The organism is Pedobacter cryophilus, from assembly GCF_005116455.1.
GTDB lineage: Bacteria > Bacteroidota > Bacteroidia > Sphingobacteriales > Sphingobacteriaceae > Pseudopedobacter > Pseudopedobacter cryophilum.
On the sequence record NZ_SWBP01000010.1, the window covers coordinates 1 to 53,170 of the forward strand.

Below are 53,170 nucleotides of genomic sequence, written 5' to 3' on the forward strand. Positions count from 1 at the left end.
CAGAATGCATCTGCATTGCTTGGCGTAATACTTAATACTGGTAATGGCCAAATGCGGATATCATTGCTTGATGTGCTTACGTTTCCATTTACATCTGTAACTGTCCAGCTTATGGTGGTTAAACCTGTGTTTAAAGTTCCACTTGCATCTGTTCCTGTTCCTATTCTGCTGGTTGCTCCGCTCAATACATAATTCACACTAGCAACGCTGCAATTATCTGTTGCTGTTAAAGTAGGTAAGCTATAAGTGTTACTGGCTACAAAACAAATTTCTTGGAAAGCTAATTGGGTAATGATTGGGGCAATTGCATCTACAACAGTTACTACCGCTGTTGCTGTTGATACGTTTCCGTTTACATCTGTTACTGTAAGGGTTACTGTATTTGCTCCAACATTGCTACAATCAAAAGCTGTTTTGCTTAATACGATTGTTGCAATCGCACAATTATCTGTACTTCCGTTGTTGATAGCTACAGCTGTAATGCTTGCATTTCCGGCTGCATCTAATTGGATGGTTGCGTTTTGTGTGATTACGATTGGTTTGATGTTATCTTCAACTGTTACCACTGCTGTCGCTGTTGATACGTTTCCGTTTACATCTGTTACCGTTAAAGTCACGGTGTTTACGCCAACTTGCTCACAAGTGAAAGAAGTTTGATCTAAAACAACTGTTGCAATCGCACAATTATCTGAACTTCCGTTGTTGATAGCTGCTGCGGTAATGCTTGCATTTCCAGCTGCATCTAATTGGATAGTTCTGTTTTGTGTGATTACAATTGGAGCGATCTTGTCTTCAACTGTTACTACAGCCGTTGCACTTGATACGTTTCCGTTTACATCTGTTACTGTTAAAGTCACAGTGTTTACGCCAACTTGCTCACAAGTGAAAGAAGTTTGATCTAAAACAACTGTTGCAATCGCACAATTATCTGAACTTCCGTTGTTGATAGCTGCTGCGGTAATGCTTGCATTTCCAGCTGCATCTAATTGGATAGTTCTGTTTTGTGTGATTACAATTGGAGCGATCTTGTCTTCAACTGTTACTACAGCCGTTGCACTTGATACGTTTCCGTTTACATCTGTTACTGTTAAAGTCACAGTGTTTGCACCAACTTGCTCACAAGTGAAAGAAGTTTGATCTAAAACAACTGTTGCAATCGCACAATTATCTGAACTTCCGTTGTTGATAGCTGCTGCGGTAATGCTTGCATTTCCAGCTGCATCTAATTGGATAGTTCTGTTTTGTGTGATTACAATTGGAGCGATCTTGTCTTCAACTGTTACTACAGCCGTTGCACTTGATACGTTTCCGTTTACATCTGTTACTGTTAAAGTCACAGTGTTTGCACCAATGTTCTCACAAGTGAAAGATGTTTTATCTAAAACAACACTTGCAATCGCACAATTATCTGAACTTCCATTATTGATAGCTGCTGCGGTGATGCTTGCATTTCCGGCTGCGTCTAATTGGATGGTTCTGTTTTGTGTTACCACAATTGGTACAACTTTGTCTTCTACAGTTACTACCGCCGTTGCAGTTGATACGTTTCCGTTTACATCTATTACGGTTAAAGTCACTGTATTTGTACCAATATTGCTACAATCGAAAGCTGTTTTGCTTAATCCAATAGTTGCAATTCCACAATTATCAGAACTTCCATTGTTAATGCTAGATGGAGAAATACTTCCAAATCCTTCGGCATTTAACTGGATGGTTACGTTTTGTGTTACCACAATTGGTGCAAATTTATCTTCTACAGTTACTATTGCTGTCCCAGATGCTGTATTACCAGAACTGGATGTAGCAGTTACCGTTACTGTAACTGGATTACCAATATTAGAACAATCTAACTGCGTAATATTTAAGGAAAGACTTCCACCACCCAAAATTGATCCATTATCTACTTCCGAAGGATCTAAAGTGTAACTTCCGTTAGCATCAAGTTTAACCGTAATGTTTTTTGTTTTAACATCTAATTCAATTACTTGAACAGTTCTACTTATTTGAGCTGACTCGTTACCCGAACCATCAATAGCTTTATACAAAATAGTATAAGTGCCTGCTAAATTAACATTAACGCTTCCTGAGGTTTCAACAGTTGCTGAACAATTGTCAATTGCATTTGCCCCTGGATCTGTGAATGTAGCACCTACAACTACTTGAACTACTTGATTTCCATTAAGGGTAATAGTTGGTGCCAGATTATCTTCTACAACTACAGTACCAACATCAGTTGCCGAATTTCCTGCTGCATCTGTAGCTGTTAAAACAACTTCAATACCTTTATTTCCTGAATAAGCATTTCCGTCAGAAATTTTGTAGCCATAATTTTGATTACTAAATGCTGATGCCCATATCACTTCACCATCGAATGATGCATTATAAACAGCTTGAGGAGTTGATATTGAACCTACGTAAGTTCCATCGATTTTAAATTCATGAATAGCATTCCAAGTATTAGGAACATTACCCCAACCATTAGTCTGACCACCAAAATAAATATGATCATTAGCTACTACTAAGCTACCATAAAGATAAATTTGTCCAGGAAGGCTAATACTTCTTTGAAATTGACCAGTTGTCTTGTTTAAAACATCTATACGATTTCCTCCATAACCAATCACATATGCAAAATTCGCATCTGTACTAATTGCCGAAGCATATTGACCATTGGCAACATTATAGGTCCAAACTTTCTGACCATTCTCATTAATTCTGGTGAAATTGTACGGGTTATTAGAAGTCCAATTAGCCGTGTAATAGTCAGTTTCGCTATCTGCATCCATCCATAACTGCATCATCTGATTCTGCCCAGAATTAAATGACCCAAGAACATTTCCAGCTACATCTAATTTGTATACCGTTGACCCTGACCATTGTGGCATCCAATATTCTCCTGTATTTGGATTAAATCCTGCACCAACACTGTAATTTTCTCTAATTACAGTACCAACACTTGTAATGGCAGTTAATGTACCACCAGTACCACTATTTAAATCAATACAATCAAAAACAGATTTATCTAAACTAAAAGTAAGAGCTCCATTGCTATTGTCTATAGAACCATTATTTAAACTAGCCGGAACTACAGTAACTTGTCCATTTGCATCTAACTGTACAGTTACTCTACCTGCATTAACTATAGGTGCAGTTGCGTCTAAAACAGTTACTTGTCTTGTAATGGTCACAGACTCATTACCGCTTCCATCAACCGCTTTATAAGAAATGGTATAAACACCAGGAGTACTCAAGTTGAGATTAGAGGTTACTACTATATTTGTAGAACAGTTGTCATTAGCTGTTACACTAGGATCATTGAATTGAGTATCTGAACCAACTGTTAGCTGTGCAGCACCATTCAATGCAATTGTCGGAATGGTTGTATCAGGGCTAATAGTTACAGAACCTGACGCAGAGCAACCAAATAAATCAATTACTGCTACTGAATAAGTACCAGGGCCATTAGGTATAAATTCTCTTAAGGTAGCATTAGCAACAATAACACCATTTTTTGACCATTGGTAAAGCGAAGATTGTGACGCTATTAAAGCTTCTCCAGGACAGTAAGCATCTACTCTTCCAGTAATTTCAACAACTGGGTTATCATTAACAGTTACTACAGTTGGTAGCGAAGTACCAGAACAGCCACCTGAATTTGTAACTGCAACTGTATAAGAACCTGTTTGTGTTGCAGTATAATTCTGATTAGTTGCTCCACTAATAGCAACTCCATTGTTATACCATTGATAAGTATCACCTAAGTTGGCAATTAAGGGGATTGTTCCTCCTTGACAAACCGTGGTTTGTCCTGAAACAATAATTGCTGCTGGCTGAACATTAACTATCGCATTAGCTGTAGTAACATTTCCTGCATTATCTGTAACCGTAAGTGTTACTGGGTTTGCACCTATATTAGCACAAGTAAATACAGTCTGAGAAAGTGTAATAGTCTTTATTCCACAAGCATCTGAGGAACCATTATCTACTTGAGCTGCAGTAACTGTAACTGTTCCGTTCGGCGCTAAAGCTGCAACCACATTTTGAGCAATTGCCGTTGGTGCTGTATTATCTGCTTGAAAGCTTGTATTTCTATGAAATAAAATGCGACTTGAATTTGTACCAGAAGTAGCAATGTCAGGTACAAAATCTCCGTCTAAATCACCAATTACAATACCCGAAACTTCTGCTTGCCAGCTAGAAGTATAATCAATTCTTGTAGCAAATGTTGGAGCTCCAACAGCTGAAGTTGTATTTTTATAAACAGAGAAAACATTAACTCCAAGCGATTTTGTTACCACATCAGGATAACCATCACCATCAACATCACCTACACCAATTCTGTAGTTGTTGATAGGAGAGGGAAAATTTACAGTTGGCGCAAAAGTAATATTACCTACCGTAGATATGTTCCTCCATATCGCCACGTTGGTATCACCAGAGTAGTTACAAGAAGTAAAATCAATTTTTCCATCTTTATCAAAATCAGCAATTTGAGATCTATAAGGATAAGTTCCAAACCCGTCAGCAGCATTAGAATCAGAAGCCCAAAATTCAGGTGCCTCTGCAGATGGTGTAAAACTACCAACTGTTGTAGTATTTCTAATAGTTACTGCTCTATTACCATCTCCTTGAGAAGCTAAAAAATCCGTTTTACCATCGCCATCAACATCTGCTACTTGAATACCAGTACAACGAAATGTAACACTACCATTGCCGAAGAGTTGTGCAGGACCAAATGAAATATTACCGGGACCTGTGCTTGTATTAAAAGCAACCCTCACAAAACCACCTGACTCACCAATGATATCTATTTTACCATCATTATTAAAATCACCAGCAGCAATTTGGTAACCACTTACACCTGGGATTGATTGAGGTGTCGCTAACGAAATATTACCTAGTGTACTTGTATTTCTACTAACTTGAGATGTAGCTAGTATATCTTTTTTACCATCTCCATCAAAATCAGCGGCATAAATACCAGCTCCACCTCCATTTGTGTTTAGAGCTGTAAAAGACAATGCACCTGGTGTAGAATTATTTCTAGCAACTGTTAAAGAACCGCCATTTGAAGATATTACTTCAGGTTTACCGTCAAGATCTAAATCCTGAGAAATCATATTGTAAGCCCCGCTGATTCCTTGTAAATCAAATGATCTATTATTATAGGTTTGATTATCTAAAGGTGTAGGGCAGAAAATACCATTAAATGAAACTGTAGAATAAGCTGTGCGGTTACATTGGTTAGTAACTGAAATAGGAGCAGTTGAAGCTCCAACTGGTACAATTACTTCTAATTGTCCAAAGGTAGCACTAACCACAGTTGCTTTTGTAGAACCAAAATAAACTACGTTATTGGAAATAGTGTTTGGGTCAAAGTTTGCACCAAAGATTGACACCTTACTTCCAATAAATCCAGTATTTGGAGAAAAAGAATTTATTACAGGTACAGTGTTACAAGTTTGTGCAAAAGATTGTACGCTTACTCCCAAGCATATAATCATTATAAAGGTTGAAAATATTTTTCTCATGATCCAGTTGTATATATGATTTCAATTGTTAAAGTTGAAGCATCCAATCCTTTTGGGACATCAAACCTCAAATTTGCATGATCATCTGAATAGCATGATGCAATAAACATATCACCAAGATTTGTTTTGAACAATGGTATTTCTACCTCAGCTTTGTTTCCAGCGGCATCTTTTAAAGCAAGCTTAAATCCAACTTTAGGGAATGATCCCCCTTCGTTAAAAGCATTTAATAATACTTTAGCATTTGATAAAGGATCACACTTTACTACAGCATAAGAGACATCAAAATGAAATGATGCCTCTTTGAGTGGAGTCCAGTTTTTGATGAACTCTGGTTCTGATTGCGCCAAAACCAATCTACTGCTTCCTAACAATAGTGTTAAAAGCAGTAACGACAGGATGTTTTTAATTGATTTCATAATTATATTAGTTAGTTGATATTAGTTTAAAAATAAAGGTGATGGTGAATTAAGAGTTGGTGTTGAAGGAGCAATAAATAAACTTATTAGAACATCAACCAAGGAGGGGAAAAATAAAATAGGATAAAAATTTTTGAAGATTTTTTGAAACTTAAATTTATTCCTTTCGTAAGAAACATTTTTAAGTTCTACTGGGAGTAGAATTTTTTTCATGTACTTTTAGTTTAATTTATATCAAAACTAAATACATTTTTTCAAAATCTTATCAGGTAAAAGTATGATTTTACTATTATTTTAGTTAAATACCATTAAATAGGTAGTCAAGTTTTAATTTATCTGGATAACTTTAATTAATTGATTATTAATTAATTAATTACTAATCAATTTTTTTTAATGATTTGTAAATATTTTAGAGGTTAATTTTTTATCTATTTATTCCAATAATATTTGACAGCCAAGCTCAATCATAAAGATTAGCTAAAACATGATTTTTCCCTTCATAAAAAATCATTAAAAATAAAAAGTTAGGGATGAGATTTAAAGATAATCTGCCAGATTGCAGATTCATTAAGACTGATGATTAAACACAACCATCCAATTATTTTTTATAGCTAAGCATAGCAATCTTTCCTTTTGAGCCTGTAAAAAGCACTAGGTTTCCTTTTTTAGCTTTTTGGCAAGTATGAAAACCAGCTAAGCTTAAAGTTTGCCAAGTTTTTCCTTCGTCATCAGAAAAATCTGTTCCGGATGGGCCGGTGGCAATCAAATTATTTTCACTAATTACCTCAATGGCAGAACGGTAACCATTAGGAGACTTTATAGATTTGCCCCACTCCCCTATTCTCCTGTCTTGATGAGTATAATTATCTACCAAAGATTTTTCTTTCAAATAATCACCTCCTACTGCAAAAATTTTACTATTAGATATAGCGATAGAAAACGTACCGGTTGATGCTTCGCCTTTTATGATAGGAATTGCTACTGCTGTCCAGGTTTGTCCTTTATTTATTGAAGACCATAATCTGGAGGTTTTGCCTCCGGTTGCAATGTAAACTTTGTTTTTATGCGTTCTTATGGTGGTACCACTTGCTGCAAAAGCAGCTTCACCATCTAGTAATTGTATTTGGGCTTTTGCCGATATATTCTCCCAGCTTTCACCTCCATTTTTGGTGGTTAAAATTTGCATTAAACCATTAATAGGATCTCCAAAGATGATTCCCTCCTTCTTATTCCAAAAAGCCATTCCGTCTAAAAAAATAGAGGGATCATTGTTTTCATACACTTTTTTCCATGACTGGCCGCCATCAATAGTTTTTAAAATATAAGCTGGCGAACCTGCATTTACTATGATGGCTTCTTTGGCAGAAAAAGCCTCAATATCTCTAAAGTCGATTTTCTCAAACCCTTTTAGTTGTTGCCATTCAAAAGTTTCACCATTGGTGGTTTTGGCTATCCAGCCGTTGCTTCCGCTCACCCAGGCCACTTTATTATTAACAACAGACAAGCCTCTGATACTGGTGTTTTTACCGCTATCTAAGGTTATGATTTTATAATTTTGAGCTATTGTGATTTTTAAAAATGATAAGATTATCAAAATTAAAACAGAGCATATCTTCATTTTGTAGCTTATTTAACCCGGGTCCAAATATCGGTTCTACCTATAAAAGAAACGCCAATATAACCTCTAACATTCAACTTATCGTTACCACTTAATGTTAAATTGCAACTGTAAGTTTTACCAGTTTTTGGATCATAAATGCTACCATCATCCCAATTTTTATCATTATAGCTAAAGCCTTTTAGAATTTCTAAACCCAAAATAGGACGAGTTTTTAAATTTTCTTGCGGATTTTTTGAGTCGGTTTTGGGCTTTCCCTGTTCATTATTTGGAGCTTGTAGCCAAGCTAGTTTTCCTGCGTAAGTATTTCCTCTTTTATAAATCTGGATGTGTGCATTGCCATCTTTATTAAGCCACTTCCCTACAATTGCATCAGCAGATTGAGAGAAACCAACAACGCTAACTAATAGCAGTGTCATCAAAAGTAGTCCCTTTTTCATTTTGTTATTTTTAATCTTATTTGAGGAAAGTTAAAGTTTAATTTTAAAATAATAGCTGATTTACAAAGTAAATTTTAGAAAATGAAACCTGCTTTTATAAAAATAAATACTGTTTTAAAGGAGTTTATAGGTGCGTTAACGATTGTAGCGGCATCCTTTTTATTGTGCGCCCTTCGACTCCGCTCAGGATGACAGTAAAAAGATACCTTGCCTGCGGCAGGCAGGAAACGCCCATATCAATATTTTATTCATCAAAATTAGGTTTAAGCTTTAAAAAACAAACTTGATTTTATTACCTTCATGGCATGAATGAAAATCTTGATCCAAACTCAGATAACTTAAGCTTTACCGATAAAGAGATCGAAAAAGTATTAAGGCCTCAAGAGTTTGAGGATTTTACCGGACAAGAAAAGATATTAGAAAACCTCAAAATTTTTGTTCAGGCGGCAAAATTACGTGGCGAAGCTTTAGATCATGTGTTACTTCATGGTCCGCCGGGATTAGGAAAAACCACGCTTTCTAATATTATTGCCAATGAAATGGGCGTAAATATTAAAATTACAAGCGGTCCTGTATTAGATAAACCTGGCGATTTAGCGGGATTACTTACCAACTTAGATTCTGGCGATATTTTATTTATTGATGAAATTCACCGTTTAAGTCCTTTAGTAGAAGAATATTTATACTCGGCAATGGAAGATTTTAAAATTGATATTATGCTGGAAAGTGGCCCAAATGCCCGTTCGGTACAAATCACTTTAAACCCATTTACTTTAGTGGGTGCAACTACTCGCTCTGGCTTATTAACTTCCCCACTAAGAGCAAGGTTTGGAATTAATTCTCGACTGCAATATTACGATGCTAAATTATTAACTACCATTGTATTACGATCTGCACAGATATTAAAAACCAATATTACGGATGAAGGTGCTTTTGAAATTGCCCGAAGAAGCAGAGGAACTCCCCGAATTGCTAATGCGCTTTTAAGAAGGACCAGAGATTTTGCCCAAATTAAAGGAAATGGAAGTATTGAAACCGAAATTGCTCGTTATGCGTTAAACGCTTTAAATGTTGATGAACATGGTTTAGATGAAATGGATAATAAAATTTTATCGACCATTATTGATAAATTTAAAGGCGGACCAGTAGGATTAAAAACAATTGCAACTGCCGTAGGAGAAGAAGAAGGCACTATTGAAGAGGTTTATGAGCCTTTTTTAATTCAGGAAGGTTATTTAATGCGTACCTCTAGAGGGCGTGAAGCCACGGAAGCGGCATACAAACATTTAGGTAGATTGAAATTAGGAGCACCAGGAACACTTTTTTAATTCAGATAAATATTATATTCGAGGCATGCAAGCACACAACTTTGACGTAGATATTACCATACCATCGTCTAAACAGAAAATTAAGATCAATAAAGATCTCATAGAAGTAAACAACACTTCTATTGCCTGTAAAGATGTAAAAGCCGTTAAATACGGTGTTTCTTTAATTGGTAGCCAGAAAAACCCGGAACGTAAAGAATATAATATTGATGTTCAAAGCGTTGACGGAAAAGAGATTAGCATTAAATTTAATTCTAATAAGGTAGAGGATCTTTTAGAAGAAGATCATACTTATTATTATATCATGTCGGGTTTATGGCAATATGTGAAAAAACATTTGGTGAGTCACTTTATTGAGATTTTGAATGAAAAACAAAGTTTTGAAATTGGGAATGCCGTTGTAAACCACGAAGGATTTGTGATGACTTACAAAACCAGTTGGTTTTTTGGTAAAATAAAATCGGAATTGGTGCTTTGGAGAGATATTAAATACTACTTAAGTAAAGGTATTTTACATATAGATAGCTTGAGCGACAAACGTAAAAAAGTAAGTGTAAGCTTACACTACGATTGGAATGCGGTGGTTTTAAACACATTGCTGCATTATTTATGGCAAGATCACAGAAAAGAGAAATTAGCCAAAGGCGAAAAAATATAAATCATAAAAAAGAGTCCCAAGAAATTGGGACTCTTTTGATTTAGAGTTGAAATTTTAATAGCGCTTAAAACAAACCGCTATTTTTAATTAAAACCTTTTTAACTACCTCATTACCATCACTAAATTTAAGCTTTAACATATATAACCCTGAGTTTAAAGTGGAAGGAATTTTAATAATAGGAGTATTAAAATTTTGCTGAAACAATACTTTGCCTGCCGTATTATAAATATAAGCTGTAAAGTTCTTGTCATCCATTCCTGAAAGATAAATTACATCCGTCACCGGATTAGGATACAACAGAATATCTATATTTTTAAGACTAAAATTAACTGCTCTTATATCGCTGTACTCAAAAATCCCATTAAAATCAACTTGTTTTAAGCGATAATAATTTATCCCTTTTGCAGGTAGGTTGTCTTTATAATGATAGCTGATTAATTGATTTGAAGTTCCATTTCCTTTTACTTCAGCTATTTCAATAAAATCAGTACCGTTTGTGCTACGCTCGATTATAAACTTATCGTTATTAATTTCAGAAGCAGTTTCCCAATGAAGCAATGTTGCATCCTCATCGGCCTTAGCCAAAAATTTAGTAAGCTTAACTGGTAAAACTGATGGAATAACCCCTACTCCAAAATCTGAGAAACCAGTAATTCCACTTGCCGAAACCGTTACACTATTTCCTGTTTGAGATGAAGGATTATTGCTGCCGTAATTACCCCAGGAGGTATATGAATAATCTCTTTTTAAAACCACATAATTTAATGGATTGCTTGATCCATTTGTAGAACCATTTGCATTTAAAGTAATATCATAATTACCACCCAACAAACTCACATTTGGTGAAATGGTCCAAATTCCTCCATTTAAAATTTCACTTACAGTGGCACTACCTACAGTTACATTAGGTGCGGATCCAGAAATGGTATTTGTAAAAGCCGAACTAATTACTGTTGGACCAACAATTGAATTAAAGTTAATACTAACTGGAGAATAGGTACTTGAAGAACCCACTGGGAAGCTATAATTACCACTAGCATTTACATTTCTATCTAACTTACCATTGATATAACTAGTAGCTGTTGAGCTGATTGTTGCATTTGAATTGGTCATTTTAAAAATTTGACCCGAACCCACAGTTACAACACCATTTATTAAATTCACGTTCCCACCAAAACTTGTTGTTCTGGTTAAAGTAATTCCGCCTGTTTTATTAATTTCAATTCCGTTATTAAGTAGCTGATTCAAGTAAAACGAATCAAAAGTTGCTGGCGAGTTGTTATCAAAAATTAATTTACCAGTGCCAGTAACAGATGAAAATGTAGTGCCTGAACCAAAACCATAAAATATACCCGTACCTGTTATATTAACTGATCCGTTATTAATGATACCAAGTGGCGAATAAAAGTTTTGAGGTAAATTTAAGGTTGAACCTGATGCAACCTCAATAACTGATGCTGCATTACTAGTTGGAACATTAGAAGGATACTGTATTGCATTCCCAATAACAGCTTTTACAGTACTTGTTGGCACTCCATTACTCCAGTTTGAAGCGGTATTCCAATTGGCACTTGTTGTACCTAACCATGTTGTTGTAGTGGCTTTTAAGCCGATACAGAACATCGTATTTGTAGAGAACGGAGCTAATCCTGTTGCTGAAACTGTTATTACACCTGCATTTTCTATTATGCTTGCGCCTGTAACAATAACCCAAGGAGTGGTGGTATTTGTACTTGTTGCAGCTCTTCTTAGTAATACATAATCACTAATGCTTACTCTCCCATTTGTGTATTGTGAAGTTTTTAAGCTAATATCAATCGTACCAGAATTTGAAAATACGCTTGGCTCAATAAACCATTGCCCCGCATTGATAAATGAATTGATAATATCTGCACCACTTACAAACGATACGGGTGCAGTCGCATAAGAATCGTATTTAACGTTGTAAATGGAAGATGTTGAGATGTTATTATTTGTAATGGTGATTTCTCCATACTTTCTAATTCCATTTCTATGATATTGAAAATCGCCTAAAGGAAAAAGATAAGTTCCTGTAGTATTAACAGATTTAATGATTTTTTCTGCTGCAACAGCATTTATTGGTGCTGCTATTTGAAGAGTTGATAAAGCATTAGTTTGCTCTAAATAATTAGAACTATTACTCCATGCATTTACTAAACCTGAGATGATATTGATGTTACCACCAAACTTACCCAAAACATTAATTGAATTGGCGTTTCCAATATTGATACTGATATTATTACTGACTACACCTGCATTTATACTTGTAAAACCGCTTAAAGCTTCAAATTTTAATGTTCCGCTTCCGCTGATGCCACCTAAATAACCATTAAAAGCTGTATTAAAACCTTCTAGTCTCGCGATTTCTATTTCAGAATTATTGGTTAATCCGTTATTTAAAATTAAACCGCTGTGGAGCTTCAAACCGGTAATTCCTGAGTTAATAGTTAATGTACGGGCGTTATCTGTTGCTGCATAAACCAAAGGATAATTGGTTAAACCAGATGGAATGATTGCATTAATAGTTGCATTTGGTATTCCAGCACTCCAATTTCCAGTATTATTCCAAGTTGTGTTTGTTGCGCCTGTCCAAGTAGAAGTTATTACACCTGTATTAGTTGCTATAGCAGTTGAGTTAATCCCAATAGTAAAATCACCAAAGGTACTTAAATCAGTTAAACCAGCATTTACTGTAGCGTTACTTACAACCGACCCACTTGTTGTGCCTCCTGTTTGTGTAGAAGCAGTTTTTGTACCTTCAAAAGTCCATGGGGTTTGGGTTGTTAATTTTTCTCTTTTTAAAACCACATATCTATTTGGATCTGTTACACCGTTTGTAAATACTGATTTTTGAAAACTTACATCGTAAGTTCCACCAGTTGGTACGGCGTCTGATGAAATTCTCCAGTAATAAAGTCCTAATTGTGATGTAGTAGTACCAGTAGCAAAAGTTAAATTAGGGTTATTGGCTCCATTGCTATTTTCTACTGTGATTTTTTGCACACCAGTTAAACTGTTTAAAGTTATAGTAGTAGGCTCGTAACTAGCAAAGGCTTGTCTATTAGGAAAAACATAAACACCAGTACTATTAACTGCTCGGGTTATTTTACCCTCAATAAAATTAGTTGAACTAAACCCTGAAATTGCATTAGCATCTGTGTTAGTGATTTCTAATCCTCCAGAGGCAGAAATTATTGCATTTGTGCCTGAAAACGTAACGTTTTTCCATATACCAGACAGGGTAATGTTTTCATTGGTAGATAGACTTAAATCCTTATAACCTACTAAAGAATAGGCTGTAACGCTAGGTGTTGATGTACCATTAAAAGCTAAAGTTCCTGTTCCTTCTATGGCTGTTGCCGAGTAATTGGTGAAATTTAATGCCCCTGTATGATTAATCTGAAGCGTTCCGTTAACAATTAACTTATTTTTAATTACCAACGCAGTTGGCAAAGAAGCAGTAACACCAGCATTAATGATAACTTTTAATGCCGTTGGAGAAGTGGCAATTGTTGGCATTTGAGCTGTTGTTGCATTGAATTTCACAATGGTTGAAGCATCTGGTACAGCTCCATTACTCCAATTAGCTGTGTTATTCCAATTGTTATCAATCCCTAGCCAATTTGCATTACTTGGAGCAATAATATTGTTTTCGTCAACTTTTGCTATATAAATATCTGACTTAATAGATGCCCAAGCCGGAAAACGAGTATTAAAATCTGTATCGTTAAAATTAGGGGTAAGTGTGGTTGTGCCTAATGTTAATACGGTTTTAAAATCACTAGCCATTACTACTTTATTGCCTAAAGCATTATAAGTAGCAATAGGCGGAGCTTTTACTGCTTTCAAAAAGTTAAAGTTTTGATCGTAATAAGATACTACGCTGTAAGCGGTAGTATTATTAAAAATGTAATCTCCACCTTTATCAATCACATTATTTGCCAACCCATTAGTTACACCTACATAACCGTTTTGAGTAGTAACAAATGTTGACTCAGAAAAATCTTGATTAAGTTTATAACTTACAAAACTACCTGCTGAGTTAAATATGAGTGTACCTTGAAAAAGATAAAAATTTGTACCTGATATATAGTTTGGATATGAATTTGGTAAAGTATTATAAGGTGCTCTGGTTGGGAAAGTAGAGACATTTGCCGAAATATAGTTAACATATAAATCGCCAGTTAATGGATTAACCCCTCTTAACAAAGTTGGGCTTACGCCATCAGATAAAGTGAAATTTTTAGTTCCATCTGCATTAAGTGATATAATGATAGAATAAGCAGAATTAACATAATTAGACATTTCTGAGGCTATACTTTGACCATTAAAGTACCATTGGTTGCTATTGGTATATATGCCAAAACTTACTTTACCATCATTACTTACAAATTGGTTAGGGAAGGATAGACTAGCCCAATTAGCAGAGTATAAATCATTATGCCAAACCTCGTCTCCATTTACATCAAATTTTGCAACTCTGGCGGGATATCTAAATGCGTTATTTGGGGCATTTGTATCAATATTGGCAGATGTCATTCCTACGTATAAGCTGCCATCTGGTGTAAAATCTAAACCATGAACATTTGGTATTGCAATACCCGAATTCCCAAATTGAATATCGGTATTACCAATTTGAACTTTTTTTATAAACTGAGCGTCGCCTGAATTGTTAAACTTTATCAAATAAAGTCCCCAATTATTTAATATAATGCCATTTCCAAAATCAACTGGTAAACTTGCATTACCTGTAAAAAGACCATAAAAATCTCCGTTACTATTAAATATTCCTTTGAGTAAACTACTTTGTCCAAAATCTCTAATTAAGGTTTGAGCACCAGTTGGCGATAGTTTGCCTATGATGGTTTTTACTTGAGGGAAACTTCCAAAAGCGCCTCCATCTAGTTGTTGCCCTGCAAAAACAGCCTTACCAATTATTCTGGCAACAAAGCATGTGTTGTTTTGATTATCAATTTTAAGCGTTTGAATTTCTGAGCCTGCACCACCAAAATTCATGGCAAAATCAAAACCACCACCAATTTGGGCTTTGGTAATGGTGCTTGCTAATAGGAGTAAAAAGAGTAATAATTTTTTCATGATTTTATCTTTATTGATATAGTAAAAGTGAGCTTTTACAAAAGAGAAATCCATACGATAAACTGCGTATCTTTTAATACTCCTTGCATTAAAGGGGCTAGGTGGAAAATGAAAGGAATAAAAAATAGGGAAACCTTTTTTAAAGATTTCCCTATTAATTGATTTAAGTTTTTAACGTTTCCTTAAAAGGTAGCTGTTAATTTACCATCGTAAAAAGACCATGCTTGGTTTTCTAAAATCACGGTTGCAGTTAAACTATTTGTACCTATAGCGGTAATAATCATTTGTCCACTACCTGCATTATAATCTACAGTTCCTTTTTTATAAGTCCCCCTAATTACGTAAGTACCAACAGCAGTAACTGCTGATGCAGAAAAAAGTACTGTATTATTACTTACATCTTTGGCTACAATGGTATAATCGTTATTACTTTTTGTTGTAATAACACTTGTGGCAGTAAAGTTTTCGGGAGCCGACCATGCCTGAGTTGTAGTGTTATAAAAATTAAATTTAGCAGTTAGGCTTCCTTCAACATTTGTTGAGATTGGATCTTCTTTTTCGCAACCAATTGTAAACATTACTGCTATTAATAATAGCATACTTTTAATTTGATTTTTCATGATTGTTTTATCTATTAAGTTTTAAAATTTAATTGTTCATTGTAGCCCATTCTGTATCGTAATCTGGATTAGATTTTTCTTTAGCTTTTATATCTTGTAAAGCTTTTGTAAATGCAGCTGTTAAACTATTGATGTTAAGCACATTGTTAGCTAAATCCGCTGGACTAACTTTTTTATTTTTTTGGAGATCATACTTAGCCCCATTTAAGCTTCCTTTTAAATAATGGGTTTGATAAGTGTCGCCTAAAACAGGAGCTAAAAGTTCGAAATTTACTGTTGTAGTCATGTAGGCAGAACTTCCTTCAAAGTTTAGTTTAAAATTTAAGATGAGTTTCAAAAGTGAGTTTACGCCAGTTTCTTGCATCACCTTATGCTCTGTAGTGTTAGCCGCTAAAGATTCGGCTATTGGCCTGATACCATTTAAACTTTTTGTGTTTTTGTAAGTGACAAAAAACTCGTCATGTGTATTTTCTTCGGGTGTATCGTAAGGTGTAGCTGCTTTATAAGCCACAGAATTGGTGATTTTATCTACATCAACTAGCTTAACCCCAAACTCAGTAATTAAGGCATTTGTTATTTTACCATACAATTGGTTTAAAACATCGTCCCAAACTTCGGTAGGGAATTGTGGGAATGATGCAATTTTAGTGGTGGTTTCATAACCACCTCCCATTACATATTTAGTTTTTTGATCATAAAATGATGTACTTCCTTTAGCTGCAAAACCCATTATACCTAAGGTTTTCATACTTCCAAAATTTGGGCTGTTGATGGCACTTGATTTATTTACAACATATTCAGTTGACCCTTCTTTTCCTTTTGACTCTATCCCTTTATTAAAAGCAGGTTTAGTGGTTACATTAATAAACATTCCATCGGTAACCATTGCCCCATATTTAACTTCGGGATAAATGCCTGTAACATTAACAGCGCTTTCGTTTTTGCTTCTAGATACTTGTAAATAACAACCGTTAAAAGCAATATTTGCCTCGGCTGCACCGGCCATATTTCTAAACATAGCAGGCGGAATCACTATTTTCTTTTTAGGTGCAAAATAGCCCACTGCATAAAATGTTTTAATTCCAATTTGTGAACCAGTAAGCTGCACTAAAATTGGCGTTTTTGTATCTTCGGGCATATCTTCAAACTCTAATACTACATCTTTATTTAAATCTAAAGTTGCATTTGAGCTTTGGCCATTAACCGAAAGTAATTTGATTTTATGGGTTGGAGGGTTGATGGTAAAAGAAGAGTTTTGACCTTTATCGCTAACAATTTCTACCTTTCTTGGCTCTTTATTTTTTGAAAACGATGAGTAAACACCCATAGTAACATAGTTTGCTAGCACACCATCAACTTTAACGCTTCCGTTAATTTTGGTGGCTTTCCAGCCAGTTTTACTAGTAAACATCATCGTGTATATTGAGCCTCCAGGTTCCCATCCTCCAAAAAAATCTTGTCCAATTTCTTGTACTGCTAATGGATGTAAATTTGTCATTAAGCCAGGTGTAAGTGTAACAGATGTTAAGTCATCAGTATTGCCTACCATACCCATTGCCCCGCCGCCTACAGCGAAAGCGGCTTTTGCCATTTTGCCTACTACTTTATTCATTAAGCCTGCACCAAAGCCACCACCTTCTTTCTTTGGTTTGTCGGCTGTGGTTTCTTCTGTTTTAGTAGTATCTTTTTTACCCACTAAGCCTTTTAGTTTCCCTAATTGGGCAAATGAGTTTAAGCTAAAGCCGATAATTAAAACGGTAACAGTAAAAATTTTTCTGTTCATGATTTCTTTTGTTTGATTGATAGCATCAAATTGATGAAAAATGAAGAGGTAAATCCATACGATGAACTGCGTATTTATATGCTTATAAGCTGTATTTTGAGTTGAGATTTTAACAAACCCTTTATTTGAAACACAGGCTTGGTTTCCTAAACCCGTGTGAAGCGGCAGCCCGGACTGAGTTTTTTACGAAGGAGGACTATAGCGTAAAACGGGACTAACGCTGTTTGAAGTGCAGGTTTAAGTTTTTCTAAAAATTTTAGATTAATCTGTTTTGGGTTGCTTTTTCTAAAGCGTTGGTCTTGTTATTTACTTGTAGTTTTCTGTAAATATTTTCGATATGTTTTCGAACGGTACCATAACTGATGTATAGATTATCGGCTATTTTCTCATAACTGAGGCCATTTTTAAGCTGACTTAACAATTCTAATTCTCTTTTGGTTAAACCAAAGTCTTGTAATTGAGTTTGCTTATCGTGTAATACTGGGTTTCTTAATAAATTGAGCACTTTAAGCGCTATACCTGCCGACATGGCTGCCCCGCCAGATAAGGTTTCTATCACCGATTGATGCAAAATATCGGCAGTTTCTTCTTTAAGTAAATAACCGGATGCGCCAGCTAAAATGGCTTTAAAAATATTCTCATCGTCATCAAAGGTGGTGAGCATCAATACTTTAATTTGTGGATGTAGCATTTTTAATGTTCGGGTGGTTTCTATGCCTCCAATTCCGGGCATTTGAATATCCATGAGCACAATATCTATTGGATGCTGCTGTATATTTTTTATTAATTCTTCGCCATTGTAAGCTGTTAGCAAAACTTTAAACTCGGGGTAAGGGTTTAATTTACTTAAACAGGTTTGCAATGCTAAGCTGTTATCTTCTGCTATGGCTATGGTTATGGGCATTTTCAAATCAACTCCAAACATCTTGGTTTCTTTTTAAAATTGAAATACGAATTGTTGCGTATTATTAAATTGGAATGTTAATTTGAATAGCCGTACCCTTACCAATACCTGTTTTTATGCTGTATTGGCCACCAAGTGTTTCTATTCTTGATTTTATATTTTTTAATCCGTAACCACTTGGTTTACTTTCTAAATCATATCCCTTACCGTTATCAGAAATATTAACGCTTAGGTCGTTTTTGTCTCCACCAGAAATGGTGATGTTTAAAGCGGTACTATCAGCATGTTTAATGGCATTATTTACCCCTTCTTGTATTATTCTAAAAAGGTTTGTAGCGGTTATAGGTTGTAAAATGCAATGATCTACTGTTAAATTTTCTACAGTAATATGTGGTTTACCGTTATGGTAAGGCTTTACATAATCTCTTAATTTAATGATAAACTCCTCTAAACTAAACTCTTGCTGATTAATTAACCAAACTGTACTTCTAAGTTCTCTGATGGTATTTTGTGCAATTTTTTGAGTTTCTATAAGCTGCGTATCGGCAGGGTTTTTATCATTTATATTTTGAATTGCGCTATTGATAAAACTTAGTTGCGAGCCAATATTATCATGTAATTCTCTTGATATTCTTAGTTTTTCTTCTTGAATTTGATTTTTAGTTTCTACAGTTGCCAGTTTAAATTTACTTTCTTGCTTTAATTTATATCTGCTAAAAATTAGTGAACTAATAAAAGCTATAGCGATAAAAAAAAAGGTAATTACGGCTATAGTATTATTTCTTTTAGATAAAGTAAGTTGCTGTATTTTAGATTCTTTGTTTAATAATTCTATTTTCTTTTGTTTGTTGGTGGCATCAAATTGTTCTTGCAGGCGGCTTACCTCTTTTGTGTTTTCTAAATTAATAAATTGGTCTTGTGCTTTAGAAAACTGTTGTTGATAATTATAAGCTTGCTTAAAATCGCCTCTTCTCTGTTCATTTTGAGCTAAATTCTCTAAAGTTTCTGGAATCAGTTCCTTTGCCTCAATTTCATTCTCTAGCTTTAAGGCCTTTTTAAGGTATTGTTCACTTTCGGCATATTGTCCCATTTCGCTCAACAAATTACCTAAGTTGTTTCCTATTGCAGCCGTTAACCATTTATTGTTTGCTTTATCAGCATATTCAACAGATTTTTTATAGTAAGCAGCCGATTTAATAAAATCCTTTTTAACCTTATAAAGTATTGCCAAATTATTGTAGGTTAAGCAAATTCTATCGCTAATATTTTCTTTGAGATAAAAGTTTAGTGCCTTTTGATAAGATTCAGAAGCCTTAAAAAACAAATTTTGCTGTTCATAAACTGTTCCTTTATTATTGGCTAAATCTGCAACCGTTCTTTCATCTTTAACTTTAATCGCTAATTCTTCGGCAATGTTGTAGTAATTTAATGCTTGATCTAATTTTTTCCAGCTTAAAAAAAGAGCCCCTATATTTTTGTTTATTTTAGCTTGCAAGGCAAAATCCTTATCGCCTAATACTTTTAAGGCTTCCTGATAATATTTTAAAGCTTTAGAATTTTCTCCCATATCTGCATAAGAATTTCCAATCTCATTATAAGCTGATGCTATAATTTCAATGCTTTTTTTCTTGCGAGCAATTTTAACTACCTGATTAAAACATTCAATAGATTTTTTAAAATCTCCGGATTGAGAAAATTCTAATCCATAGTTCTGATAAATGGTTATTTTATCTTGATCGCTTTTTGCAGCATTAATTTTTATTTGCAAACTATCCTTAGAAATTGGAGCTGCTATAATTAAAACAGGAAAAAGGAATAAAAGGAGTGCAAAAAATTTCATTAGACTAATGGTTCTTAATAAAATGTGAGTTAATTTTTAATAGCTTATACTTTCTAAATATGTCTGTAAACCATGCAAAAAAATAAATATTTTCTAATCATGACTGATAATTAATCAACAATAAATATATCTACTTTAAAATGTATTTAAAATCAAATTTTAAAATTTATACCACATAAAACATTTTGCGTTCATTTTAACTTCTTTTGGTATTAAAAACTTTACACATTTAACGCTATCTAATTCACTTAAGAATCAATAGATTTACTTTAAACCAAATTAATCAATATCATGGATCAGGAAATCATCAATTTATATGATCAATACACCCATTCTAAAATGGATAGAAAAGGGTTTATTCAGCGTTTAGCAAAACTAACCGGAGGAATGGCAGTAGCGCTTACTGTTTTACCTTTATTAGAAAACAATTACGCCAGTGCAAAAACTATAGATTATCCTGATCTTATTACCGCTGATATTACCTATCCTGCGCAAAACGGAGATATGAAAGGTTTTTTAGCAAAACCAAAAGGCAAAAAGAAATTAGGAACTGTTTTAGTGATTCATGAAAACAGAGGTCTAAACCCCCATATTAAAGAAGTGGCTAAAAGAGTAGCAAACGCTGGTTATATCGCTTTAGCGGTTGATGCCTTATCACCTTTTGGCGGCACACCTGCCAATGAAGAGGAAGCCAGAGGTTTATTTGCTAAAATAGACGCGGCAAAAAATCTTCAAAACTTTTTAGATAGCTTAACTTATTTAAGAAAACTACCCGAAGGTAACGGAAAAACTGCTTGTGTAGGTTTTTGCTGGGGAGGCGGAATGGCTAACGACTTAGCCGTTAATGACCCTCAATTAAATGCAGCAGTAGCTTATTATGGCAGGCAAGCAAAAGCAGCAGATGTTTCTAAAATTAAAGCAAGCGTAATGTTGCATTATGGTGGTTTAGACGAAAGAATAAATGCTGGCATTCCTGCTTATCGCGAAGCTTTAGAAGCCAATAAAATAGACTATCAAATTTTTGTTTACGATGGTGTAAACCATGCTTTTAATAACGATACCTCTCCTACCAGATACAATGAAGCTGCGGCTAAATTAGCTTGGGACAGAACTTTAGAATTATTCAAAAAAGAGCTTAAATAATTAATGAATATCGCTTACATCACCTACGAAAACGTGGGTAAATATGCTTCGTCTGTAGAAGATGAGGATGGAAAACTATTATCCTTTTTACAAGAAAAAGGTTTAGCTATTGCCGAAGAAAAATGGACCGACGAAAGTGTTGATTGGTCAACATACACTCATGCTGTTTTAAAATCTCCTTGGGATTATTTTGATAAATTTCCACAATTTAATGATTGGCTTAATGGTTTAGAAAAACTAAATATCAAATTATTAAACCCTTATGATACCATCAGGTGGAATAGTGATAAACACTATTTAGCTGCTATTCAAAAAGAAGGATTATCGGTTACTCAAACCCAATTTTGCGAGAAAAATACGCTTCCTGATTTAAAATCCTACTTTCAAATTTTAGGTGCTGATGAATTAGTAATTAAACCTACCGTGAGTGGTGGTTCTAAAAACACATTTAGGTTTACTAAGCAAACCGTTTTAGAAATTGAAGTCCTCATCCATCTTTTACTAAAAGAAGAAGCCTTTATGATTCAGCCTTTTCTTAAAGAAATTGAAGACGAAGGCGAATGGTCTTTTTTATTTTTTAATGGAGATTTTAGCCATAGTTTATTAAAGAAAGCAAAGTCAGGAGATTTTAGAGTGCAGCATTATTTAGGTGGCACAATTCATCCACAAAACCCTTCTGACGAGCAAATTTCGATAGCAAAACAATATGTAGATCTTTTTGCAAAAGACTGTTTATATGCTCGTGTAGATGGTGTTGATGTGAACGGAGCCTTTAATTTAATGGAATTAGAACTGATTGAACCCTTTTTATTCCTATTCACTCATCCGCAAGCTTATGAAAATTACTATAAAGCTTTAAAAGCCATGCTGTCTTAATGGGGCTTAAAAGCTCTATATTTGCCAATAAGATGGCTATCCCAAAAGAAAAATATGCAGAAATAATTAAAGCTGAGGCTAAACGCCTTGGCTTTTCTTTTTGTGGAATTGCCAAAGCACAATTTTTAGAAGAAGAAGCGCCCAAATTAGAACAATGGCTCTCTAAAAATTACAATGGCAAAATGGATTATATGAATAACCATTTTGACAAACGCCTTGATCCCAGATTATTAGTTGAAGATGCAAAATCGGTGATTTCAGTATCACTCAATTATTTTACCGAAGAAAAACCAGTCGACCAAACCGCTCCAAAACTATCTAAATACGCTTACGGAACCGATTATCATTTTGTACTGAAAGACAAACTCAAATCTTTATTACATTTTATAGAAGCACATATTGGAGAAGTTAATGGACGAGCTTTTGTTGATTCGGCACCAGTTTTAGATAAAGTTTGGGCACAAAAGGCAGGTTTAGGTTGGCAGGGCAAACATTCTAATTTAATTGGGAAGCAAACCGGTTCGTTCTTTTTTTTAGGAGAGCTCATTATAGATGTTGACTTATCCCCAGATCAACCTTTTATTACCGACCATTGCGGAGATTGTACCAAATGTATTGACGCCTGCCCTACCGAAGCTATTGTTGCACCTTATGTAGTAGATGGCAGCAAGTGTATTTCTTACCTCACTATTGAGTTAAAAGACCAAATCCCGACTGAATTTAAAGGAAAAATGGACAATTGGATGTTTGGTTGCGATGTTTGCCAAGATGTTTGCCCATGGAATAGGTTTGCTGTCCCACATCAAGAACCAGCTTTTGAGCCTCACCCAGATTTACTCCACCTGAAAAAATCTGACTGGGAAGATATTACCGAAGAAATTTTTCAAACTGTGTTTAAAAACTCGGCAGTTAAAAGAGCTAAAATAACAGGGTTAAAAAGGAATATTGAGTTTTTGAAAATTTAAAGGTGAACTATAATTTGGGCATTTAAATCCCGATGAAAAATCGGGACAGGCTAGGCTTTCCGATACCTGCCTGCCGCAGGCAAGGAATCTTTTTTTGTCATTTGTAAAATGGCAAGGAAAAAAAGGATATCTCTTCTTTTAAAGGCACAAGAAGCCTTTACCCACTTTCCTTACCCTTCATTCTTGCGCCATATTGGGGTTTAAATAGGGATACTCACGAAAGCCCCCATTTGGCGCAAGTATGTAGCGTTGGCTTGTGAAATGGATACTTGTGCCTTGCATTTTCATTAACATACCATTACCTCAATTATACTGTTTTCAATCTTCCCTTATAAACCATCATTAATCTTCATTTTAAAAAAGCACAAGAAGCCTTTGCCCACTTTCCTCAACCTTCATTTTTGCGCCATATGCGGCTTTAACAGTAAAACAAAATAATTCTTGGTACGTATTATGTGTTTAAATAAATAATAATCTTAAATTTGTGATAAGATGTCAAAAAATAACACCATGGTAAATAAAGCAAAAGAGAAATCTTGTGTCAATCCTTTGGTTAAAATGATGCAAGACAAATTAACAATTATGAATGCCATAAAAAATGGCAAAGATTTGTCTACTTTAAAAGGTATAAAGATTGTCTCCCCAATATAATCTGACAAAGACCCAACATGGCTTTTATATTTTCAAGACTGATGACGAGATAGAATATACTGCTTTCTTCACACAATGTTTGGTAGATGATAAAGAAGGAAACACTCACAAAGTTTACAGTTTTGGATTTGAAAAAAACGGTTCATACAATTCAGAAAAGTTTGCAGCTAAACACGACCCAAAAATAAAAGCAACTATAATTTTTATAGTAAATGAATTTTTCCGCTCAAATGGAAGTAATACATTAATTTATTTTTGTTTTCATGATGATAACCTTGCAAGGCAAAGAAGTATAACTTTCAGCAAATGGTACAATGAATCTCTTACTGACAATATTGAACATCATAAAACAACGTCAATTTATAATGATAAACCAATATATGTTGGCACATTAATATTAAGAGACAATCCACTACGAGAATTAGCTTTTGAAGCTATAGATAACTACATTCGAGATTTAGTTTCAGAAAAAGAATCCTAATCTGATAAGAATTGACACTAATCAAATATCTATAAAGACTTCCTATAATAGAGTAAATGGCCTCACCTGATTTCTCTGATGAAGGTGCGCCATCTACCACAAGTCTTAGAACAATTTTCTAAATAAAGCCAAACTTGTTGCTTTCTTATTTATTATTCTAGGGTTAAAAAACTAAAATTCTTCTATTTAAAGCTAAAATAAATTTTATTGCTCAAAACAAAAGCTTCCAAACTAAATCTGCATTTTTACCAAAATTTTTATCCATGGCAAAAAATGGCAAAGCAGCCTTAAGCTTCATATTCATCACCCTTTTAATAGATGTTACTGGCTTAGGAATCATTATTCCTGTTTTACCAAAATTAATCTCCGAATTAATTCATGGAAATTTAAGTGAGGCAGCAAGTTATGGCGGTTGGTTAACCTTTGCTTATGCCTTTGTACAATTTATTTGTGCCCCTATTTTGGGGAATTTAAGTGATAGATATGGCCGCAGACCCGTTTTATTATTTTCCTTATTAGGATTTAGCATAGATTACCTTTTTCTTGCTTTTGCACCTACCATTTGGTGGCTATTTGTAGGAAGAGTGATCGCCGGAATTACAGGCGCCAGCTTCACAACAGCCGCAGCCTACATTGCAGATATTAGTGAGCCTGAGAAAAGAGCTCAAAACTTTGGAATCATTGGCGCCGCTTTTGGATTGGGTTTTATCCTTGGGCCAGTAATTGGTGGTGTTTTAGGTCAATTTGGTTCTCGTGTACCATTTTTTGCCGCTGCCGGTTTAAGTTTATTAGGTGCTATTTATGGTTTTTTTGTCCTTCCAGAATCTTTACCTGCACACAAAAGAAGGCCTTTTGAAATTAAAAGAGCAAACCCTGTGGGCTCTCTTCTTCAATTAAAAAAATATCCTGCTGTAAGTGGTTTAATCTTTACTTTAATTCTCATGTACACCGCCAATAATGGCTTGCAAAGTACATGGTCTTATTACGGAATGGAAAAATTTAAATGGAACGAAGCTTGGGTAGGTTATTCTTTAGGCTTTATTGGCTTAATGATTGGCGTGGTTCAGGTAGGTGTAATTAGATGGGCTATTCCAAAATTTGGTCAAGAAAAGAGTTTATACATTGGCTTATTATTTTACGGTATTGGTTTATTTCTTTTCGCATTTGCCACCTCCGGCTGGATGATGTTCGTTTTTATCATTCCATACTCTATGGGAGGAATCGCCGGTCCTGCACTGCAAAGTATCATCAGCGGTTTTGCTCCATCTAATGAGCAAGGTGAAATTCAAGGCGCTTTAACCAGCTTAATGAGCGCTACCACCATTTTTGCACCTCCATTAATGACAAGTTTATTCGCTTATTTTACCAGACCGGGTACGCCGTTTCAATTCCCTGGCGCTCCTTTTTTACTGAGTGGAATTTTAGTGCTATTAAGTGTTTATTTAGCGTACAGAAGTTTAAGATATAATCATAAAAAGCCTGTTTAAGACCATTATTATCTAGCGATCAGTTAGTATATTATGATTAAAGATTTGTCAACTCTCTTGCTAATTTTATAAGAGAGTTGACAAATCTAAAAACAAACAAAAACATGTCTTTTCCATCATTAAAGCACCAACAAACTTCAAAACAATTCCCAACAAATTGGCTATTAACAAAATTTAACCTTTAAAAAACCATTTGATTTTTATATTTGTAGCAGATGTTCTACAAAATCCACCTGCGATTTAAAAAACTGCTTTTAAGTATCATTGATGCTTTCTATCCTTTATTTAAAAAGCTCCTGCCTCTTCAAACATTTCGTTACGCTGCCTGCGGAGGTGGAAATACAGCTTTTAACATCTTTATCTACTTTATTGCTTATAATTTTATATTAAAAAAAGAGATTCTTCATTTACCTTTTGTGGCTATTAGTCCGCATATTGCTGCTTTCATCATTGCCTTTTTCATCACTTTTCCAATAGGCTATTACTTAAATATGTTTGTGGTGTTTGAAGGCTCCTATCTAAAAAAGAGAATTCAGCTCTTTAGATATTTTTTGGTCGTTCTCATTTGTATTTTGCTCAACTACGTGTTCCTTAAATTATTTGTTGAAAAATTTGGCTGGTACCCTACCCCTTCAATGATTGTAACCACCGGGTTGGTCATCATATTCAGCTATTTTTCTCAAAGAAATTTCTCTTTCAAAAAAACTTAAGCTTTTTATCTAATCATAAGTAAACTTCCCTTATAAACAGGTAGTTGTGGAGAATGAGCATCTATAATATAATAATACATCCCTTGAGGTAAGGGGATGTTCTTCAATTTGCCATCCCATCCTTTTTGGTAACCTTTTGATTTAAATACAATTTGTCCGTACCTGTTAAATACAGAAATATCAACATCAGCACTCCCCATCACTCCGTTAATTTCCCATAAATCATTAACGCCATCCCCGTTAGGAGTAAAAGAATCGGGTATTTTTAAATCCTGATCTACATAAATAGTAACTTCATCTTCTGCCTCACAACCAGATTGTGAATCTGTAACTACTAATTTATAGGAAGTAGTTACGGTGGCTGTTGCAGTAGGCTGTAATAAAGTGGCATCATCCAAATAAGTTACCGGCGACCATTTATAAGTTAAATTGGGCGGAGCAACAGCCATAATTTTTGTTGGTCGGTTTTCTAACACATAAATATCTAATCCTGCATTTACTGTAAATTTTTGATTCACGGTAATGGATATCGGGTTTGAAAAAACTCTACAACTTAAAGAAGTGATGTTTTCCTTTTCGGCAGCTGCCATTCTATAGGTGTATCCTTTTAAATCGGCGTTAGCAATAAAAACATTTAAATCTTTTGTATTACTGTTTGGCACATCAAACCAACCTTGTCCATCATTTTTATCTACTTGCCATATAAAAGCAGGGTCTAAATAACCTGTAGATACATCGGCTCTAAAATTATAATTAGCACTTAATCCTTCACAAAGTTGTAAATTACCTCCTGTAGTAATCCCTACTGTTTGAGCTAAAATTGTGGGTCCGCAGGGTCTAAAAGTAATATCATCAAGCGCTATATCATTCCCGCAGCCTCCGCCAGAATCGTTAATTAATTTAAGAACCACCTTAGATACATTTGATGGGCTTTTAAAGAAAAACCCATAACTTTTCCATTCCGGGGAATTGGTATCATTAATAAAACCGGTAGAATAAGTATTAATTAACGTTCCATCTTCTTGCTCCACCCTAAAAGTGATTTTAGGTTTCGTTATCACTCCGCATGGCGCAGAAGACTTAATTACATTCGCTATAAAGGAAGAAAATTCATAAGTGGTATTTGGACATAAATTTTCAACCGAAAAGGTGTAAAATATCCCAGGATTATTTGCTGCATTTACCAAAAACATATAGCCATTTGTGTCATTAGGCGTATGATCTTCAGTTAGTGTATGCCATGTATTACTAAAACAACTGGTTGTTCTATTGGTAATTACGTATTGTCCGTCATCAGGGCAATCAGCTCCTTTATATTGATAGCTGGTAGAGGCAGCGCCTAATGAAGGTCCTACAGAAGAAGGTCCCGATCCAAAATTAATAACCACCGTTGGATCGCCCAAACTACCTGTACATACTTGTGCATTTAGTTTAAAATTGCTGCATAAAAGAAACACCAATAGCAATTTTAGCTTCATCCTCTTCTTAATGGTTTCAATAAATCTTCCAATCCGTTTAACTTAATCTCATAAATAGTGGCCAACTGTTGTCCTAATTTCCCGGGTGGCCAACCTTTTGCAGCAAACCACTCTAAATAAGACACAGGCAAATCGCAAAGTAGGCGACCTTTATATTTACCAAAGTACATTCTTACTTTAACTAAATCCAGTAAAATACTCGAATCCATAACTTAGTAAAAAATAGTTCCTTCTAAATAAAGTACTGCTTTGCCGCTGATTTTAACTCTTTCGCCCATATCTTCCACCCATAAACTTCCGCCTCGTTTTGATATTTGTTGTGCAGTTAATTTTTTCTTTCCTAACTGCTTAGACCAATAAGGAATTAAAGTGGTATGTGCCGAACCCGTAACAGGATCTTCATTTACCCCAACTTGAGGGGCAAAAAATCTAGAAACAAAATCAACTTCTTCTCCGGGTGCAGAAATAATCACTCCTCGGCAATTTACTTTTGCCAATTCGTTAAAATTAGGATCGGCTAAAGCCACCTCCTCTTGATTTTTAAAAATGAGGAGATAATCTGTTTTCCCTTTTAAACATTGAATAATGCTTGATCCAAATATTTGTGTTAACGGCTGAGGACATTCTATCTCTACCAAAACATCTGTAGGGAAATCTAAAGTAAAAACTCCATTTTGGTAATGAACAGGTAAAATTCCACTGCGGTGAGAATAAAATTCTAACTGAGAAATTTCAGGATGAAAATATTTCTCTAACACAAAAGCGGCAGCCAAAGTAGCATGACCGCAAAGATCAACTTCAGTAGTTGGAGTAAACCATCTGATTAAAAATTGATGCCCATCTTTAACTACAAAAGCAGTTTCTGCTAAATTATTTTCGGCAGCAATATTTTGCATCAAATTATCTGATAACCAATTGGATAATACACAAACCGCAGCTGGATTTCCGCCAAATACTTGATCGGTAAATGCATCAACTTGATAGATGGTTAATTTGTTCATTGAATGAATTTAAGTTTAGGTGAAGGTAAGAAGATTCTTTATTTTGAAAAGTATTATCAAAGATTCGGCGTAAAAGCTGTTAAAATTTGTTAATTAAATAGGTGTTGCATTTAAATATCATAGTTTAGCAATAGTTATTTATTTAAAATTGACTTGTATTATTTATTAATCTATCTTTGCGGGATGTTTAAAAACAAGAGCTTAGCAATTCTAAGCTTTATTCTATTTGTTACTATTGTTTTTACTGGTTGTAAAAGCAAGTTTGAGAAACTAAGATTAAGTACTGATGTTGGTAAAAAATATCAGGAAGCCATTCGTTTATACAACAAAAATGATTATTCAAAAGCTTTAATCCTTTTTGATGATTTGGTTCAGCGTTATAGAGGGAGAGCAGAATCTGAAGATTTATACTACTATTTTGCTTACACAAACTATAAACTAAAAGATTTTTTAACAGCAAGATACCACTTTAAAACTTTTGCAGATACTTATCCAAATAGTGCAAAAGCAGAAGAATGTAGGTTTTTAGCGGCTTATTGTTTTTACTTAGATTCTCCTAATTTTTCATTAGACCAAGATAATACCTACAAAGCAATAGAGGCATTACAATTTTTTATCAACCTTTATCCAAAGAGTGATAGAGTTGCCGAAGCCAGTAAATTAATTTTAGATTTAAGAGATAAATTAGAACAAAAGTCTTACGCTAACGCTAAATTATTTTTAGATATTAGTGATTATCAAGCGGCTGTAATTGCATTCAGAAACTCTACTAAAGATTTTCCTGATACAAAATATGCCGAAGAAATGGATTTCTTAACTATAAAGGCGCAGTATTTGTACGCTAAAAACAGTTTAGAAACCAAGCAAGAAGATAGGTATAACGAAGCAATTGCCGAGTACACCAGATTTATAGAGAAATATCCAAAAAGTACCTATTTAAAAGAAGCTAATCAATTAAAAGACGATGCTTTAAAGGGTATTGAGGAAACAAAGAAAATATTAGCAACTTATTCGGGAATTAAAACGGAACAAAAAAATGAGCAATAACATAACAAAACCTACTGTAGCTAACACCACAGTAACCAGAGATTTAAGACAATTTGATATTGAAACAGAAAACGTTTACGAGTCTTTAGTTGTGATTAGTAAAAGAGCTAACCAAATTGCGGCCAACATGAAAGAAGAGCTTCATGGTAAACTAGCTGAATTTGCAAGTTCTAATGATAACTTGGAAGAAGTTTTTGAAAACAGAGAGCAAATTGAAATTTCTAAGCATTATGAAAGAATGCCAAAACCTTCTTTAGTTGCTATAGACGAATTTATTCACGGAAAGGTTTACTACAGAAATCCTTCTAAAGAACAAAAGTAATTTGTTCTATATTTGAGCATTATAAATATGCTTAAAGATAAAAATATACTTCTTGGCGTTTGCGGCAGTATTGCAAGCTACAAATCAGCAGAGCTGGTTAGGTTATTTGTAAAAGCTGGTGCAAACGTTAAGGTTGTAATGACCAAAGACGCTACCTCGTTTATTACTCCTCTTACACTTTCTACACTTTCTAAAAATCCTGTTTTTATAGATTATTACAAAACCGAAACTGGGGAATGGAATAATCATGTTGAATTAGGCATTTGGGCTAATTTAATGATTATTGCACCAGCCACAGCTAACACATTAGCAAAAATGGCAAATGGTTTATGTGATAACTTATTAAGCGCTGTTTATTTATCTGCTAAATGCCCCGTTTATTTGGCTCCTGCCATGGATTTAGACATGTGGAAACACACTTCTACTCAAAAGAATATTCATAAATTAATTAGTTACGGCAATCAAATTATTAAACCTAATGCTGGTGAATTAGCTAGCGGACTTTATGGAGAAGGTAGATTAGCCGAACCTCAAGAAATTTTTGATGCTATTGTTAATGACATTAGCAAAAGCCTTCCGCTAAAAAATAAAAAAGTATTAGTTACAGCCGGCCCAACTTATGAGGCTATAGATCCGGTGAGGTTTATAGGTAACCATTCCTCTGGTAAAATGGGCTATGCTATTGCCGAAGAATTGGCTAATCAAGGCGCTCAGGTTACTTTAATTAGTGGCCCTACTGCTCTAACCGTTTCCAATCAAGGTATTAAAAAAATTGATGTCATATCAGCAGCTGAAATGTTAGAGACTTGCAAACAAGAATTTGAGCAAACTGATATTTGTATCATGAGTGCTGCTGTTGCAGATTATACCCCACAAGAAGTTGCGACTCAAAAAATTAAAAAAGAAGCCACAGATTTTTCTATCCAACTTAAAAAAACAGAGGATATTCTTTATCAATTAGGTGAAGCTAAAAAACCTCATCAATTGTTAATTGGCTTTGCTTTAGAAACTAATGATGAAGAAGCTTTTGCAATCCAAAAACTCAAAAAAAAGAACTTAGATTTTATTGTTTTAAATTCTTTAAATGATATTGGAGCTGGATTTAAAAAAGACACCAATAAAATTACCATTATTGATAAAAATTTAGTGAAAACTACGTTTGAGCTTAAAACTAAAACAGAAGTTGCTAAAGATATTTGCGCTAAAATAATTGCTAGCTTATGAAAATTTTAATTGCTTGTTCACTTTTACTTCTTTCATTTTATGGCTATAGTCAGGATTTGAATGCAAGAGTGCAAATTTTATCTCCCCAAGTACAAAGCACCAATAAAAGACCGCTAGAAGTATTAGAAACAGCCATTACTGATTTTTTGAACAACAGAAAATGGAGCGAAGCACAACTACAAGCTTCAGAAAGAATTGATTGTAATTTGGTCATCACTATTAAAGAATGGGATGGTTCAAGTAACTTTAAAGCCGAAGCACAAGTATTAAGTAGCCGACCAGTTTTTGGAAGCACTTATAACTCAACAGTATTAAGTTTAAATGATAAAAATTTTGATTTCAACTATTCTGAAGGGCAACCTTTAGATTTTGCTGATCAAAACTTTATTAATAATTTAAGTTCATTGTTGGCATTTTACGCTTATGTAATTGTAGGTTTAGATGCAGATACTTTTTCTAAATTAGGTGGCTCAGCGTATTTTTCTAAAGCTCAAAATGTTTTAAATAATGCACAAAATGCACCTTACACGGGTTGGAAAGCTTTTGAAGGATTAAGAAACCGATATTGGATGGTAGAAAATTTGAACAATAAAAGCTATTTACCTTTGAGAGAAATATTATATGCTTACCATAGAGAAGGATTAGATTTGATGAGCGATAATTTAAATAAAGGCCGAAAAAACATTGCAGAAGCGCTACCAGCTTTAAGTACTTTAGATAAACAAAAGCAAGGTGCCATGTTTAATCAGGTTTTCTTTTCGGCCAAAGCCGATGAGATTATCAGTATATTTAGCAAATCTGATCCTTTAGAAAGAACCAAAATATACAATATCATGGCTGATGCCGATCCGGCAAATGCTACAAAATATGAGGAGCTTAAAAACGCTAAATAATCATTCCTAAAGCCAAAAGAAAAGAATTGTTATGCTAAGCAGATTGCTGATAAAAAACTATGCCTTAATTGATAATCTAGACATTGCTTTTGATAAAGATTTAAATGTAATTACAGGAGAAACCGGAGCCGGAAAATCTATTGTTTTAGGTGCTTTAGGCTTAATTTTAGGCCAAAGAGCAGAAGGGAAATACTTCTTTAATCAACAAAAAAAATGTATTGTTGAAGGTTTTTTTAATATTCAATCTTACACTTTAAAAGACTTTTTTAATACTCATGATTTAGATTATGATGATGAAACAGTTTTAAGACGAGAAATTAGTTTAGAAGGTAAATCCAGGGCTTTTATTAATGATACACCCGTCACGCTTTCTATCCTTAAATCTTTAGGAGAAAAGCTGATTGATGTGCATTCACAACATGCTACTTTAGAAATCAACAATGCCGATTTTCAGCTTTTGGTGGTTGATGTGATGGCTCAGAATCAAGATTTATTAACCGGCTATCAATTACAGTTTCAAGTTTTTAAAAAGCATCAGCGAAAGCTAAAAACTTTACAAGACGATTTAGATAAGGCTAAAGCTGATCAAGATTACTTTCAGTTTTTATTTGACGAATTAGAAACCGCAAATATTATTGCTGATGAGCAAGAACTTTTAGAAAATGAGCTCAATAGCTTAACCCATGCCGAGGAAATTAAAAAGAATTTGCTTTCTTCAAATTATTTAATTGCTAACAGTGAAGATGCCGCTTTAATTAAATTAAAAGAGGCACTCAATCAGCTTCAATCTTTAGAAAAATACAACCCTTCTATTGCTACATTTTCTGAAAGATTAAAAAGCTGTATCATAGAAATTAAAGATATTGCTGATGAATTAGACGATTTAGAACAATCTACTTCTTTTAATGAGTTGAGGGCAAATGAAATTAACGATCGATTAAGTTTGTTGTTTGCGCTACAAAAAAAACATCGTGTTAACAATAATGAAGAATTGCTGGCTCTTCAGAATGATTTATCTGAGAAGTTAAATAAAATTTTGTTTGCCGATGATGATATTCAGAAACTCGAGATTGAATTAGAAAAAATCAATGCTGAACTACAGCTCAAGGCTCAAAAAATAAGTTCTAACAGATCAAAAGTAATTCCTGCTATAGAAAAACATATCATCAATACTTTGGCTCAAGTTGGGATGAACAATGCACAACTTAAAATACAACATGATGTTTCTACAGCCCATCAATTTGATCAAAATGGAATAGATCAAATCAAATTTTTGTTTAACGCCAATAAAGGGCATCAATTAAACGAATTAAATAAGGTAGCCTCAGGTGGAGAACTTTCTAGGTTAATGTTGAGTATAAAATCTTTAATTGCTAAAAAAACAGCTTTACCCACCATTATTTTTGATGAGATTGATACCGGAGTTTCTGGCGAAGTTGCTGGCAGAGTAGGAAATATTATGCAGCAATTAGCACAAGATATGCAGGTAATTACCATTACACATTTACCTCAAATGGCTAGCAAAGGTAATTCGCACTATTTTGTACACAAAGAAATTAAAGATGATTTTACCTTTACTCAAATTAAAAAGTTGAATACCGAGGAAAGAATAGTAGAAATAGCAAAAATGTTAAGCGGCGAAAATCCAAAAGAATCGGCATTACAAAATGCTAAAGAGCTTTTAGAAAATTAATGCTAATAAAATCTAAAATTTTATAACCTTTACAAATAAATATCAATGTTATCCATGTCAACAACTGGTAACCGATAACTCACAACAGAATACTGATAACTGATAAAAAATGGCTTATAACTTATTAAAAGGAAAACGCGGCATCATTTCAGGTGCACTAGATGAAAACTCTATTGCTTGGAAAGTAGCAGAAAAAGCACATGAAGAAGGTGCAATATTTGTTTTAACCAATGCGCCTATCGCCATGCGAATGGGAGAAATAAATGGTTTAGCAGAAAAAACAGGATCTCAAATTATCCCGGCAGATGCTACTAGTGTGGAAGATTTAACCAATTTATTCACTAAATCTCAAGAGATTTTAGGTGGTAAAATAGATTTTGTTTTGCATTCAATTGGAATGAGTGTTAACATTAGAAAGAAAGTGCCTTACCCAGAGTTAAACTACGATTACTTCTCAAAAGGTATTGATGTATCGGCCATGTCTTTACATAAAATGTTAGCTGTAGCTAAAAAATTAGATGCCATTAATGAATGGGGAAGCGTTGTTGCCTTAACTTATATGGCCGCACAACGTACCTACCCTTTCTATACCGATATGGCTGATATTAAAGCGATGCTAGAGTCTATTGCCCGTAGTTTTGGTTATCATTATGGTTTAGATAAAAAAGTGAGAATTAACACTGTTTCTCAATCTCCTACTCGCACAACCGCAGGTTCTGGAATTAAAGGATTTGATAATTTCTTTGATTTTGCTGATAAAATTGCTCCTTTAGGTAACGCTGATGCACAATCTTGTGCTGATTATTGCATTACTTTATTCTCAGATTTAACACGTATGGTAACCATGCAAAATCTTTTCCATGATGGTGGATATTCTTCTACTGGTGTAAGTATGGATGTAATGGATAAAATTGGTGGTGGAGAATAATATTACAAATACTCATTAACAAAAAAAAGAGCTAGTTGATAGCTCTTTTTTTTGTTTTAGCTTTTTTAACCCTGTGAAAATTAAACTGAGGATTTCAATTTTATTATTTGCCATACTTTTTCAGGTGGTGAGTTGTTCAAATGAAAAAGTAATTCCGTATGATGACTTGAGATTAAAGCTTTCAAAAATACGAGAAGCAGATCAATCCATTAGAGAATCTTATTTATCTGCTACTCCGAAAGAAATTCCTGCAATCATAAAAAGCATGGATTCTATAGATAAAGCAAACAAAAAAGATGTGCTTAATATTCTTGAAAATTATGGTTGGATAAAACAAAGTAAAATTGGAGAAGATGCCGCTGATGCATTATTTCTTGTGGTTCAGCATTCAGATTTAAAAACGATGAAGAAATACTTTCCTCAATTAAAAGATCTGGCAAATAAACATGAAGCTAAAAAAACCTATGCTGCAATGATGGAGGATAGAATATTAATGGATGAAGGTGAAAAACAAATTTATGGAACACAGGCTGTAAGTGGTTTAAGGGAAACTAAAGAATTAATAGTAATCTGGCCTATATTAGACCCTAAAAATGTCAATAAAAGAAGAACTAAAATGGGCTTCACAACCGCAGTTGAGGAAAATGCATTAAGACTAAATGCACTTTATAATCCAAAAGAAACTCTTCCCAAGAAACAAAATTAATGTAGGGATAACCCTCGGGTTATCCTAAAATAAATATTCCTATAAAAAGATAACCTGAGGGTTATCCCTACTCTTTTTCAAGAAATCAAATCCAAAAAACAAAGTTTTTAAACTAACAAATTAGTTGTAAACTTGAACATGTTTAAATACTTATTCATTTTACTCTTTTCTGTTTACGTTAATGAAACCTATGCTCAAGAAAATTTCACCATTAGCGGCATTGTAAAAGATAAACAGGGAGAATCTTTACCTGGAGCAGGAATTTTTGTGAGTGGTTATAAAAACGCAACAATTAGTAATAATAATGGCGAGTTTAGCTTGAAATTAAACCCCGGAAATTATGAATTATTGGTGAAAATGGTAGGTTTTAAATCTGGTATATTTCAGGTTATTGTTTCTGACAAAAATATAGGATTAAACATTACGTTGGTAGAAAACACCATTCAACTCAATGAAGTGGTGGTGAAACCCGATTTAAATAGAGAATACAACTTAAAAACTTTTACCGAATTTTTTATTGGAAAAACGCCAAATGCAGCACAATGCAAAATCATCAATCCTGATGTACTTTATCTAAATTTCGATCAGCAAAGCAGAACCTTAACAGCCAGCTGCGATGAATTCTTGTTGATAGAAAACAAAGCTTTGGGTTATAAAATCAAATACTTAATCAAAGAATTTGAATATGATATGGTGAATAGAATCATTTTCTACCAAGGTTCTCCTTATTATGAAGATTTACCGGCTTCTGATAGTAAAAAAAAGCAATGGGCTAAAAAGCGATTAGAAGCTTACAATGGTTCTCCTCAACATTTTTTTCGCTCTTTATACGAAGAGAATAGTATTAAAGAAGGCTTTGTGATACATAAATTAATAAAACATATAAATACTCAACGTCCGCCAGATAGTTTAATTAAAGCTAATATTAGACGTTTTAGGGCAAAAACAGGTGATACATTTTTTTTAAATGGTAAAACAAATGATTCGTTGGAATATTGGCTTTCTAAAAACAACATGCCAAAAACAATCTCCACTTTAAATAAGGCTGAAGTATTGCCAGATACATTGGTAAAAACTTTCGATAGCAACATTAAAAAAATAGACTTTAATGATATTCTTTATGTCGTTTATAAAAACGAGAAGGAACATCCAATTTATGCAAATCTATTCAACCAGTCCATTTCACGACCTTTAGATATGCCTAATTACCAAATAAGTTTAATCAACTTAAGTATAAGACCTATTTACTTTTATCAAAGTGGAGCTATATATAATACAAAATCAATGATTTATGAAGGCTATTGGTCTTGGGAAAAAGTTGCAGACAGCGTCCCAATGGATTATCTCCCCGTTAGGTTGCAAGCACACTAAAAAAAATTTAATAGTTTAAAAAAAACAAAGCCTCTACTTAAAAAAAGCAGAGGCTTTATCGCTTCTATTAATTTAATCACAACACAAACCCTTATTACTATTCTTCAGACGGAATCATTACTACTTTAACGCTTAAAACCCCTGGATTTTGGATCACTTGGTTAAAATCTGAACTTTGAACTTCCAATACCACTTTACTGTTAGAAGCCGAATAGCTGTATGCTAATCCATTGTAAGTTTGTGGTACAGATATGTAGTTATTTCCATTATCATAAGACACATAAACTAATAATCCATCATAAGTATTCACATAACTATCTCCTTGCAAAAAGCTAAGAGAAGCAGAATAAGTAAAACCCCCATCAGTAGTTGTCCAGCTGCTGGCATTTACACTATAAAAAATTGTTTTGTTGGGTACCGTATAATATTGTTCGGTTACTTTGCGGCAGGAGGATACTCCTAGTATCAACAACCCTGCAAATAAAATCATCAGCTTTTTCATATTGTTTGTCCTTTATTTAAAGACGATAGCTTTTCACTATTGGTTGCATCTTAAACAAAAAAAGCACCGCAAATATTGCGATGCTTTTCTATGAAGGGGCTTCAAATTTTATTCTCCACCTTCTTTCTCTTCCTCTTCTTTCTTTTTCTTCTTTTTAGAAGTTTTTGCAAGAATCCTGATTTCTTGCTTTTCTTTATCAAAGTCCACTTCCATGGTATCACCTTCTACTAATTCTCCTTTAAGAATTTCTTCGGCAATTGGATCTTCTAAAAATTTCTGAATTGCTCGTTTTAATGGTCGGGCTCCAAAATTAGGGTCAAATCCTTTATCGGCAATGTATTCTTTTGCTTCTTCGGTCAATTTAATCTCATAACCTAAAGCATGTACCCTACCAAATAAAGCTTTCAGCTCAATATCAATAATTCTAAATATTTCGGCTTTTTCTAAAGAATTAAATACAATCACATCATCTACTCTATTTAAGAATTCTGGCGCAAAAGCTTTTTTCAAAGCACTTTCTATAACGGCTCTACTATGGGTATCGGCCTGAGAAGCTTTGGCTGCGGTGGTAAAACCAACACCTTGGCCAAAATCTTTTAACTGGCGAGCTCCAATATTAGAAGTCATAATCACTATCGTGTTTCTGAAATCTACTTTTCTACCTAAAGAATCTGTTAACTGACCTTCATCTAATACCTGTAAAAGTATATTGAATACATCAGGGTGAGCTTTTTCAATCTCATCTAATAAAATTACAGAATAAGGTTTTCTTCTTACTTTTTCAGTAAGCTGACCGCCTTCTTCATAACCTACATATCCCGGAGGCGCTCCTACCAATCTAGAAACTGCAAATTTCTCCATGTATTCACTCATGTCAATCTGAATCAGAGAATCATCAGAATCAAACATAAAACGAGCTAATTCTTTGGCTAATTCTGTTTTACCAACTCCTGTTGGGCCTAAGAATATGAATGAACCAATTGGCTTTTTAGGATCTTTTAATCCAGCTCTTGTTCTTTGAATGGCTTTGGTTAATTTCTTGATAGCATCATCTTGTCCAATAATTTTTTCGTTGATTTTCTCAAACATGCCTAATAATTTTTGGCTGTCTGCCTGACCAACTCTTTGAACCGGAATACCAGTCATCATAGAAACCACTTCGGCAACATTATCTTCAGATACAATGTATCTTTTAGTTTTGGTTTCCGCTTCCCATTCGGTTTTAGCTTTTTCCAATTCTTCTAAAAGGTTTTTCTCAGTATCTCTTAATTTTGCTGCTTCTTCATATTTTTGACTGCGAACTACTTTGTTTTTCTCAACCTTAATTTGCTCTATCTTTTGCTCTATATCAATGATATTTTGCGGAACATGAATATTGGTTAAGTGAACACGAGAACCTGCTTCATCTAAAGCATCAATAGCTTTATCTGGCAAGAAACGATCTGTTATATATCTTGAAGTTAAACTTACACAAGCATTAATAGCTTCGTCTGTATAAGTTACGCCATGATGCTCTTCGTATTTGTCTTTAATTCTGTTTAAGATCTCAATAGTTTCTGTTGGTGTAGCCGGTTCAATCATTACCTTTTGGAAACGACGATCTAAAGCTCCATCTTTTTCAATATACTGACGGTATTCATCTAAAGTGGTAGCACCAATACATTGAATTTCTCCCCTAGCCAAAGCAGGTTTAAACATATTAGAAGCGTCTAATGAACCAGAAGCTCCACCAGCACCAACTATGGTGTGAATCTCATCTATAAATAATATGACATCAGGAGATTTTTCTAACTCATTCATTACAGCTTTCATTCGCTCTTCAAACTGCCCACGGTATTTAGTACCGGCAACTAAAGAAGCTAAATCAAGCGTCACTACTCTTTTATTAAATAAAACCCTTGAAACCTTACGCTGTACAATTCTTAAGGCTAAACCTTCTGCAATGGCAGATTTACCCACACCAGGCTCACCTATTAAAATTGGATTATTCTTCTTACGTCGAGATAAGATTTGCGAAACTCTTTCAATTTCTTTCTCACGACCAACGATAGGATCTAATTTTCCATCCTCGGCCATACGTGTTAAATCTCTTCCAAAATTGTCTAAAACAGGAGTCTTAGATTTAATATCGGAAACTTTTTTGGGAGTAGTAAAAGAATCCTCGTCTTTAAACTCATCCTCACCACCAGCGGCAGAACCGGTTGGATCGTCTCTAAAACCTTCTCTATTATTTTCCACTTCAGATTTAAATATCTCGTAGTTTAAATTAAATTGTGCAAGTATTTGTGAAGCAATATTATCTTCCTCTCTTAAAATAGATAGTAATAAATGTTCAGTACCTATCACATCGCTTTTAAAAATCTTAGCTTCCAAATAGGTAATCTTTAAAACTTTTTCTGCTTGTTTAGTTAAAGGAATGTTTCCTAAATTAACGGTAGTTCCCGAATTGCCTCTAACAGCATCCTCTACTGATCTTCTTAATTTAGCCGTATCAACACCTAAAGATTTTAAAATCTTTATTGCTACGCCATCACCTTCTCTTATCAAACCTAATAATAAGTGCTCTGTACCTATATAATCATGACCTAATCTTAAAGCCTCTTCTCGGCTGTAAGAAATAACATCTTTTACTCTCGGTGAAAATTTAGCTTCCATATAAAACCTTTCTCTTGTAGTGTTGAACGTCCTAATGTATTAATTTGTTTCTTAATCATTCAGTAACGTTTGATAGTATTTATCAACAATACGACCAATTTAGTGGAAAACGCTACTTCTTAAGGCAAGTTCACAATTTTTACTCATTTTTGACCAAAAACACGATATTTGAAATTCATTTTAAAGAAATAATGGCAGACGAAAAAATTATCTTTTCCATGGCAGGTGTAAACAAGATTTACCCTCCTCAGAAACAGGTTCTAAAAAATATTTACCTCTCCTTTTTTTACGGCGCTAAAATTGGTGTAATTGGTTTAAACGGATCTGGAAAATCATCAGTACTTAAAATTATTGCTGGCTTAGACAAAGCTTATCAGGGCGAAGTGGTGTTTGCACCGGGTTATACGGTTGGTTATCTGGCGCAAGAGCCTTTGTTGGATCCTTCAAAAACTGTTAAAGAAATTGTTGCCGAAGGCGCAAAAGAAATTACTGATATTTTGGAAGAGTACGAGGCCATTAATGAAAAATTTGGTTTGCCCGAGGTTTACGAGGATGCAGATGCGATGGAGAAGTTGATGAACAAACAAGGCGAGCTTCAAGATAAAATTGATGCGGTAAATGGCTGGGAATTAGATGCAAAGTTAGAAAGAGCCATGGATGCTTTGCGTTGCCCTGATCCGGACTCTTCAGTTGTCAATTTGTCAGGAGGGGAAAGAAGAAGAGTGGCTTTATGTCGCTTATTGATACAACAACCCGATGTTTTATTATTAGATGAGCCTACCAACCACTTAGATGCCGAATCTATTGACTGGTTAGAACAACATTTGAAACAATATGAAGGAACCGTAATTGCGGTAACTCACGATAGGTATTTCTTAGATAACGTAGCCGGATGGATTTTAGAATTAGACCGAGGCGAAGGTTTACCTTGGAAAGGAAATTACTCTAGCTGGTTAGACCAAAAATCTAAACGTTTAGCACAAGAAGAGAAAACAGAAAGCAAACGCCAAAAAACGCTTGAGCGTGAATTAGAATGGTCTAAAATGGCCCCAAAAGCTCGTCATGCTAAATCTAAAGCTCGTTTATCTAATTATGAAAAGCTAGCATCAGAAGAAACCAAAGAAAGAGAAGAAAGACTAGAGCTTTTTATTCCACCCGGACCAAGACTAGGGAATGTGGTAATTGAAGCCGCCAACGTAAGTAAAGCTTATGGCGATAAAGTATTATTTGATAACCTTACTTTTTCTTTACCACCAGCAGGTATTGTTGGAATTATTGGACCCAATGGAGCAGGAAAAACAACCTTGTTTAGATTAATTACCGGACAAGACCAACCTGATGGTGGTTCTTTTAGAGTGGGAGAAACTGTTAAGTTGGGTTATGTAGATCAAAGTCATGATGATTTAGACCCCGAAAAATCTGTTTGGGAAAACATAACTGGCGGTTTAGAAAACATACAATTAGGAAATAGAACTTCAAATTCCAGAGCTTATGTTTCTAGATTTAACTTTAACGGAGCAGATCAACAAAAGAAAGTAGGTGTTTTATCTGGTGGAGAAAGAAACCGGGTGCATTTAGCCATCACTTTAAAAGAAGGCAGTAATGTGCTTTTACTAGATGAGCCTACCAATGATATTGATGTAAACACTTTAAGAGCTTTAGAAGAAGCTTTAGATGATTTTGGGGGTTGCGCCGTGGTAATTTCTCACGATAGGTGGTTTTTAGATCGTATTTGTACGCATATTTTAGCCTTTGAAGGCGATTCGCAAGTTTACTTTTTTGAAGGGAATTACTCTGATTATGAAGAGAATCGTAAAAAACGTTTAGGAGATATTGCGCCTAAAAGAATTAAATATAGAAAGATTGTTTAGGTATTTTTCAATAGAAGAATGCCTGTGTTTTTTTTTACGCAAAAGACGCAAAGTTTAACTCAAAGAGCGCATAAGTAACCTTTATTCTTTTTTCAAGCAGGGTCTCGCATAGCGGACCCTGCTTTTTTGCATCGAAATTTTATTTTTAGTACTGCCCCGCAACAGGGATGGTAGGTAAAGCTTTTTTTAAAGCTTGTGCTTTTTTGCACCATAGCGATAGCGGAGTACCGCACAGCCCGGCCGTTGCCCAAATATTTAAAAATTTAAGAATCAGGTAGGATTTAGATAATTTTTTAATTGATTTATTTTCTAAAAACCTTGCTCATTCTTTTATCTAATAAGAACAACATTTTTCCTCTGTTTTTAACTAATCTTGAAATTCCTCTGCTAAACTTATTCATTGGCTTAGTTATAGACTGATTAAGCTTTTCTGGCAGATCTTGAATATCATTAATTAAGTGCTGGTATTTTTGATTGCATCGGCTTTGCTGCATCAGCAAAAACTCGTGATTTAATTGAGCATCCATCATTTCCTCCTTTGTTTAATTGGTTAAAATAAATTTACAATTATTAAACTCACTTACAGGCAAGAAAAAAGTAACAAAACTGTTGATAACAAGATATTTGTTAACAATTAAATAATCGTAAATTTATAAAACAATGAATAACAATCACTTAATTTTATAGACCTCTATAAAAGGGTCGAAAAAATTTAATCTAAAATTTATGACCTGGAAAAAATTTAGCGGCGAAACTATTAAATCGCCCATCTTAGAAGAAGTAGAACAAGCCATTGAAAGAGAGTATAACCTTGGCAACAAATTAAAAGTTTGTATAGGTACAGATTCTCAAGTTAAAGGAGCCATTACTGATTTTGCTACTGTAATTGTATTTTTAAGAGAAAAAAAAGGTGGGTTTATGTTTATCCACCAAGAGCGTACTTCTCAAAAAATGAGTATTAAAGAACGAATGCTTTCTGAGGTACAAAAATCTATTGAATGTGCTTATGCTTTATGTGATCTTTTAGATTTATATGATGTTGACTTAGAGGTTCATGCTGATATTAACACCAATCCTAATTTTAAATCTAATGCGGCCCTACATGAGGCAATGGGTTATATTTTGAGTATGGGTTTTGTTTTTAAAGCTAAACCAGAGGCCTTTGCCAGTTCTTATTGCGCTAATAAAATGGTTCAATAAAAAAGCCTGAACCTTTTGTAAGGCCCAAGCTTTTTTATTGATATAAAGCAATTGAATTAACTTGCTATGAACTCTTCTTTGCTTAATAAGGTACCTTGGGTATAATTTTCTGAGTGCTGAGATTCATCTAAACCTAATTCTTCTTCTTCGGAACTTACACGAATGGGCTCTATAAAATTAACTATTTTAAAAATGATGTAAGAGAGAATAAAACTATAACCAACTGCAATAAACAAGGTTTTAATTTGTACCCAAAAGAAAGCTGCGTTACCAAAAAACAAACCATCGTTTCCGGCTCCGTTAATTAATTTTGTTGCAAAAATACCCGTCATCACCACTCCTACCATACCACCAACACCATGGCAAGGAAATACATCTAAAGTATCGTCTAAACTAGATTTTGACTTAAAATAAACTACTATATTAGAAATAACAGCGGCTACAACACCAATAAATATACTGTGGTGAATGCTTACAAAACCTGCTGCGGGTGTAATAGCTACCAAACCTACTACTGCACCAATACAAAAACCTAAAACCGAAGGTTTTTTTCCTCTTAATACATCAAAAAACATCCATGATAAACCTGCTGCGGCTGCGGCTGTATTAGTAGTTGCAAAAGCAGAAACAGCTAATCCGTTTGCTGCCAAGGCAGAACCTGCGTTAAAACCAAACCAACCAAACCACAATAAACTTGTTCCTATTAATACGTAAGGAATGTTTGCAGGGGGTATTTCTTTATGCTCTAAGTGAACTTTTCTTCTTTTTAAAACCAAAGCACCTGCTAAAGCAGCACAACCGGCAGAAATATGTACTACTGTGCCTCCGGCAAAATCTAAAGCTCCCATTTGGAATAGTAAACCATCTGGATGCCAGGTCATGTGAGCTAAAGGAGCGTAAACAAAAATGCTAAACAAAACAGTAAATAATATATAAGAGGTAAAACGAATACGTTCTGCAACTGCACCTACTACTAAACCCGGAGTAATTACGGCAAACATTAATTGATAAAAAGCAAATAGCCCTCTTGGGATGGTTGGCGCCAATGGCCAAGGCTCAGAAGACATTACGTCTTTAAAAAACAAATGAGTCATTGGGTTGCCTATAAAACCATTAATGGATTCTCCAAAACAAAGACTGTATCCTACTACTATCCATAAAACGCCTACAATACCAGCCGCAACCACACTTTTTATCATGGTAGAAAGCACATTTTTTCTGTGAACCATACCTCCATAAAAAAAAGCTAAACCTGGTGTCATGATAAAAACTAATGCCGTTGCAACTAAAATCCAAGTTACATCTGCTGGATTATACTTGCTTTCATCAGAAAAATTTGCATTTGTTTGCACAAATAATACTGCGATAGCAATAATGACCAGAATACTAAAGGGCATTAACCTTTTAAAAATAGAATTTTTCATTTTTTTTGTTTTGGTTTGATTATTTATACAATTATCAGAAATTATTTGATAAAAAATGAAATTATTATCAAATAATATTACAAATATCATATAATTTTGATTTAAAAACACAAAAACAACCAATTATTTATATAAACAACCATAATTTATCCTAAAAACCTTTTAACATTTTGAACGTTTAGGAGATTATGAAAACGTATACAGTTAAGTTTGAGCAAAAATTACCTATAACCTTAGAAGAAGCTTGGGACTTTTTTTCGTCTCCAATTAATTTAGCCAAAATCACTCCTAAAAGCATGGCTTTTATCATCACTTCTGACTATAAAGTGAATACCAAAATGTATGAGGGAATGATTATTACTTATAAAGTTGCACCCCTTCTAGGTGTTAAAATAGATTGGATGACCGAAATCACTCATGTAAAAGAGGGAGAATATTTTATTGATGAACAACGCTTTGGACCTTTTAAATTTTGGCATCATGAGCATCATTTTAAAGCCATTGAAGGTGGTGTTTTAATGACAGATAAATTAATTTATGGCATTCCTTTCGGGATTTTTGGCCAAATAGCTAACGCGATAACTGTAGCCAAACAAACTCAAGAAATATTTGACTACAGAGAAAAAGCGGTGGAAGAATTGTTTGGAGTTTATAAGTAGAAGTTTAAAGTGGAAAGAACAAAGTAGGTAAACGATATGTTCACTTTAAACTTTGAACTCTAAACTTTAAACTTACTCCCCTGCACTACGCCTCTTCTTTCAATTTCATCATCAACATAGGTTTGGATTTCTGATTTTCTTAATCCCCAGTTTGGAGCAATAAGCATATCTAAGTCTGAAATTCCAAAAAGCCTTTGAATCACTAAATCTGGGCGAACCATTGGCAATAACTCACATAAGAAATCGGTGTATTCTGGTAAACTGAATAATTTAAACGGCTCTTTTTTGTATCTAGCCCCCATAATAGAACCTTCTACAATATGTAAATGATGAAATTTCACAAATTTGATTTGTGGAAATCGGTTAATTTCATCGGCGTAAGCCAACATCATTTCTTTTGTTTCGCCTGGTAAGCCAAAAATGGTGTGTACGCAAATATCTAGCTTGGTGTTTTCGAGCAGTTTTAAGGTATCTAAAAATTCATCGTGAGAACAACCTCTATTAATTTGAGATAAGGTTTCATTATAAATAGATTCCATACCCATTTCTAAATCTACATCTACCCTATCGCTATAACTTTCTAACAGTGCAATTTTCTCTGCATCCAAACAATCTGGTCTGGTACCCACAGATAAACCCACAACATCTGCCGGATTCACACTTAAAGCTTCATCATATAAAGTTTTTAAATAATGAGCCGGCGCATAGGTATTTGTATTAGGCTGAAAATAAATAATAAACTTTTCGGCTTTATAACTTTTTCTGGCTTTTTGCATCCCGTACTCAATTTGCTCTTTCATGGTTTCCATGGTGCGAGAAGTGGGCGTAAACGAATCTACGTTGCAATAAGTGCAGCCACCGTAACCTTTAGAGCCATCTCTATTGGGGCATGTAAAACCCCCATCTACAATAACTTTGTACACTCTTTGTCCGTTATATTTGCGTTTGAGATGAGCGCTGTAGTAATTATAATTCTTTTCGCCGAAAGCCAGTGATTTTTCCAATGTCAAATGATATTTTTGCAAAGATACAAATTGAAGCCGATTACAAATTAATAAGCAATGCTTAGAATCTATTATAAAAAAAATACCCGACTTGCGAAGGAATATGATTTAACCTTATTGAGGGATATTCCCATGGAAAGTTTGGTTTGGGTAGATCTACAAAACCCAACAATAGAGGAAAAAGTAACCATAGAGACTTATTTTGATATTAAATATTCTTCAGAAGAAGAATCAGTAGAAATTGAAAGCTCTTCTCGTTTTAGCGAAGTTGATAACGAAATTATTATCAATTCTAATTTCTTATCCATTAATGAGCAAGGTTTTGAATACAGTCCGGTTTCTATGATTTTAGAAAAAGGGATTTTATTTACCTACCGGGATGATGATTTAAAAACTTTTGGTGAATCGGTAAAGAAAATTAGATCAAACCCTACTTTATATGTAAACGGCTATCAAATTCTTTCTACCATTTTAGAAACTTGTATAGATCAAGATGCAGATTTGATTGAAAATATAGCCCGTGAAATTGCCGAGCTTAATAAAAGTTTAAAAACAACCACTGAAAAAGTAGATGAAGACGACCTTTTAAAGATTTCTTCTTTGCAAAACGACAATATGATGTTGCGTGAAAACATTATAGATAAGCAAAGAATGATTTCATCTTTAATGCGCTCTTCCACTTTCCCGGAAGAATCTATGGGTGTTTTACGTTTAATGATTAAAGATATTAGCTCTTTATTAGAACATAATAAATTTGCCTTTGAGCGATTAGAATATCTTCAGGACACTTTTTTAGGTTTAATTAACATTGAGCAAAACAGAATCATCAAAATATTTACGGTAGCCACTGTGGCTTTTATGCCTCCAACTTTAATTGCCAGTATTTACGGAATGAATTTTAAAGTGATGCCCGAATTAAATTGGCAGTACGGTTATTTAGTAGCCATTGTTTTAATGATACTTTCTTCTTTTGGAACTTTAGTTTATTTTAAAAAGAGAAGGTGGCTGTAAAAGAGTATCAAGCTGCTTGTAGAAAGTATCAAGACACAAGTATCAAGTATCAAGATGCTTGTAAATAGTATAAAAAAGTAGTATCCAGTATTAAGTTTATAAACGTTTTAGGTTCTTGATACTTGTATATAGTATAAAAAAGTAGTATCCGGTATCAAGTTTATAAACGTTTTAGGTTCTTGATACTTGATACTCATATCTTGATACTAAATCAATACTAATTACTTGAAACTTATTCCTTATTCAAAAACATCCTCACTAAACCCATAAACCAGGCATCAGGTAAAACCCTTCTTAAAAATAGCAGAAACGGAGCTCCGCTACCAACAGCATATCGCAATCTAAAATTATTACTATTTGCTGCTTTCCAAATAATTTGCGAAACCACTTCTGGACCAGGTGCTGCGGCGGCAGCTTTTAAATAATTTGCAGAAATTCTATCGGCGTAAGCATCATATACTGTTAAACCCTCTTTCTTTAAGGTATCAGGAGAACGATCATAAAAATCAGTACGAATAGCTCCAGGCTCAATCAATTTAACTTTTACGTTGAAAGGCCGCAATTCAAAACTTAATGATTCTGAAAAACCTTCTACCGCCCATTTTGTACCATGATACAAACTGTACAAAGGAAAAGTTAATCGTCCGCCAACAGAAGCGATATTAATAATAGTTCCACTTTTTTGTTTTCTAAAATAAGGGATAAATTGTTGACAAACGCTCATCAATCCAATTACATTGGTATCAAATTGCTTTACAATTTGATCTTTAGTGGCGGCTTCAAAAGGTCCTAAAGCTGCATAACCAGCATTATTAACCAATACATCTATCGCACCAAAATCTTTTAAAGCCATTTCAAAAACCTGCTGAATGTTTTCTTCTTTTAAAACATCTAAAGCATAACATTTGATATGATCGTAATTAATTAGTTCTGTTTCATTTATAGGTTTCCTCATAGTTGCAGCTACATTCCACCCTTTACTGGCAAAGTAAATAGCTGTTGATTTTCCAATTCCTGAGGATGCTCCGGTAATGAATATGGTTTTAGACATGGTGTGTGTTTTAATCAAATATAACATAAACAAAAAACAAACTTTGTTAATCAATTTGCCTTAAACCAAGTTTTTAGACTAAACCCTAATTTGGTCATCAAATTCATGTCTATCGAACATCTTAATACTATGCTTTATGAGTTCAAAAACGTAAATTTGCCCACCTTTTTAAATGATTTTAACGCCCGGAACATGCAAGAAACCGAAGTATATAAACCTAAAAATAAAATCCGATTTGTAACCGCAGCATCTCTTTTTGATGGTCATGATGCTACAATTAACATCATGCGAAGGATTTTACAATCATCTGGTGCAGAAGTAATTCATTTAGGACATAATAGATCTGTGGATGAGGTGGTAAATTGTGCCATTCAAGAAGATGTACAAGGTATTGCCATGACATCTTACCAAGGCGGACATATAGAATACTTCAAGTATATGTATGACCTTTTGCAGGAAAAAAATGCTAAACACATTAAAATTTTTGCCGGTGGTGGTGGCGTCATTCAGCCAGAAGAAATTAAAGAATTAGAAGCCTACGGCATCACTAAAATATATTCACCTGATGATGGCCGTAGCATGGGTTTACAAGGAATGATCAACGATATGTTGATTAAATGTGATTTCCCTACCATCGTTAAATTAAACGGAGAAATTAAAACTTTACCCAATAGAAATATTAAATCTATTGCTTCAGCGATTTCTGTTGCCGAGAATTTCCCTGCAGCAGCAGTTGATTTTTTAAATGAAGTTCAAAAACTCATTGGAAATAAAACCATCCCCGTTTTAGGTATAACTGGTACTGGCGGGGCAGGAAAATCATCTTTAGTGGATGAATTGGTACGCAGGTTTCTGGTTGAAACTGATAAAACAATGGCCATTATTTCTGTTGATCCATCTAAAAGAAAAACAGGTGGTGCCTTACTCGGCGATAGAATAAGGATGAACGCCATTAACAACCCAAGAATTTATATGCGTTCTTTAGCTACTCGTCAGGCTAATTTGGCGCTCTCTAAATACGTTCAAGAATCTATCAATATCTGCAAAGCTTCTGGTTTTGATTTAGTAATTGTAGAAACCTCTGGAATTGGGCAATCAGATACTGAAATTACCGAACATTGCGATGTTTCTTTGTACGTGATGACTCCCGAGTTTGGCGCCGCTACGCAATTAGAAAAAATTGATATGTTGGATTTTGCCGATATGGTGGCCATCAATAAATTTGATAAAAGAGGTGCGCTAGATGCAATACGTGATGTAAGAAAACAATACAAGCGCAACCATATGATCTTTGAAGCTAAGGATGAAGATTTGCCAGTATATGGCACCATGGCTTCTCAATTTAATGATCCCGGCACAAATAATCTGTTTTCCGCTTTGATGAAAAAGATCAAAGAAAAAACCGGAATTGATTTTGATGCTAAAATGGCTTTCACCAAAGAAGAATCAGAAAAAATATACATTATACCACCAGATAGAACTCGTTATTTGGCAGAAATTGCCGAATCTAATGAGGCTTATAATGAATACGTAAATGCACAATCTAAATTTGCTCAACAGCTTTTTCAACTGCATGGCACTATTGAGCTTTTAGAAAAAAGTAAAGGAGATGATGCAACCATTCAATCTTTAAAAGACACTTATGCCCTTATAGAAGAAAAATTAGATGGCGAGTGTAAAAGATTATTAAGAGAATGGCCTGCAACGGTAAAACAATACAAAGCAGAAAACTTCATTTATAAAGTTCGTGATAAGGAAATCAAACAGTCTTTATTTTACGAATCACTTTCTAAACTTAAAATTCCTAAAATTTCTTTACCTAGATATGAAGCTTGGGGAGATATATTAAAATGGTTATTAACCGAAAACTTACCAGGAGAATTCCCTTATGCGGCCGGTGTTTTTCCGCTGAAGCGTGAAGGAGAAGACCCTACCCGTATGTTTGCCGGCGAAGGCGGACCAGAACGTACCAATAAGCGTTTTCATTATGTTTCTTTTGGGCAACCTGCAAAACGTTTATCTACAGCATTTGACTCGGTTACATTATACGGAGAAGACCCGCATGTTCGTCCTGATATTTATGGTAAAATTGGAAATTCAGGGGTAAGTATTGCAACTTTAGACGATGCTAAAAAACTATATTCTGGTTTTGATTTATGCGCACCAGCAACTTCAGTTTCCATGACTATTAACGGCCCAGCGCCAATGCTTTTGGGCTATTTCATGAATACAGCCATTGATCAGCAATGTGAAAAATACATTACTGAGCATGGTTTAGAAACTGAAGTTTCTGAAAAAATTGATGCCATTTATAAAGCTAAAGGAATTAAAAGACCACATTACGAAGGCGAATTACCTAAAGGAAATGACGGCTTAGGATTAATGCTTTTAGGAGTTACGGGAGATCAGGTTTTGTCTCCTGAAATTTACAATCAGATAAAAGCAAAGGCGATTGCCAGTGTTAGAGGAACCGTACAAGCCGATATTTTAAAAGAAGACCAAGCACAAAACACTTGTATTTTCTCTACAGAATTTGCCTTGCGAATGATGGGCGATATTCAGCAATATTTTATTGATGAAAAAGTAAGAAACTTCTATTCAGTTTCTATTTCTGGCTATCACATTGCCGAAGCAGGTGCTAATCCAATTTCTCAATTGGCATTTACGCTTTCAAACGGATTCACTTTTGTAGAATATTATTTAAGCAGAGGCATGCATATTGATGATTTTGCACCTAACCTCTCCTTCTTTTTCTCTAACGGAATAGATCCAGAGTACGCTGTAATTGGAAGAGTAGCTCGTAGAATTTGGGCAAAAGCCATTAAACAAAAATACAAGGGGAATGATCGTTCTCAGAAACTGAAATATCATATTCAAACTTCCGGACGCTCTTTACATGCTCAGGAAATTGATTTCAACGATATCCGCACTACGCTACAAGCGCTTTACGCCATTTATGATAACTGTAATTCGCTACATACCAATGCTTATGATGAGGCTATTACCACCCCAACAGAAGCATCTGTACGTAGAGCAATGGCTATTCAGTTAATTATTAACAGAGAATTGGGCTTGGCTAAAAATGAAAATCCGCTGCAAGGCGCATTCATTATTGAAGAATTAACAGATTTGGTAGAACAAGCGGTTTTAACCGAATTTAAACGAATCAACGATCGTGGCGGTGTTTTAGGCGCAATGGAAACCATGTATCAACGCAGTAAAATACAGGAAGAATCTTTGTATTACGAAACCTTAAAACATAATGGCGAGTACCCAATTATTGGTGTGAATACTTTTTTAAATAAAGAAGGTTCTTTAACGGTGAGTCCGGGGGAAATTATTAGAGCCACCGAAGAAGAAAAACAATTACAAATCAGCAATTTGAAAGCTTATCAAAACAGAAATGCCGATAAAACTGAAGATCTTTTAAAAGATTTACAACTAAAAGCCATTCATGGCGAAAATATTTTTGAAGGCTTAATGGAAGCTTCTAAATACTGTTCTTTAGGGCAAATTTCTAATGCACTTTATGAAGTTGGTGGGCAGTATAGAAGGAATATGTAATAGAGTCCGCAGTCGGTAGACGGCGAACCGTAGTCTGAATTAAAGAAAAGCAGTTATTTCCAAATTGGGAATGCTGCTTTTTTTTGAAAGGCAATTTCCTGTTTTCATAGCTCCCGATAGCCCGGCTATTCGCTACAAATCCGCTCGCTCTTGGTCCCGTGGTTTTTTCGCTGCTATCCGCCTTATTTTACTTAGGCTAGCAAAAACTTTTTAAATGTGTTTACAAAACCTAAACCATTTGAAGCACTCATTATAAAAGAGCGCAATACTATAAAACAGTTTTAAGAACCTCCATTATGTTTAACTTTTATTTTAAATTGTTTTATTATTAGTTTAATCCATTTATTTGATTTACATTTGCCTAATTAAAAATTAGTAAAAATGAGTAATGGAGTAGTAAAGTTCTTCAATTCAACCAAAGGATTTGGTTTTATTAAAGAAGACGGAACAGACAAAGAATACTTTGCACATGTTTCAGGTTTAGTAGATGACGTTAGAGAAAACGACGAAGTAACATTCGATTTACAAGACGGAAAAAAAGGATTAAATGCTATAAATGTTAGACTTGCTTAATTAGCAGTTGAATTAATATAAATCACATTTAAAATCGTTAATAACCATTGCCAAAAGCAATGGTTATTTTTTTGTACCCTAATTTATAAGATTTATTAAGGTAGAAAAGCACTGAATAAAGGGATCAAGCGTAAAAGTTGGGGACTAGCTTAGGCATAAATTTTAGATAATCGGAACAGGAAGAATTTAACATTTCTCACCCCTCTAAATTGAGATCTAAGAGCCTTTATTTTTGCATTAAATGATTCTGCTGATGCATTTGTGCTTTTATTATCAAAGTAATTCAATATGGTTTCATAATTGTTTTGAATGGTTCTTGCTATGGTATTAAAGGATTTGTAGCCTAATCTCTCTATTTTATTATACCATATTGCTAATTTTTTAAAAGCGACTAATCTATCTTTTGAATGGCTCAATATG

43 protein-coding genes are annotated in these 53,170 nt (G+C 34.3%); 23 read left to right on the forward strand and 20 right to left on the reverse strand.

The annotated features are described in order from the left end of the window. From FA046_RS16915 to FA046_RS16935, 5 genes are all read right to left on the reverse strand, one after another. A partial coding sequence (locus FA046_RS16915; protein WP_136827726.1) for an immunoglobulin-like domain-containing protein occupies positions 1-5,531 on the reverse strand: 5,531 nt, incomplete at its 3' end. Continuing rightward, a complete protein-coding gene (locus tag FA046_RS16920) occupies positions 5,528-5,950 on the reverse strand; it encodes a hypothetical protein (RefSeq protein WP_136827727.1) in 423 nt (140 codons plus the stop codon). The genes FA046_RS16915 and FA046_RS16920, both read right to left, overlap by 4 nt. A gap of 21 nt (positions 5,951-5,971) precedes the next feature. Next, positions 5,972-6,163 carry a hypothetical protein gene (locus tag FA046_RS16925; protein WP_136827728.1) on the reverse strand — a complete coding sequence of 64 codons (192 nt, stop codon included), beginning with the start codon at positions 6,161-6,163 and terminating at the stop codon, positions 5,972-5,974. Positions 6,164-6,548: 385 nt separating this feature from the next. After that, positions 6,549-7,568: a WD40/YVTN/BNR-like repeat-containing protein gene (locus tag FA046_RS16930; RefSeq protein WP_136827729.1), complete on the reverse strand. Its 1,020-nt coding sequence runs from the start codon at positions 7,566-7,568 to the stop codon at positions 6,549-6,551. Positions 7,569-7,576: 8 nt separating this feature from the next. Beyond that, positions 7,577-8,008 (reverse strand): DUF2147 domain-containing protein, encoded by a 432-nt coding sequence (locus FA046_RS16935; protein ID WP_136827730.1) that lies wholly within the window; start codon positions 8,006-8,008, stop codon positions 7,577-7,579. A gap of 305 nt (positions 8,009-8,313) precedes the next feature. Between FA046_RS16935 and ruvB the strand changes: the two genes are divergently transcribed. Next, positions 8,314-9,336, forward strand: coding sequence for a Holliday junction branch migration DNA helicase RuvB (ruvB, locus tag FA046_RS16940; RefSeq protein ID WP_136827731.1), 1,023 nt, complete (start codon positions 8,314-8,316; stop codon positions 9,334-9,336). Positions 9,337-9,361: 25 nt separating this feature from the next. Next, positions 9,362-9,994: a hypothetical protein gene (locus tag FA046_RS16945; protein WP_136827732.1), complete on the forward strand. Its 633-nt coding sequence runs from the start codon at positions 9,362-9,364 to the stop codon at positions 9,992-9,994. Positions 9,995-10,058: 64 nt separating this feature from the next. On the opposite strand, the gene FA046_RS16950 is transcribed toward FA046_RS16945, so the two are convergent. The 5 genes from FA046_RS16950 to FA046_RS16970 form a co-directional block, all read right to left on the reverse strand. Next, positions 10,059-15,113: a T9SS type A sorting domain-containing protein gene (locus tag FA046_RS16950; RefSeq protein WP_169303410.1), complete on the reverse strand. Its 5,055-nt coding sequence runs from the start codon at positions 15,111-15,113 to the stop codon at positions 10,059-10,061. Positions 15,114-15,295: 182 nt separating this feature from the next. After that, positions 15,296-15,733: a hypothetical protein gene (locus tag FA046_RS16955; RefSeq protein WP_136827734.1), complete on the reverse strand. Its 438-nt coding sequence runs from the start codon at positions 15,731-15,733 to the stop codon at positions 15,296-15,298. Positions 15,734-15,761: 28 nt separating this feature from the next. Then, complete coding sequence (locus FA046_RS16960) at positions 15,762-17,516, reverse strand: hypothetical protein (RefSeq protein WP_136827735.1); 1,755 nt, start codon at positions 17,514-17,516, stop codon at positions 15,762-15,764. A 256-nt stretch (positions 17,517-17,772) separates the two neighbouring features. After that, complete coding sequence (locus tag FA046_RS16965) at positions 17,773-18,441, reverse strand: response regulator transcription factor (protein WP_136827736.1); 669 nt, start codon at positions 18,439-18,441, stop codon at positions 17,773-17,775. A gap of 43 nt (positions 18,442-18,484) precedes the next feature. Further along, the gene (locus FA046_RS16970; RefSeq protein WP_136827737.1) at positions 18,485-20,260 is read right to left on the reverse strand and encodes a tetratricopeptide repeat-containing sensor histidine kinase; all 1,776 of its coding nucleotides are present in this window, start codon (positions 20,258-20,260) and stop codon (positions 18,485-18,487) included. Positions 20,261-20,551: 291 nt separating this feature from the next. On the opposite strand from FA046_RS16970, the gene FA046_RS16975 reads away from it, so the two are divergent. The 7 genes from FA046_RS16975 to FA046_RS17000 all read left to right on the forward strand — a co-directional run bounded on the left by FA046_RS16975 (position 20,552) and on the right by FA046_RS17000 (position 26,573). Next, positions 20,552-21,403, forward strand: a complete 852-nt coding sequence (locus tag FA046_RS16975; RefSeq protein ID WP_136827738.1) for a dienelactone hydrolase family protein — start codon at positions 20,552-20,554, stop codon at positions 21,401-21,403. A 3-nt stretch (positions 21,404-21,406) separates the two neighbouring features. Further along, complete coding sequence (locus FA046_RS16980; RefSeq protein WP_136827739.1) at positions 21,407-22,279, forward strand: ATP-grasp domain-containing protein; 873 nt, start codon at positions 21,407-21,409, stop codon at positions 22,277-22,279. Next, the gene (gene queG, locus FA046_RS16985; RefSeq protein WP_394347373.1) at positions 22,279-23,244 is read left to right on the forward strand and encodes a tRNA epoxyqueuosine(34) reductase QueG; all 966 of its coding nucleotides are present in this window, start codon (positions 22,279-22,281) and stop codon (positions 23,242-23,244) included. Before FA046_RS16980 ends, queG begins: the two co-directional genes overlap by 1 nt. A 492-nt stretch (positions 23,245-23,736) precedes the next feature. Then, entirely contained in the window at positions 23,737-23,895 is a 159-nt protein-coding gene (locus tag FA046_RS17365; protein WP_169303411.1) for a hypothetical protein, read from the forward strand. Continuing rightward, positions 23,879-24,376 (forward strand): DUF6169 family protein, encoded by a 498-nt coding sequence (locus FA046_RS16990; RefSeq protein ID WP_136827740.1) that lies wholly within the window; start codon positions 23,879-23,881, stop codon positions 24,374-24,376. The genes FA046_RS17365 and FA046_RS16990 overlap by 17 nt, the downstream gene beginning before the upstream one ends. 263 nt (positions 24,377-24,639) lie before the next feature. Next, entirely contained in the window at positions 24,640-25,863 is a 1,224-nt protein-coding gene (locus FA046_RS16995) for a TCR/Tet family MFS transporter (RefSeq protein ID WP_136827741.1), read from the forward strand. A gap of 215 nt (positions 25,864-26,078) precedes the next feature. Next, on the forward strand, positions 26,079-26,573 hold the full coding sequence (locus tag FA046_RS17000) for a GtrA family protein (RefSeq protein ID WP_136827742.1): 495 nt from the start codon (positions 26,079-26,081) through the stop codon (positions 26,571-26,573). Positions 26,574-26,578: 5 nt separating this feature from the next. Here the strand turns inward: FA046_RS17000 and FA046_RS17005 are convergent, their stop codons facing one another. Genes FA046_RS17005 through FA046_RS17015 form a run of 3 tightly spaced genes read right to left on the reverse strand, consistent with a single transcriptional unit; the run spans position 26,579 to position 29,052 of the window. Further along, entirely contained in the window at positions 26,579-28,051 is a 1,473-nt protein-coding gene (locus FA046_RS17005; protein WP_136827743.1) for a gliding motility-associated C-terminal domain-containing protein, read from the reverse strand. After that, entirely contained in the window at positions 28,048-28,260 is a 213-nt protein-coding gene (locus FA046_RS17010; RefSeq protein ID WP_136827744.1) for a DUF3820 family protein, read from the reverse strand. The genes FA046_RS17005 and FA046_RS17010 overlap by 4 nt, the downstream gene beginning before the upstream one ends. Before the next feature lie 3 nt (positions 28,261-28,263). Next, positions 28,264-29,052, reverse strand: a complete 789-nt coding sequence (locus FA046_RS17015) for a PhzF family phenazine biosynthesis protein (RefSeq protein WP_136827745.1) — start codon at positions 29,050-29,052, stop codon at positions 28,264-28,266. Between the two features lie 183 nt (positions 29,053-29,235). On the opposite strand from FA046_RS17015, the gene FA046_RS17020 reads away from it, so the two are divergent. From FA046_RS17020 to FA046_RS17055, 8 genes are all read left to right on the forward strand, one after another. Beyond that, positions 29,236-30,099, forward strand: a complete 864-nt coding sequence (locus tag FA046_RS17020) for an outer membrane protein assembly factor BamD (RefSeq protein ID WP_136827746.1) — start codon at positions 29,236-29,238, stop codon at positions 30,097-30,099. Then, positions 30,089-30,421, forward strand: coding sequence for a DNA-directed RNA polymerase subunit omega (locus tag FA046_RS17025; RefSeq protein ID WP_136827747.1), 333 nt, complete (start codon positions 30,089-30,091; stop codon positions 30,419-30,421). Before FA046_RS17020 ends, FA046_RS17025 begins: the two co-directional genes overlap by 11 nt. A gap of 27 nt (positions 30,422-30,448) precedes the next feature. Further along, positions 30,449-31,645 carry a bifunctional phosphopantothenoylcysteine decarboxylase/phosphopantothenate--cysteine ligase CoaBC gene (gene coaBC, locus FA046_RS17030; protein ID WP_136827748.1) on the forward strand — a complete coding sequence of 399 codons (1,197 nt, stop codon included), beginning with the start codon at positions 30,449-30,451 and terminating at the stop codon, positions 31,643-31,645. Continuing rightward, positions 31,642-32,538, forward strand: a complete 897-nt coding sequence (gene porD, locus FA046_RS17035) for a type IX secretion system protein PorD (RefSeq protein WP_136827749.1) — start codon at positions 31,642-31,644, stop codon at positions 32,536-32,538. The genes coaBC and porD overlap by 4 nt, the downstream gene beginning before the upstream one ends. Before the next feature lie 31 nt (positions 32,539-32,569). Beyond that, complete coding sequence (gene recN, locus FA046_RS17040; protein WP_136827750.1) at positions 32,570-34,231, forward strand: DNA repair protein RecN; 1,662 nt, start codon at positions 32,570-32,572, stop codon at positions 34,229-34,231. A gap of 109 nt (positions 34,232-34,340) precedes the next feature. Then, positions 34,341-35,159 carry an enoyl-ACP reductase FabI gene (locus tag FA046_RS17045; protein ID WP_136827751.1) on the forward strand — a complete coding sequence of 273 codons (819 nt, stop codon included), beginning with the start codon at positions 34,341-34,343 and terminating at the stop codon, positions 35,157-35,159. Positions 35,160-35,232: 73 nt separating this feature from the next. Further along, positions 35,233-35,865, forward strand: coding sequence for a DUF6624 domain-containing protein (locus FA046_RS17050; RefSeq protein WP_136827752.1), 633 nt, complete (start codon positions 35,233-35,235; stop codon positions 35,863-35,865). A 138-nt stretch (positions 35,866-36,003) separates the two neighbouring features. Further along, complete coding sequence (locus tag FA046_RS17055; RefSeq protein ID WP_136827753.1) at positions 36,004-37,236, forward strand: carboxypeptidase-like regulatory domain-containing protein; 1,233 nt, start codon at positions 36,004-36,006, stop codon at positions 37,234-37,236. 97 nt (positions 37,237-37,333) lie between these two features. Here the strand turns inward: FA046_RS17055 and FA046_RS17060 are convergent, their stop codons facing one another. Beyond that, positions 37,334-37,738 (reverse strand): hypothetical protein, encoded by a 405-nt coding sequence (locus FA046_RS17060; protein ID WP_136827754.1) that lies wholly within the window; start codon positions 37,736-37,738, stop codon positions 37,334-37,336. A gap of 108 nt (positions 37,739-37,846) precedes the next feature. Then, positions 37,847-40,393: an ATP-dependent Clp protease ATP-binding subunit gene (locus FA046_RS17065; RefSeq protein ID WP_136827755.1), complete on the reverse strand. Its 2,547-nt coding sequence runs from the start codon at positions 40,391-40,393 to the stop codon at positions 37,847-37,849. 191 nt (positions 40,394-40,584) lie between these two features. Here FA046_RS17065 and ettA point away from each other — a divergent pair, with 191 nt between their 5' ends. Beyond that, the gene (gene ettA, locus FA046_RS17070; protein ID WP_136827756.1) at positions 40,585-42,264 is read left to right on the forward strand and encodes an energy-dependent translational throttle protein EttA; all 1,680 of its coding nucleotides are present in this window, start codon (positions 40,585-40,587) and stop codon (positions 42,262-42,264) included. A 302-nt stretch (positions 42,265-42,566) separates the two neighbouring features. On the opposite strand, the gene FA046_RS17075 is transcribed toward ettA, so the two are convergent. Continuing rightward, positions 42,567-42,794 (reverse strand): hypothetical protein, encoded by a 228-nt coding sequence (locus FA046_RS17075; RefSeq protein WP_136827757.1) that lies wholly within the window; start codon positions 42,792-42,794, stop codon positions 42,567-42,569. 196 nt (positions 42,795-42,990) lie between these two features. Between FA046_RS17075 and FA046_RS17080 the strand changes: the two genes are divergently transcribed. Further along, a complete protein-coding gene (locus FA046_RS17080; protein WP_136827758.1) occupies positions 42,991-43,464 on the forward strand; it encodes a ribonuclease H-like YkuK family protein in 474 nt (157 codons plus the stop codon). A 56-nt stretch (positions 43,465-43,520) separates the two neighbouring features. Here FA046_RS17080 and FA046_RS17085 read toward each other — a convergent pair whose 3' ends face one another. Then, positions 43,521-44,888, reverse strand: coding sequence for an ammonium transporter (locus tag FA046_RS17085; RefSeq protein WP_136827759.1), 1,368 nt, complete (start codon positions 44,886-44,888; stop codon positions 43,521-43,523). 188 nt (positions 44,889-45,076) lie between these two features. Between FA046_RS17085 and FA046_RS17090 the strand changes: the two genes are divergently transcribed. Next, positions 45,077-45,547, forward strand: a complete 471-nt coding sequence (locus tag FA046_RS17090; protein ID WP_136827760.1) for an SRPBCC family protein — start codon at positions 45,077-45,079, stop codon at positions 45,545-45,547. 59 nt (positions 45,548-45,606) lie between these two features. On the opposite strand, the gene FA046_RS17095 is transcribed toward FA046_RS17090, so the two are convergent. Beyond that, on the reverse strand, positions 45,607-46,551 hold the full coding sequence (locus FA046_RS17095; RefSeq protein ID WP_136827761.1) for a TIGR01212 family radical SAM protein: 945 nt from the start codon (positions 46,549-46,551) through the stop codon (positions 45,607-45,609). Between the two features lie 57 nt (positions 46,552-46,608). Between FA046_RS17095 and corA the strand changes: the two genes are divergently transcribed. Beyond that, positions 46,609-47,562 (forward strand): magnesium/cobalt transporter CorA, encoded by a 954-nt coding sequence (gene corA / locus FA046_RS17100; RefSeq protein ID WP_136827762.1) that lies wholly within the window; start codon positions 46,609-46,611, stop codon positions 47,560-47,562. A gap of 232 nt (positions 47,563-47,794) precedes the next feature. Here the strand turns inward: corA and FA046_RS17105 are convergent, their stop codons facing one another. After that, positions 47,795-48,613, reverse strand: a complete 819-nt coding sequence (locus tag FA046_RS17105) for an SDR family oxidoreductase (RefSeq protein WP_136827763.1) — start codon at positions 48,611-48,613, stop codon at positions 47,795-47,797. A gap of 192 nt (positions 48,614-48,805) precedes the next feature. Between FA046_RS17105 and FA046_RS17110 the strand changes: the two genes are divergently transcribed. Beyond that, positions 48,806-52,177, forward strand: a complete 3,372-nt coding sequence (locus tag FA046_RS17110; RefSeq protein WP_136827766.1) for a methylmalonyl-CoA mutase family protein — start codon at positions 48,806-48,808, stop codon at positions 52,175-52,177. Between the two features lie 381 nt (positions 52,178-52,558). Next, positions 52,559-52,750: a cold-shock protein gene (locus FA046_RS17115; protein ID WP_136827764.1), complete on the forward strand. Its 192-nt coding sequence runs from the start codon at positions 52,559-52,561 to the stop codon at positions 52,748-52,750. 149 nt (positions 52,751-52,899) lie between these two features. Here FA046_RS17115 and FA046_RS17120 read toward each other — a convergent pair. Beyond that, positions 52,900-53,170, reverse strand: a 271-nt coding sequence (locus tag FA046_RS17120; protein ID WP_136826055.1) for a transposase, incomplete at its 5' end; no start/stop codon positions are given.

What these genes read in the sequence shown, in the direction of transcription:
- FA046_RS17045 (WP_136827751.1), top strand. Translation starts at nt 34,341, where the DNA reads ATGGCTTATAACTTATTAAAAGGAAAACGCGGCATCATTTCAGGTGCA.
- FA046_RS16955 (WP_136827734.1), bottom strand. Translation starts at nt 15,733, where the DNA reads ATGAAAAATCAAATTAAAAGTATGCTATTATTAATAGCAGTAATGTTT.
- FA046_RS16925 (WP_136827728.1), bottom strand. Translation starts at nt 6,163, where the DNA reads ATGAAAAAAATTCTACTCCCAGTAGAACTTAAAAATGTTTCTTACGAA.
- FA046_RS17005 (WP_136827743.1), bottom strand. Translation starts at nt 28,051, where the DNA reads ATGAAGCTAAAATTGCTATTGGTGTTTCTTTTATGCAGCAATTTTAAA.
- FA046_RS16935 (WP_136827730.1), bottom strand. Translation starts at nt 8,008, where the DNA reads ATGAAAAAGGGACTACTTTTGATGACACTGCTATTAGTTAGCGTTGTT.
- FA046_RS17060 (WP_136827754.1), bottom strand. Translation starts at nt 37,738, where the DNA reads ATGAAAAAGCTGATGATTTTATTTGCAGGGTTGTTGATACTAGGAGTA.
- FA046_RS17015 (WP_136827745.1), bottom strand. Translation starts at nt 29,052, where the DNA reads ATGAACAAATTAACCATCTATCAAGTTGATGCATTTACCGATCAAGTA.
- FA046_RS17365 (WP_169303411.1), top strand. Translation starts at nt 23,737, where the DNA reads ATGTCAAAAAATAACACCATGGTAAATAAAGCAAAAGAGAAATCTTGT.
- FA046_RS16920 (WP_136827727.1), bottom strand. Translation starts at nt 5,950, where the DNA reads ATGAAATCAATTAAAAACATCCTGTCGTTACTGCTTTTAACACTATTG.
- FA046_RS17090 (WP_136827760.1), top strand. Translation starts at nt 45,077, where the DNA reads ATGAAAACGTATACAGTTAAGTTTGAGCAAAAATTACCTATAACCTTA.
- FA046_RS17115 (WP_136827764.1), top strand. Translation starts at nt 52,559, where the DNA reads ATGAGTAATGGAGTAGTAAAGTTCTTCAATTCAACCAAAGGATTTGGT.
- coaBC (WP_136827748.1), top strand. Translation starts at nt 30,449, where the DNA reads ATGCTTAAAGATAAAAATATACTTCTTGGCGTTTGCGGCAGTATTGCA.
- ruvB (WP_136827731.1), top strand. Translation starts at nt 8,314, where the DNA reads ATGAATGAAAATCTTGATCCAAACTCAGATAACTTAAGCTTTACCGAT.
- FA046_RS17020 (WP_136827746.1), top strand. Translation starts at nt 29,236, where the DNA reads ATGTTTAAAAACAAGAGCTTAGCAATTCTAAGCTTTATTCTATTTGTT.
- FA046_RS16945 (WP_136827732.1), top strand. Translation starts at nt 9,362, where the DNA reads ATGCAAGCACACAACTTTGACGTAGATATTACCATACCATCGTCTAAA.
- FA046_RS17025 (WP_136827747.1), top strand. Translation starts at nt 30,089, where the DNA reads ATGAGCAATAACATAACAAAACCTACTGTAGCTAACACCACAGTAACC.
- FA046_RS16980 (WP_136827739.1), top strand. Translation starts at nt 21,407, where the DNA reads ATGAATATCGCTTACATCACCTACGAAAACGTGGGTAAATATGCTTCG.
- FA046_RS17065 (WP_136827755.1), bottom strand. Translation starts at nt 40,393, where the DNA reads ATGGAAGCTAAATTTTCACCGAGAGTAAAAGATGTTATTTCTTACAGC.
- FA046_RS17055 (WP_136827753.1), top strand. Translation starts at nt 36,004, where the DNA reads ATGTTTAAATACTTATTCATTTTACTCTTTTCTGTTTACGTTAATGAA.
- recN (WP_136827750.1), top strand. Translation starts at nt 32,570, where the DNA reads ATGCTAAGCAGATTGCTGATAAAAAACTATGCCTTAATTGATAATCTA.
- porD (WP_136827749.1), top strand. Translation starts at nt 31,642, where the DNA reads ATGAAAATTTTAATTGCTTGTTCACTTTTACTTCTTTCATTTTATGGC.
- FA046_RS17000 (WP_136827742.1), top strand. Translation starts at nt 26,079, where the DNA reads ATGTTCTACAAAATCCACCTGCGATTTAAAAAACTGCTTTTAAGTATC.
- FA046_RS16965 (WP_136827736.1), bottom strand. Translation starts at nt 18,441, where the DNA reads ATGTTTGGAGTTGATTTGAAAATGCCCATAACCATAGCCATAGCAGAA.
- FA046_RS17105 (WP_136827763.1), bottom strand. Translation starts at nt 48,613, where the DNA reads ATGTCTAAAACCATATTCATTACCGGAGCATCCTCAGGAATTGGAAAA.
- ettA (WP_136827756.1), top strand. Translation starts at nt 40,585, where the DNA reads ATGGCAGACGAAAAAATTATCTTTTCCATGGCAGGTGTAAACAAGATT.
- FA046_RS17110 (WP_136827766.1), top strand. Translation starts at nt 48,806, where the DNA reads ATGCAAGAAACCGAAGTATATAAACCTAAAAATAAAATCCGATTTGTA.
- FA046_RS16930 (WP_136827729.1), bottom strand. Translation starts at nt 7,568, where the DNA reads ATGAAGATATGCTCTGTTTTAATTTTGATAATCTTATCATTTTTAAAA.
- FA046_RS16995 (WP_136827741.1), top strand. Translation starts at nt 24,640, where the DNA reads ATGGCAAAAAATGGCAAAGCAGCCTTAAGCTTCATATTCATCACCCTT.
- FA046_RS16960 (WP_136827735.1), bottom strand. Translation starts at nt 17,516, where the DNA reads ATGAACAGAAAAATTTTTACTGTTACCGTTTTAATTATCGGCTTTAGC.
- FA046_RS17080 (WP_136827758.1), top strand. Translation starts at nt 42,991, where the DNA reads ATGACCTGGAAAAAATTTAGCGGCGAAACTATTAAATCGCCCATCTTA.
- corA (WP_136827762.1), top strand. Translation starts at nt 46,609, where the DNA reads ATGCTTAGAATCTATTATAAAAAAAATACCCGACTTGCGAAGGAATAT.
- FA046_RS17075 (WP_136827757.1), bottom strand. Translation starts at nt 42,794, where the DNA reads ATGATGGATGCTCAATTAAATCACGAGTTTTTGCTGATGCAGCAAAGC.
- FA046_RS16975 (WP_136827738.1), top strand. Translation starts at nt 20,552, where the DNA reads ATGGATCAGGAAATCATCAATTTATATGATCAATACACCCATTCTAAA.
- queG (WP_394347373.1), top strand. Translation starts at nt 22,279, where the DNA reads ATGGGGCTTAAAAGCTCTATATTTGCCAATAAGATGGCTATCCCAAAA.
- FA046_RS17085 (WP_136827759.1), bottom strand. Translation starts at nt 44,888, where the DNA reads ATGAAAAATTCTATTTTTAAAAGGTTAATGCCCTTTAGTATTCTGGTC.
- FA046_RS16950 (WP_169303410.1), bottom strand. Translation starts at nt 15,113, where the DNA reads ATGAAAAAATTATTACTCTTTTTACTCCTATTAGCAAGCACCATTACC.
- FA046_RS16970 (WP_136827737.1), bottom strand. Translation starts at nt 20,260, where the DNA reads ATGAAATTTTTTGCACTCCTTTTATTCCTTTTTCCTGTTTTAATTATA.
- FA046_RS17010 (WP_136827744.1), bottom strand. Translation starts at nt 28,260, where the DNA reads ATGGATTCGAGTATTTTACTGGATTTAGTTAAAGTAAGAATGTACTTT.